Origin of the sequence: Rhizobium sp. P40RR-XXII (assembly GCF_012641405.1) — a bacterium.
GTDB lineage: Bacteria > Pseudomonadota > Alphaproteobacteria > Rhizobiales > Rhizobiaceae > Rhizobium.
The window spans coordinates 113836-169822 of the sequence record NZ_JABAII010000014.1; the positions used below are offsets into that span (position 1 = coordinate 113836).

A 55987-nucleotide genomic window follows, 5' to 3' on the forward strand; every position below is an offset into this window, starting at 1 on the left:
TTCACAATGCGCTGCGTGCCGGCATCGGCATTGGCTTCCTTCAAATCCCCTTGGCAAGCCGCGATCCAAACCTCGTGCAGCTGTTACCCAAGATCGAGGTGCAGATCGACACCTGGATCGTCATGCACGAAAACCTGAAAACATCGCCACGCTGCCGCGTGACATTCGACGCGCTGGTGACGGGTTTGCTTGATTACATCAAGGAAAACAGCGCGGAGAACGGATCTTGACCATGGGAACAGCGGTGGAGTTAGTGCCATACGACCGACGATGGCCGGAAGACTACGAACGCATTCGCGAAAAGCTCGAACAATTGTTGGCGCCCCACGTCGTGACGATCGAGCATATCGGCAGCACATCCATTCCCGGCCTCGCGGCAAAACCGCTTATCGATATCGACATTACCCTGCGTGGATCCGCCGACATTCCTGCCGCGACGCGGATTCTTCTGGACCAAGGCTACGAACCGCGCGGCAACCGCTATGACGATGAAGTCTGGGCATTCATGCGGCGCGACGGCAGGCCGCCAGAGCGCGTGTATCTTTGCCCGCCGAACAACCGGACACATGAACGCAGGATGATCTTTCGGGATTATCTTCGGACGCACCCGGCGGAAGCGGCGGCCTATGCGAAACTAAAGCTGGAACTCGCCCAAACCCACCGGCACGATGGTGACCGCTATACCGCCGAGAAGCGTCACTTCGTCGACGCGATCATCGAAAAAGCAGTCGGCCAACGGCAGGCTAGCGCAATTTCAGGAAAAGTGCGCAGCCTTTTTCCGTCCGGAATTATGAGAAAACACTAAGATGGAGCGGTTTAGAGATTCCGTGAAAACTGAACCGCGCTAGGCACCAGGCGCCGTATCGACCGGCGGAAAATGCCTCTGGCCGTCGAGAACCTCCGTTTCCGGACGGTCCCCGCCATCGGCATATTCCTCATGCCACTTGCCGCTCTCATCCTGCCAGCTGATTTCAGCCGAGTCGCCCCCGATCTGCTGTTCAGCCGCAACGATCCGCGCGGCCTCCACAGCTTCGGAATGCGTCGGAAACGCCTCCGAATAAACATCGCGGAAGCGATAAGCCCAACCACCGTCATGCGGCACGATTTCGTAAACGACCTTGACCATTCAAACCCTCCTTCTCATCTGCCAAGACCTTTGAAGCCGGACGTTGCCGGCGGGATCGCGTGCATCTGAGACGGGTTTCGAGGATGCCGCGGCATTTTGGATGGGCAGACCTATCCGCGCAGTATTCCATTAAACTGCGTTAACTGCAAATTTCGGCCCGGCCTGGCTGCTTGATGTGCGAAATCATTGCTTTAGAGTACAACCGTGAATCGGCGCAGAGGTTGGGGCAAAGGTTGGGAAAGTGATCACAGCAAAGTGGTTCAAGCAGGAAAAATTCCTGTTGGTCGCATTGGCAATTGCCGTCATTGCCTATGTTGGCGAGCATTCCGTGCTCGAAGTGGGACAAACTGCCTCGATGATCGCAGCAGCGGCATTGATCGCAACGATTGTGCTGGCCTCCATGCGTGTCGCGCATCATGCCGAGACCCTCGCCGTCAAGGTCGGCGACCCCTACGGCACGATGATCCTGACCTTGTCGGCCGTCGCTGTCGAAGTCATCATCCTTGCCATCATGATGAGCGGGGAAAGCTCGCCGACGCTGGTGCGCGACACGATCTATGCCGCTGTCATGCTCGATATCAACGGTATCCTCGGCCTCGCCGCCCTTCTCGGTGGCCTCAAACATGGCGAGCAGCCCTACAATGACGATTCCAGCAAGACCTATGGCGTGATGATCCTGACGGCCATGGGAATTTCGATGATCGTGCCGGAATTCATTCCGGATGCGAAATGGCATTATTATTCCGCCTTCACCATCGTTGCGATGGTCGCGCTCTATGCGCTGTTCCTGCGCATGCAGGTCGGCAAGCACAGCTATTTCTTCAGCTATAGCTATCCGCGCACGGAGAAGAAGCACACCGCCTCGGAAGAAGATCACGATGAAGAGTCCACCACCACCTCCATCGTCACCATCCTGATCGGCGTCGTGCTGATCGGCTTGCTGGCGGAATTCATGTCGGCCTTCATGGATACCGGCCTCAAGGGCACGGGGGCGCCGCCCGCCATCGCGGCTATCGTCGTCGCGGCAATCTCGGCGGCCCCGGAAATCCTGACGGCATTGCGGGCAGCCTTGCGCAACCGCATGCAGGCGACGGTCAATATCGCCATGGGTGCCTCGCTATCGACCGTCATCTTGACGGTGCCCGTCATGGAGGCGATTGCGCTCTATACCGGTCAGCCCTTTATCATGGCCATGTCGCCGGTGCAGACCGTCATGGTGATGATCACGCTGATCGCGGCCGCCATCAATCTCAACGACGGCGAAACCAACGCCATCGAAGGCATGACCCATTTCATTCTCTTCGCAACCTTCATCATGCTGACCGCACTTGGTCTTTGATTCCGATTTCAACGGCTTGCGCCGATCGGCGGACTCAAATTGCGAAGCGCTTGAAGCAGTTCATGAGCCCGAAACCATCAAGCTGAACGCAAAAGCCCGCCATCTCTGGCGGGCTTTTCATCTGGTTTGTCTTCAACGTTACTTGCAGGCTGCGCAGAAGCGCTGAATGCGGCGGCAAGCTTCTTCGAGCAGCTCCTCCGAGGTCGCATAGGAGATGCGGAAGTTCGGGCCGAGGCCGAAGGCCGAACCGTGCACGACGGCCACGCCTTCCGATTCCAGCAGCTCGGACACGAAGTCCTCATCCGTCTCGATGACCTTGCCGGTCGGAGCCGTCTTGCCGATCAGGCCGGCGCAGGACGGGTAGACGTAGAAAGCACCTTCCGGAACCGGGCAGGAAATGCCCTTCGCCTGGTTTAGCATCGATACAACGAGATCGCGACGGCCTTCGAAGATCTTCTTGTTGCGGGGAATGAAGTCCTGCGTGCCATTCAGCGCCTCGACGGCGGCCCACTGGGCGATGGAGGTCGCGCCGGAGGTCTGTTGGCCCTGGATCATGTCCATCGCCTTGATGAGCTGCAGCGGGCCGGCAGCATAGCCGATACGCCAGCCGGTCATGGCATAGGCCTTCGAGACCCCGTTCATCGTCAGCGTACGGTCATAGAGGCTCGGCTCGACTTCGACCGGCGTGGCGAATTTGAAATCGCCATAGGTCAGGTGCTCGTACATGTCGTCGGTCAGGACCCAGACATGCGGATGCTTGACCAGAACGTCCGTCAGCGCCTTCAGTTCGGCATGCGAATAGGCGGCGCCCGACGGATTGGACGGCGAGTTGAACATGAACCACTTGGTCTTCGGCGTGATCGCAGCTTCCAGATCGGCCGGCTGCAGCTTGAAGCTGTTGGCCTGCGTCGTTGCGACGAAAACCGGCGTGCCGCCGCAAAGCGCCACCATTTCCGGATAGGAAACCCAATAGGGCGTCGGGATGATGACTTCGTCGCCGGGGTTCAGCGTCGCCATGAAAGCGTTGAACAGGATCTGCTTGCCGCCGGTGCCGACGATCGTCTGCTCCCAGGTATAGTCGAGATTGTTCTCGCGCTTGAACTTGGCGGCGATCGCCTTGCGCAGTTCCGGGATGCCGGCGACCGGCGTGTACTTCGTCTCGCCGCGATTGATCGCGTCGATGGCGGCCGTCTTGATATTATCGGGCGTATCGAAATCCGGCTCACCGGCGCCGAGACCGATCACGTCGCGTCCTTTTGCTTTCAGCTCGCGCGCTTTCTGGGAAACGGCGATGGTGGCAGAAGGCTTTACACGGGAAAGAGCGTCGGCAAGAAAGGCCATGGTGATCGGTCCTATTCGGTTGAAAATGGCAGAAAGCCTGCGGACCAGTTTTCTGCGCTAAGCTCTATGTCGAATATGGGCGGACGTTTCAAGCGCAAAGGCGTCACAGTGGCTTTATTTCCTGGCTTCCCGCGCCAAACGTGCGAGCTCTTCCTATCCGCCTGGAAGCCTGCAATACGGGACCACGCGCCTCTTCTGTCCGAACCAGATCGACAAACCGCCGAACACCGGCGATCCGTCCGAACTTGAATCAATACATGAGGCACTTGAATCAGGTTCAGAAGAACAGAGAAATTTCCAATAAAGAACAAATACCTCCCCGACATCAGCCCCTCGCGAAAAGGGTCGGTTGCCGCAAGTATCCGAAACAGCCCTCGCCTGCCGGCAGGATCGAGAGAACTGAGGGACTTGCCATCCGAAGATGCAGGAACACAAAGACGTTATCGGTTCAACCGCTGCCTTGAATGCTAAGTGAACGGCCCCACCTTGCGAAAACGAGGATATTGGGGAGTTGGAACGAATGCGCCCTGATGGAGTGGGATTTGGCAGAGTCGGAGTTTCGATCGTTTTGATGGCCAGCGCCGTGCTCTCGGCCACGGCCACGCTCGCCGAACCATCACAAACCATCAAGACCCAAGAAGTAACCGTCAAGGTCGAAACGATAGCGGCGGGGCTCGAACATCCCTGGGCGGTCGAAGTCCTGCCGGACGGAGCCTATCTCGTTACGGAACGCCCGGGTCGCATGCGGCTTGTTCGCGACGGCAAGATCTCCGCTCCGATCTCTGGCGTCCCTGAAGCCTATGCGCACGGCCAGGGCGGCCTGCTTGACGTGGCGCTCGATCCGAAATTCGCCAGCAACCGCACGCTCTATTTCACCGCCTCGGTGGCGGGCAACGGTGGAAGCGGCACGGCCGTCTTTCGTGCCCGATTGTCGCAGGACGGAAAACAGCTGACCGACGTGAAACGCATCTTCCTGATGAACAAGCTGTCGCGCGGCGATCTTCAGTATGGCTCGCGCATCGCGATCGCCCGGGACGGCAGCCTTTTCGTCAGCCTCGGCGATCGCCGCCAGCAGGATCGCGCCCAGGATTTTCAGGACGACGCGGGTTCCATCATCCATATCGAGAACGACGGAAGCGTCCCGGCCGATAATCCGTTCAAGGACGGCAAGCGTGCCCTGCCGGAAATCTGGTCGAAAGGCCATCGCAATCCGCAGGGCATCACCTTCGACAGCGAGACGAACAAGCTCTACACGGCAGAACACGGCGCCAGAGGCGGCGATGAGATCAATACGCCCGAAGCCGGCAGGAACTACGGCTGGCCCATCATCTCCTACGGCGTCAATTATTCCGGCACGAAGATCGGTGTCGGCACCGCGAAGGCCGGCATGGAGCAACCTCGTTTCTATTGGGACCCTTCGATCGCGCCCGGCGCCATCGCCGTCTATCGCGGCAAGATGTTTCCCGAATGGAACGGCGATTTCCTCGTCACGGCGCTGAAGTTCGAGCTGCTGTCACGACTGAGCCAGGACGGCAAGGGCAAGATCACCGAGCGGGAACGCATGTTCGACGATAAATTCGGCCGCATGCGCGATATCACGATCGCCCCCGATGGCGCACTGCTGATCACCACCGATGAAGACGATGGTGCGCTCCTGCGGATTTCCAGGGCTGCAAACTAGCCTGAAGCGCTCCGCTTCGGGCGCCTTTCGCCTTGCTCGGCGCAAAAGCAGCTGCTAACGGTCGCGTCACTCTTTCCTTCCCTTCCGCAGGATGCAGATGTCTCGCATACAGGCGAATTTGTTGTTGTTGGTTGCCGCCGCGATCTGGGGCGGCGGTTTCGTTGCACAATCGACAGCCATGAAAGCGATCGGACCCTTCTGGTTCATCGGCCTGCGATTTGCCGTGGCCACCCTGGTCGTCCTGCCTTTCGTTTGGATGGAAAAGAGGAAGGCCGCAAAGCCCCTGACACGCAGCAACTGGCTCGCCTTTCTGCTGATCGGCATCACACTTTTCGGGGGTGCCGCGACCCAGCAGATCGGGCTTTTGACAACGACGGTGACGAATTCGAGCTTCATAACCGGCCTCTACGTGGTCTTCGTGCCGCTGATTGCCGTCATCTTCCTGCGCCGGTCGCCGCATTGGATCATCTGGCCGGCAGCGCTGATGGCGCTCTGCGGCATCTACCTGCTGTCGGGAGGCTCATTCTCACGCCTGACATCAGGCGATTTCCTGACAGTCGTCTGCGCGCTCTTCTGGGCGGCGCAAATTACCCTTGCCGGCTCGGCCGTCAACGAAACGGGCCGGCCACTTGGTATTTCCGCAACGCAGTTTGCCGTCACCGCCGTTCTCGCCCTGGCCGTGGCAATCGCCGTCGAACCGATCAGCATCGCCGATATCCGCGCAGCACTTGGCGAAATCCTTTATGTAGGCATCTTTTCGTCCGGCCTGGCTTTCGCGCTGCAGATCATCGGCCAGCGCTACACGACCGCCCCCCAGGCGGCGATCTTCCTTTCTTCGGAAGCATTGTTCGGGGCTTCGCTCGGTGCTTTGCTGCTGGGCGAAACCATGGGGCCGCTCGGCTATGTCGGTTGTGCCTTGATGTTTAGCGCTATGCTTGCAGTCGAACTGGTACCGGAATTGACCCGCCGTCGCCATGCCACGGCATAAAAAGCCCTGAAATGCGTGCTTTCAGCGGCTTTTGACAAGCTTTACTGAAATTTTTCCGCACAATCGAAAATGGGCGTTCATACCAGCCGATTTGGGAAAATTTCGCCAAAACTATATCGCGAGCGATGGAAAAACCTTAGAAACTTGTTTCGAAGTGAGAAAATTTGCGAATCGCCATAACACATGCGCATTACGCTATTGTGCCTCTGCCGATACGTTAGAAAACTTTTGCTTGCCAATTTCCCATAAACACAGCACTCTCAGCGCTGTTCGGGCATTTTTAGAGCATGGGAAGTCCTAATAGAATTGCGCGCCGGAAACGCTAATATTCCGGTCAGCCTGATCGAGAAGCGGGTGGCAAACATCGCATCGAGATCATGCCGAGTTACGGGGACCTTTTCCTTCAAAATTCGAGAACTGCCTGCAAGCGCCCGCAAGGGTAAGGAAGTAGTGCTGCCCGTGTGGATGGTGGGCAGAGAGAAAAGGACCTGAGGCATGGCCGAGACTGGCACTGTAAAGTTTTTTAATACCGATAAGGGCTTCGGTTTCATTAAACCGGACAAGGGTGGCGCGGACATCTTTGTACATATTTCTGCAGTTCAGGCTTCTGGTCTGGCTGGATTGTCGGAAAACCAGAAGGTAAGCTTCGACACGGAACCGGATCGCCGCGGCAAGGGACCGAAGGCCGTCAATCTGCAGATTGCCGGCTGAGACGCCTTAACGGCTTTCAATTCGAGTTGAGGCCCGGCAGCGATGCCGGGTTTTGTCATTCAGTCTGCATTCAGTTTGCCCCGTATAGTCTGCCCCATGAAAGAGCGGGAATGACAGTCATCCCGTTTCCTTAGAGGATAGGCCAATGACCATACTCGGCAAAACGCTCGTCATGTCCGCGGTCGCCGCGGCACTGACGGTAACTTCCATGAGCGCCGCGTCCGCTGATGAATGGCGTCATCACAACCGCGATGGATGGGCGCTCGGCGCCGCCGGACTCGCTACCGGCCTGATCGTCGGTTCTGCCATCGCCAGCCAGCCGCGCTATGTCGAGCCGGGTCCGGCCTATGTCGATCCCGATTACGACGCGCCTCCCCCAGCCTATTATTATCGTCAGCCTCCGCGCCGCGTTTATGTCGAGCGGGATGTGAGCTACTATGCACAGCCGGTATCCGGTCTGCGCCCGTGGTCCTCCGCCTGGATGCGTTATTGCTACGACCGCTACAGAAGCTTTGACGGCCGCTCTGGCACCTATGTCGGCTATGACGGCATGCGCCACTTCTGCGCTGCCGACTGATTGGAGCAATTCCAGGAAAAGTGCGCAGCGGTTTTCCTGGAATTGCGAGACAACAAAGCGCCGCTTTCGAGCGGCGTTTTTTTACAATCCGCGCAGGAAAGGATTGGTGCGGCGCTCGTCGCCGATCCGGCTGCCTGGCCCATGACCGCAGATGAAGCCGACCTCATCGCCAAGCGGGAAGACCTTGTCGCGGATCGATTCCAGCAGCTGCTGGTGGTTGCCGCCGGGCAAATCCGTTCTTCCGATCGAGCCGTTGAACAGCACGTCGCCTAGATGGGCAAAGCCCTGCTTGCGGTTGAAATAGATGACATGACCGGGGGCATGGCCTGGGCAGTGGAAAACCTCGAACTCATGCTCACCGAAGGAGAGCTTGTCGCCCTCCTTCAGGAAGCGGTCCGGCACGACATTGCGCACGCCGGTAATGTTGAACATCTTGCCCTTGCCCTCGATATCGTCCAGCAGGAAGCGATCGTCTTCATGCGGGCCGATCACCTCGATCCCAAGCGCTTCGCGCAGCTCGTCGGCGCCGCCGGCGTGATCGATATGGCCGTGCGTCAGCCAGATCGCCTTCAACGTGATGCCGTTCTCGCGCACGGTCTGCAGGATGATGTCGACATCGCCGCCCGGATCGACCACGACGCCCTCCTTCGTCTCCGGATCGAACAGGATGGTGCAATTCTGTTCGAAAGGGGTCACCGGAATGATACCGGCTTGGAGCATGCCCATGGAGCGCCTCGTCTGTTTGATCGTCCTGCTGCGGATATAGCCGCAAACCTCCGGCAAAACAGCCCCCGCCGGCGTCAAAGCGATGCCAAAGCCAGCTTTCGCCTCGCAAAATGGCGAATAAATATAAAGAATTAATAGATTTAAAGGCGCGTGTTCATTCAACGGAAGCGGGATCAAAGCAGGCCAGCCGGAACACTGAAGCACCCGAGGCGTTGAGATAGGTCTTTAGAGGCCAGAAGGAGAGAACCAATGTCCTTGAAGAGAAATTTGCTGCTGGCCGGTGTCATCCTTGCCGGCAGCGCGGGCCTGGCCCAGGCTGAAATGTCCGCAACCACCGCCACCGACATCGAAGTTCGCTCCGGCCCGGGCGCGGAATTCCCGACCGTCGGCGTCGCAACGCGCGGATCCGAGGCGACGCTGGATGGCTGCATCGAAGGCAGCCGCTGGTGCCGCGTGGATGTCAACGGCATGCGAGGCTGGGTCTATGCCCAGTCTCTCAGCGTCGAACAGAACGGCGCGTCGGTGGTAGTCCAGGACCACCGCGATGATCTCGGCATTCCCACCATCACCTATGAGCAGACGGATTCCGTCAGGACCGGCAGTGTCCGGACCGCGCAGCCTGGTCCAAATGACGAATTGCTCGGCGCCGTCGATCAGGGCAGCGGCAATGTCGTCGTGATCACGCCATCTGAGGAAATCCGAACCTACATCGACGACAATCCGGTCGATACGGTCCAGTTGAACGGTGACCTGGTCGTCGGCGCCACGGTTCCGCAAAGCGTGGAAGTGCACCGCATTCCGGATTATCAGTACAGTTATGTCGAAGTGAACAACCAACCGGTCCTGGTCGATCCGAGAACGCGTCGCATCGTCTACGTCTACCGCTGATTCGCCCGCAAGGCCGAACAAGATGGCGAAATTGGCTTGCGACTGACCGGCCGCAAGCTCATATCGCGGATTTCCCCTGAAATTATTGCAGAATTCTCCCGTCTGAGTTGCCCTTCTATTTGCAGCGATCCTTGCTTGATGTAATCCTAATATCCACTGGGGATTATCGCCGCTTCCTGCTGTAGCAATCCGGGACGCGACGAGAGGGGATCCGGGAGCGTCTTCCGGAGCAATAGGAGAAGGGTAGTCATGGAAAGTCTAGGGCCTATCATCACGCAATTGATAGCCGGTGCGATCGGTGGCAACGCCGCGAGCGCCGTTTTGAAGCAGGATGGGATAAATCTTGTCGCAAGAACCATCGCCGGCGCCATCGGTGGCCTTGGCGGCGGTCTGATCCTTAATCTGATCGGCAGTGAAGCGCTTACCGGCCTCATCGCGCAAGGCATATCCTCGCTGGTTGCCGGCGGCGTGCTTTCCGCCATTGTTGGCGCGGTTCTCGGCCGCAAGTCGTAAATTCATCAAATCGCACAGGCCGGCGGAGAGACCCGCTCGGCTTGTGCGCATCCGAGCGCCGCTCCGTCCGGCACCGGTCTCCGCCCATCCGTAGCTCGGAATGGGATGACATGGACCATGTCGGCGCAGCCGACGCTTACCGAATTCGGATCGAATGCCTTGCCATTCGATCGCTTTTATGCGGCCTCTCTTCCTGCCATGGCCTGCAAAGATTGCCTTCGCCACCACACAGGGGTTGATTATCGTTTCCACCGCGCTCTATCCACGAGATGCAACAGGGGGAAATACGAGATATATTGGAATTTTGCGGAGCCGCTCGCGTAATTTTCCGATGCGGCAACGCCGTTTGAGCCGTGCGGCAATTGTACGAAAACAGTCGATGGCGTAAAAATGTGTCAACGAAGCTGACATATTTTTATATAAGTTTCCCGGATGCTCCAAAATTGGAAAGGAACTGCCAGGGTGCCACGACAGATGAGCCAGAACGCGGCAAAGACGGAGCTGCTGGAAACGCCGATGCAGAATGCGGGAAGCATCGATTTCGAGGTGATCGAGCTGCTTTTCTTCGCCTACCGCGATTTCGTTTCGGATCCGGACCAGATTCTCGTCAAGAGCGGCTTCGGGCGTGCTCATCATCGCGTCGTTCATTTCGTTAACCGCGAACCCGGCATGACCGTTGCAGACCTTCTGGAAACATTGCAGATCACCAAACAGAGTTTGGCGCGGGTTCTCAAACAATTGATCGATTCGGGTTATATTCGGCAGGTCGCCGGTCCGAAGGATCGGCGACAGCGCAAGCTTTACCCCACGCGGGCCGGCCGCGATCTGGCTCTGGCGCTGGCCGAGCCGCAATCGCGCCGCATTGAACGGGCATTCGAAGGCACGTCGGAAGCGACACGCGAAAGTGTGAAACGTTTCCTGCGGGAAATGCAGACCGAGAAGTGACAGCATTCAGGCCGCGGGGGCCGGTGCGGAATACCTCATCGCAATCGATGGGTAGGACAGGATCGAGACGGATCGAATGACGACAAAAACAGCAATCTCGGATGATGCAGCACATCTTCTCGTCGTGGACGACGATACGCGTATCCGCGCCCTCCTCAACCGCTACCTGATGGAGAAGGGTTTCCGGGTAACGGCTGCCGCCGACGGTGCCGAGGCCCGCCGCAAACTGGAAGGGCTCGATTTCGACCTCATCATCATGGATGTGATGATGCCCGGCGAATCCGGGATCACGCTGACATCGAGCCTGCGCGCCATCAAGAACATTCCGATCATCATGCTGACCGCACTTGCCGAAGCCGACTCCCGCATAGCGGGCCTCGAAGCCGGCGCGGACGACTATCTGCCGAAGCCCTTCGATCCGCGCGAGCTGGTGCTGCGCATCAACAACATACTTCGGCGCAATACCCCCGCCGACTCCCCGAAGATCGAGCTTGTCATGTTCGGACCCTATACGTTTTCGCTGACGCGCAAGGAGCTCAAGAAGGCAGCGGAACTCATCCGCCTGACCGACCGCGAACAGGAAATCATGCTGCTCTTCGCGAAGCGCGCCGGCGAGACGATCCCGCGTCATGAGCTGATCGGCAGCGATGCCGAAGTGGGCGAACGCACCATCGACGTGCAGATCAACAGGCTACGTCGCAAGATTGAAGACGATCCGGCCAACCCTATCTGGCTGCAGACGGTGCGTGGCATAGGCTACCGCCTGAGCATAGACTGAGATCGGCTCGCGGGACCAGGTGATGGTGACTTTCGATTCGATCAGGCGCGACCAGGACCACACGCCCTCCAACGGGCTCCGGTGGCTGACACGCTGGCTGCGCCGGTATGTTCTGCCGACCGGCCTCTATGCTCGCTCGCTGCTGATCTTCATCCTGCCGATGATCATCCTGCAGGCAGTCGTGACCGTCGTCTTCATGGAACGCCACTGGCAGATGGTGACGCAGCGGCTGTCGATGGCGACCACCCGCGACATCGCCGCCATCATCGCGATAATCGAGACCTATCCGCAGGATGCCGATTATTCGGCCGTTACCCAGATGGCGCGTCAGAAGCTCGACCTCGCCATTTCGATCGAGCCGGGTGGTGAGCTGCCGCGGCCCGGCGAGAAGCCCTTCTTTTCGATCCTCGACGGCATTCTGAGCGATGAGATCCGCGATCAGATCAACCTGCCCTTCTGGATCGACACCGTCGGCAACTCCAGCCTGGTCGAGATCCGCATCAAACTGCCCGACAAGGTGCTGCGCGTCTTCGCCAAGCGCAGCCAGACCTATGCCTCCAACACTCACATCTTCATTCTGTGGATGGTCGGCACCTCGCTGGTGCTGATCGGCATCGCCGTGCTCTTCCTGCGCGGCCAGATCCGCCCGATCCTGGCGCTGGCTCAGGCCGCGGAAAGCTTCGGCAAGGGACAGCGGCTGGAAAACTATTCCCCCCGTGGCGCTGACGAGATACGCCGTGCCGGCCTCGCCTTCATCCTGATGCGCGAGCGTATCGAACGGCAGATCGAGCAGCGCACGGCGATGCTCTCCGGCGTCAGTCATGACCTGCGAACGGTTCTGACCCGTTTCAAGCTTCAGCTTGCTCTTGTCGGCGACAATCCCGATCTTGTCGGTCTCGGCGAGGACGTCGAGGACATGCAGAGCATGCTCGAGGGCTATATGGCCTTCGCCCGCGGCGAAGCGGAGGAAGATGTCGGCCAGTTCAAGCTCAGCGACATCCTTGAAAAGGTCCGGCAGGATTTCACGCTGCATGGCAAATCCATGAGCTTCTCGATCGACGGCGACGACGAGATCTCCGTCCGGCCCAATGCCTTTACGCGGCTGGTGACCAATCTCGCCACCAACGCCCGCCGCTATGCCAACAGCCTCCGCGTCGAGGCCCGCCACAGCGCCAAATGGCTGACGATCGTCTTCGATGATGACGGACCCGGCATCCCCGTCGAAGCGCGCGACGATGTTTTCAAGCCGTTCTTCCGGCTGGATACAGCGCGCAACCTCGACAAATCCGGCACGGGCCTCGGCCTTGCCATCGCGCGCGACATAGCCCGCAGCCATGGCGGCAACGTCACGCTCGGCGACAGCCCGCTCGGCGGCCTGCGTGCCACCATCCGCATTCCTGCGTGAGGGGAGACATCTGATGCCGATCGATATTGATGGCATGCATTGGCTGAACGCGCCGCCGCTGTGGGAAATGAACCAGGGCCGGCTGTTCGTCCGTTCCGGCAACAAGACCGATTTCTGGCAGGAAACCTATTATGGCTTCCATCGCGACAACGGCCATTTTCTCGGAATGCCTCGCCGCGGCGATTTCACCGCCGAAGTAACGTTCATCGGACATTATCGAGAGCTTTACGACCAGGCGGGGCTGATGGTCCGCCACGACGCCAGGCATTGGATGAAATGCGGGATCGAATATACCGACGGCGCCAGGCATTTCAGCGTCGTCGTCACCAATGGCAATTCCGACTGGTCCGCTTTCCGGCTGGATCACGACTTCGATGCCATGTCCGCGCGGGTCACCCGCAACGGAGACGCCCTCTTCATCCAGTATCGCACCGACCGTATGAGCGAATGGCGAATGGCGAGACTCGCCTGGTTCGATCCGACACTGGAGGATGTATTGGTCGGCCCGGCCTTCTGTTCCCCTCAGCGGGAGGGCTTCGAGGCGGAATTTCTCGATTTCAGCCTGACCGATCCTGTATCAAGAGATATTCACTAAGTCTGCTTTCCCCGCGATCGTGAAAGGGGGGGGCACTCACATCAACCTTTTGCCGTTCGGCACCGGTTGGGTCACCGCGGCAAGAACGATCGCTCCCGCCTCATCCTCGAAGCCGAGGGTCAGCACTTCGGAACGCACCGGCCCGATCTGGCGGGGCGGAAAATTGACAACGGCCAGTACTTGCCGTCCGACAAGAGTTTCGGGCGTATAATGCACGGTGATCTGGGCGGAGGAACGCTTGATGCCGATCTCCGGCCCGAAATCGATCCTAAGCTTGAAGGCGGGCTTGCGCGCTTCCGGAAAGGGCTCCGCTTCGATAATTGTTCCGACACGGATATCCACCCGTTCGAAATCGCCATAGGTGATCTCTTCCGTCATGCCCTGCCCTTTATCGAAAATTTGGAAGGGCTCAGCGTTTCATGGAATCGCTGAGCCCTTCTTCTCTTTACTTTCACGCAAATCCGGACGGAAAACCTTCGTGCGCTTTTCCTGAAATTGATTTAGCCAGCCAGTTCCTGTGCCCGCTTGCGTGCCGCTTCCAGGGCCGCATCGAACAATGGCTGCATGCCATCTTCCGCCATCAGCACGCCGAGCGCCGCAGCGGTCGTCCCGCCGGGAGACGTCACGTTCTGGCGCAGGCGCGAGGCGTCGTCGGGAGACTGGTGCAGCAATTCACCAGCCCCCGCGACGGTTTCCCGTGCAAGCCGCATGGCGAGGTCCGCCTGCAGGCCGAGCTTCCGGCCCGCCTCCGCCATGCATTCGACGAGATAGAAAACATAGGCAGGCCCGCTGCCCGAAACCGCAGTCACCGAGTCGATGTCGGCCTCGTCAGGCACCCATTCGACCGGGCCGGACACTTTCAACAGGTTGTGGACTAGCTGCCGCTGGCGATCGCTCACGCCAGCATTCGCGAAAGCCCCGGTCACGCCACGTCCGACCATGGCGGGCATATTCGGCATGGCTCGCACCATCGCCGCCTGTCCCAGGTGCTGTTGAAGCGAGGAGAGCGTCTTGCCGGCGGCAATGGAGACAACGACGGTTCCCTCGCCCACTAGAGACTTGAGCGGCGGCAGAACCGCATCCATGAGCTGGGGTTTGACGGCGATGAAAAGAACACCGGCCGTCACGCCGGCGGGAGCTTCGGTGACGTGGCTGGCACCAGCATCCGCGATCATTTTCCGCATCGCCTCTGCCGGATTGGGATCGACGACGATGACCGACGATCCCGGCACACCATTCTTCAGCCATCCCGTCAGCAGCGCGCCACCCATATTCCCCGCGCCGATCAGCATGATCGGCCCGGAGGATACCAATGCGTTGGCGGATTGTTGACCTGTCATCTCACGCTTCGCCCACCGTTTCGAAGAGCACGGCTTCCATGGCGCGGTTCGCATCGAGCCCGGACCATACTACGAATTGGAAAGCCTGATAGTATGCCTCGCAGGTGTCAAGCGCGTTGGAAAGCAGCACTTCCACTTGCCGGTTGGTGGGCTCGGCCCCGCCGGACAGCAGCAGCGACTGCCGGAAGATGACGATATCTTCCTGCCGCCATAGATCGAAATGGCCCATCAGCACCTGCCCGTTGATGCAGGACAGGAGCTTGATCACCTCGTTGACGCGCGGATCCGGAACCTTGACATCGAATGCGCAGGCTATGTGCAGCGCCTCGAACTCCTCCATCCAGGAGAATGAGACATGATAATCGGTCCATCGCCCTTCGACGGTCATGGCGATTTCATCCTCGCCCGACCGCTCGAACGACCAGTCGTTATTGGCAGCAACGAACTCGATCATGTCGACCGGATTCGATTGTCGTTCGACTTCCATTTCCATAAGGCTCATGCAGCACCTTCTTGACCGGAACGATTGCAGTTTTCCCGTGACCCAACACTGAAAGAACGCAAACAGTTTTACTCCGGAAACACATTCGGGATGATGTTGAACGGTTGCCAGACTAACGCTTCCAGCATGCCCGGGGCTTACCAAGTCCGTTTCGAATCATCATTTAAAATCAGTGTATAGCGGCATGCCCGGCATGCCAGCCCCTGAGCGGCGATTTTGGAAACGGCACTGTGGAAAGCTCTTCTGACGCCTATTCAGAAGGGAGTCATAACCGACTCTGGCGATTGGCTTTTTTGCCTATGTCCACAAGTGGAAAAACAGACGGAAATTTTCATAGGAAAAAGGTGCGGCAAGCGGGTGCCGCACCGGTCTACAAGCTGAAGGTCGGACTTATTTGCCCTTCGAAGCGAGTTTGGCTTCCAGCGCTTCGATTCTCGCGAGCAACGCCTCGTTCTCATCGCGCGCCTTGATCGCCATTTCGCGAACGGCCTCGAACTCCTCGCGCTTGACGATATCCATGCTGTTCAGCCACCGCTCCGCATGGGCATTGAAGGCCGTCTCTATCTCGCGGCGCACGCCCTGGGCAGCACCGGCGGCATCTGTCATCAGCTTGGCGAATTCATCCAAGATTCGGTTCGGTCCAGTGCTCATGGCAATCTCCTTGCGGCCGTCGGCCCTCAACGGTCAGGCATCGATACGGGCCAGATAGTGCTGAGGTAAGATTTCCAAGGGGCCGATGCAAGCAAATTGAGATAGGACGGGACAACGCAGCTTCGGATCACGGACGCCGCAACAAACGACTTGACCGATTCAGTGGCGAACGCCATGTTCCGCGCACATTTGGATACTTAGCATGATCCTGTTCCGAAATGGCACGGTGCTATCGGGAACATGCTGCAACGGGCCTGACGATCTTGCTGACATCCGCCAATCTCGCCGCAATCCTGCCTTTTCCGGATATCGATCCGATCGCCGTTTCTCTCGGCCCGATTTCAGTCCATTGGTACGGGCTTGCCTATGTCGCGGGCATTCTGCTCGGCTGGCTCTATGCAAGGCGGCTGGTCGATAACGGCAGGCTCTGGCTCAACGATACCGCGCCCATGACGCGTCAGCATCTGGACGATTTCATCCTGTGGGTCGCCTTCGGCATCGTTCTCGGCGGCCGCATAGGCTACATCCTGTTCTACGATCTCGGGCCTGTGCTCGCCAATCCCATCCGCGCCATCCAGGTCTGGAACGGCGGCATGTCCTTCCACGGTGGATTAATAGGCACGACCATCGCCATGATTTTGTTCGCAAGGCGCAACAAGATTCCAGTTTGGAGCCTGTTCGATATCGTCGCCGCCGTCGCGCCGATCGGGCTTTTCTTCGGCCGCATCGCCAACTTCATCAACGGCGAGCTATGGGGCCGCGTCACCGACGTGCCCTGGGCGATGGTATTCTGCAGCCCGCATGTGATCGCCGCCCATAACGGCGTCTGCCCCGCAGGTCCCGACCCGCGCCACCCGAGCCAGCTTTATGAAGCCGGCATCGAAGGCATCATTCTCTTCCTGGTTCTCTTTGCCCTCACGCGCTGGATGCTGGCGTTGAAGAAACCGGGCATGGTCAGCGGTATTTTTATCATCGGCTACGCTTTCTCGCGTATTTTTGTCGAATTCTTCCGTCAGCCTGATGAGCAGCTCGGCTATTTGCTCGGCACGGACTGGCTGACGATGGGCATGGTACTGTCGCTTCCGATGGGCGCCATCGGCCTTTGGGTCGTGATCCGCGCCCGTCAGGCGGCGGCCGGGCAGATGGCGTGAGGTGGGGTTAATATCGCGTGGTCTTTTCAAAAGAGGCTCCCAGCCTGTCAGGGCCACGCATTAGCGAAAGCAAAGAATGACGACGGCGCTCGGGGAAAAAATCAAAGCCATCATCCGCACCAACGGGCCATTGAGCATCACGGATTATTTTTCGCTGTGCCTCGCCGATCCGGTGCATGGTTATTACAAGACACGTGAACCCTTCGGCCAGTCCGGCGACTTCGTCACCGCACCCGAAATCAGCCAGCTTTTCGGCGAGATGATCGGCGTCTTCATGGTGCACGCCTGGCAACGGCACGGAACGCCGGCCGATGTGCGCCTCGTCGAAATCGGCCCTGGCCGCGGCACGATGATGTCGGACATGCTGCGCGTCATCGGTAAGCTCGCGCCGCCGCTCCATGAAGCAATGACGGTGCATCTCGTCGAAACCAGCGAGCGGCTGCAGGGCTTCCAGCGGCAGACCCTCGAAGCCTATGGCGCAAAAATCTCTTGGCATTCGGATTTCGGCGAAGTTCCAAAGGGCTTCACGCTGATTGCCGCCAACGAACTCTTCGATGCCATTCCGATCCGTCAGTTCGTTCGCACCGCCAATGGCTTCCGCGAGCGCACCGTCGGCCTCGACGTCAACGACGAACTGACCTTCACGACGGGCGTCGCCGCGCTCGATCCCGCGCTTCTTCCGGAAGGCGGACTTCCACCGATCGGCGCTGTGTTCGAGATTGCACCTGCCCGCCAGGCCGTCATGACAACGATCTGCGACCGGCTGGCGGCTCACGGCGGCACGGCACTAGCCATCGACTACGGCCACATGGCGACCAGCTTCGGCGACACGCTGCAGGCCGTGCGCATGCATGAATACGACCCTCCGCTGGAACATCCCGGCGAGGCGGATCTCACCAGCCATGTCGATTTCCAGCACCTGGCACAAACCGCGCTCGCCTCCGGCCTGCACATCAACGGCTGCTGTCACCAGGGCGATTTCCTGGTCGGGCTCGGTCTGCTGGACCGTGCGGCCGCCCTCGGCCGGGATCAGGATGCGGCAACGCAGGAAGGCATCCGCATCGCTGTGGAGAGGCTCGCAGGCGCAGGCGAAGGCAAGATGGGAGAGCTTTTCAAGGTGCTGGCCGTTTCCAGCCCGGCGATCGACCTCCTGCCCTTTCGCCCTGTCGGCTGAAACCGGACCATTGATCCCGTGGATTGACAGTGCGCGCCGGGCTGGGCCAACATCCCGGCAAGATCGAACTGCTTCGCCGCGGCTGCGTTATGTCAAGCACGACCGGCCAAACCAGATATCAAGGGATGTTTTAGGTGCCGACACCACTTGCTAGCACGCTGCTGAGCGCCGCCGAGGCTGCCGGCATTCGCCATGGCTATTTCACCCGAGCCGGCGGCATTTCTGAAGGCCTCTATCGCGGCTTGAACGTTGGCCTCGGCTCGAACGACGATCGCGACCGCGTACACGAGAACCGCCGCCGCGTCGCCGGCTGGTTTGGCCTACCCGTCGATCAGCTTGCCACCGTGCATCAGGTCCACTCTCCCGATGTCGTGACGATCGGCGCACAATATGACGGCAGCCGCCCGCAGGCCGATGCGATGGTAACGGCGACGCCGGGTATCGCGCTTGGCGTGCTCGCCGCCGATTGCGGCCCCATCCTCTTCGCCGATCCGGAAAACCGGGTCATCGGCGCCGCCCACGCCGGCTGGAAGGGCGCGCTGACCGGCGTCTTGGAAAACACCATCGATGCGATGGAAGCACTTGGCGCAAGACGCGAGGCAATCATTGCCTGCCTCGGCCCCTCGATCAGCCAATCGAGTTATGAGGTCGGCCCCGAATTTGTCGAGCGTTTCCTCGCCCATAATCCCGGCTATGCGAAATACTTCGCCCCTTCGGAGCGAGATGGCCACGCCATGTTCGATCTGCCAGCCTTGACCGTTGATCGCCTGCACAAGGCTGGCATCACCGCCGAAAGCCTGAACCTCTGCACATACCCGGACCCGGAACGCTTTTTCTCCTATCGGCGCACGACGCATGCCAGGGAGCCGGATTACGGACGACAGATTTCCGCCATCGCCATCGGGGAGGCAGCTTGACATGGCCCTGCAATTCGAACGCAGCGAATACGATGCTCGTCTGGCGCGGCTATTGGCGAGGATGCAGGAAGAAAAGCTCGATGCGATGCTGCTCTTCGCCCAGGAGAGCATGTACTGGCTGACCGGCTACGATACGTTCGGCTATTGCTTCTTCCAGACATTGGTCGTCAAGTCGGACGGTTCCCTGACGCTTCTGACGCGCTCGGCCGACCTCCGCCAGGCACAGCTCACATCTGTTATCACCGACATTCGGATTTGGGTCGATCGCGTCAATGCCGATCCGACGCTCGATCTCAAGGAGCTTTTGTCCGATCTCGACCTCCTCGGCACCCGCATCGGCATCGAATATGATACCCATGGCATGACCGGCCACGTCGCCCGCCTGCTCGATCACCAGCTTGCCAGTTTCGGCCAGATCGTCGACGCCTCCTACCTGGTAAGCCGCCTGCGCCTGACCAAGAGCCCTGCGGAAATCGCCCACGTCGAACGCGCCGCCGCGCTGGCCGACGATGCCTTGGACGCCGCCCTGTCTTTGGTCAAACCCGCCGCGGATGAAGCCGATATCCTCGCCGCCATGCAAGGCGCCGTCTTTTCCGGCGGCGGCGATTATCCCGCCAATGAGTTCATCATCGGCTCGGGTTCGGAAGCCCTGCTCTGCCGCTACAAATCCGGTCGCCGGAAGCTCGACGCCGAGGATCAGCTGACGCTCGAATGGGCAGGTGTCGACGCCCATTACCATGCCGCCATGATGCGCACGGTCGTCATCGGCAATCCAAGCCATCGCCACCGCGAACTCTACAGCGCCTGCCTGGAAACCCTGCAGGCGATCGAAACGATCCTGATGCCGGGGCATACCTTCGGCGACGTCTTCGACATGCATGCCAAGATCATGGACGAACGCGGCCTTGCCCGGCACCGGCTGAACGCCTGCGGCTATTCGCTCGGCTCCCGTTTCTCCCCCTCCTGGATGGAGCACGAGATGTTCCATATGGGCAATCCGCTTGAGATCCAGGAGAACATGTCGCTTTTCGTGCACATGATCATCGCGGATTCCGATAGCGGCACGGCGATGACCCTCGGCCAGACCTATCTGACGACGTCGCAGGCGCCGAAAGCCCTTTCCCGCCACCCTCTCGAATTTCTTAACCGTTAGGGGCGTAAGATAGCGGTCCTGAACGGTCAGACCGTCGGGAGAAAGGATCGCGTCGATGGGATTGGTCAGGATAACGTTGACTGTCGCCGGCATTTGCCTCGCGCTCTCCGCCTGCAATACCACGGACGCCCTGACGCCGCCCGAGGCCATCCGCGATGTCGGTTCGAGCCCGGTTACGCAAGGCGATGTCGAGCGCATGGCTGCGGCTCCCCAGCGTCGCCAGACCTATCAAAGCTCGCAGGAGAGCTACGGCTATCAGCAGCAGACCTCGCAGCAGGCATATCAGCCGCAAAACTACGGCGGCAGCGGCACGCTCGACCAACAGGCATCGGCGCTGAAATCGAGCGGCAGCAATCCTTACGCCTCTCGTCCGCTCGACGATTCCCGCACCGCCTCCATCGCTCCGGCCAACAATCAGTTTTCGGAGGCCGACGAGCAGCGCGAGGCCGACCGGCGCCTGTCGGACGATCAGCAACCGCAGCAACAGCAGGAACAGACTGCGGATGACCAGCAGCCGGAGCAACAGCAGCCGGAGCAACGACAGGCCTCGCTACCGCCCGCCGCCGCGCCCGGGGGCAACAGCATCCGTTTCCTGCCGATCATCGGCGCTCCCGTCGAAGCCGTCACGCCACTTTCGCGCCAACTCGGCGCCGACGCCCGCTCCCTCGGCCTGACAATCAAGAGCTCGAGCGATTCCAGCGCCGCCTATATTCTCAAGGGCTATCTCTCCGCCTTCGAGGACGGCCCGCAGATTTCCGTGACCTATGTGTGGGATGTACTCGATAGCAACGGCAACCGCGTGCACCGCATACAGGGTTCGGAAAGCGCGCCGCTGAAGCGCGGCGACCCTTGGTCGGCCGTTCCTCCGACCGTCATGCAGAAGATTGCCACCAAAACCATGTCGGAATTCAATTCCTGGCGCGATTCCAGCGGTGGATAGCCACAAGCTTTTCAGAAATATGAAAGCTAACACGCATCTCCCCCTTGCATTCGAGAGCAAGGCGGTTAAAAGCGCGGCTATCAGGTTGGTAACAGGCGGACCACAATGAAGGTTTTCGCAGGCAATTCGAACCGGCATCTTGCCGAAGCGATCTGCAATTATCTCAACGTTCCCTTAGGCAAGGCTAGTGTCAGGCGCTTCGCGGACCAGGAAATCTTCGTTGAAATCCAGGAGAACGTGCGCGGCGAGGACGTATTCGTCGTCCAGCCGACCGCATTCCCGGCCAACGACCATCTCATGGAACTGTTGATCATGATCGACGCCATGCGGCGCTCTTCGGCGCGACGCATCACGGCGGTTCTTCCCTATTTCGGCTATGCCCGCCAGGATCGCCGCGCCTCCGGGCGCACGCCGATCTCGGCCAAGCTGGTGGCCAATCTGATCACCGAGGCAGGCGCCGACCGCGTTCTCACGCTCGACCTGCACGCGGGCCAGATCCAGGGCTTCTTCGATATACCCACCGACAATCTCTATGCGCTGCCGATCCTGACGCGCGACATCAAGGCGAACTACGATATCGGCAACGTCATGGTCGTCTCGCCTGATGTCGGCGGCGTCGTGCGCGCCCGTGCGCTCGCCAAACGCCTCGACTGTCTGTTGGCGATCGTGGACAAGCGCCGTGATCGCCCAGGCGAGTCCGAGGTGATGAACATCATCGGCGAAGTGGAAGGGAAAGATTGCCTGCTGATCGACGACATCGTCGATTCCGGCGGCACGCTCTGCAACGCGGCCGATGCCCTGCTCGCAAAGGGCGCGGCAAGTGTCACCGCCTACATTACCCACGGCGTGCTTTCGGGCGGTGCCGTGACGCGCGTCGCAAACTCGAAACTGAAGGAACTGGTGATCACCGATTCCATTCAGCCGACGACCGCCGTGCAATCGGCACCCAACATCCGCGTCATCACGACGGCAAGCCTCATCGGCGAAGCCATCAACCGCACCAGCCAGGAAGAATCAGTTTCGAGCCTGTTCGACTAAGGCTCGAACGACATTTCAGGTGGCTCTTGCTCCCGCCGGATGTGCCTGCTTCCATGCCAGCAGGCCGACTCCGATCAGGCCGGAAACGAAGACGGCCGCACCCGATCCCATGATCGAAGGCCCGATGCCGAACCAGGCAAACAGGCTCGGCGACATAAGGTAGGCCAAAAACAGACCCGTGAAGATCGCGCACATCAGCAGACGATAGACCTGCGCCAGCCTATGCGGCTCGCTGCGCGTCTGCATCAGATGCAGCATGGCAAGGTTCTCGAACGGGCCGTTGATCGCCGCAAAGCAGGCGACGATCATCAGCCATATGCGGTCATGCATCAGCGGCAGCAGGAAGACCCCCGATCCGAAGATGAACTTTGCCGCGACGATCCACACCACCGGCCGACGTGGCTTGACGCTGCTCAGGATCAAATTGGTCGTCAGGTTGCCGACGCCATAAGCGGTCATCATCAGGCTGTAATCGGTCAGCGGATCGGCGCTGGTTTCGCGTAAGTGCAGGATCATGCCCAGCAGGATTCCCATGGCCCAGGCAATATTTCCTATCAGGTTGGTGAACAAGCCATAGAGGATTGCCGCATGGCCGCGAGCTGCCCGCCATCCTCCGAGGACACCATCCACGACAGCGGCCATTCCGGAAAATTCACGTCGGCGTGGTGCCGCAGGCCGCCTCGCCACCGCTAGCCAGACGGCGAGCGCCGAAAGCAGGAAAGTCGCTGCCGTCACGGTAAAGAATTGCGATTTCGGCAGAAATCCGTTCACCAGCGCGATCAGGCTCGGACCGAGAATGCGCGCCATGCGGCGAGTGGCGTCGAACAGGCCGTTGGTCGCGTGCCGGACATCCGGATCGACCGCGATCGTCGGCAACGTTGCCTGCAGTGACGGATCGAACGCGGATGTAAGCAAGGCAATGCATCCGGCAAGCACCACCAGCAGCGGCAGGCTCATCAGATGCAGAAGCCCCGCAAGCGACAGCATCAGCAGCAGAGCCGCCCGCACGAGATCGCTCGCGATCATCGTGGTGCTGTGACGCCAGCGATCCGTGACGATGCCGCCGAAAAGACTGCCGAGCAGCAGTGCGCCGGATTGCAGTGCGGACACATAACCTGCATCACTGCCGATGAAATCGGCTGCGATCCAGACGACTGCGACCATATAGAATTCGGAGCCTGTCGCCGCCAGCACCTGACCGGCCCATAGGAGAGAGATCGAGCGCTGGCTCAGCGGCTTCAGGACAAACATGATCGCATTCTGATTTCGGAGGGACTTACTTCACAACCTGGCCGTTGACCGACACGTGACCGTCATCGGAAAGATCGATATCCCAGCGCGAGCGTCCATCGGCATCCGTCTTGGCAAAACCCTTGGCCATCATCAGGCCGAGAGAGACCTGAGAAAGATCGGCCTTGGTCTTTGCTGCCTCCTGAATGGCCGCGATCGTCTTGTCGAGATCGCGGGCGAGAACCGTCATCTTCATGGCGACGCGATCCTTCTCTGCCAGCCAGCCGCGCATGCTGCCGGAAGCCTGGACATCATAGAGACCGGAAACGGCGCTGATTTTCGGGAAGTTGATGGTCATCGTTCCATCGGGGAACATGGCCTTTTGCAGCTTCTCGTCTATGGCTTTGTCGTTACCCGGCTTCTTGAAATCGGTGTCCTTCAGGACATTCATCATGGCGGTGAAATTGAGGTTCGGCACCTGCACCTGGATATCGGCCGCATTGGGAATGAAGGCAATATAGTCTTCAGGCACCAAGCCTGTGGCCAGCGTCAGCTTTTCGGCATTCAATCCAAAATCGGCGTTCATGGCATTGGCAGGCCCGGCAACCTTGAAGGAATAGCCCATCTTCTGCAGCCCGCCATTGCCGAATGGCGTCGTAACCGCGATATCGTTTATGGCGACGGACTCGTCGAAGGAGCCGACGATCGGCATGGCATTCATCACCAAGGCCTTGAGCGCCTCGCCGTCTTTATCCGAAAGCGTCTTCTCATCCTTGTGTTCGGAGATGAACTGAAGCAGGGAGTTCACCGCCTTTAAGGGCAGCTTCGTCGCACCCATGTTGAAATCGATCGCCGCGATCTTGATTTCGCCGAGCGTCGCATCGTCTGCCGAGATCTTGTTGTAGAGTGCCCGCAGACTGCCGTTCATCTTGATATCGAGCCTGCCCGCCTCACCGCTATCGGCCGACGACAGCGTATAAACGATGCTGTCGGCAGTGGCGTCGTTCTTCTGGACGCCATTGTTTTCGTCAGTCGTCTTGGTGGCGAGGGTAATGCCCTGCCCCTTCATATCCATCGAACGCAGATAGTGAAGCGCTGGATCGAAAACGCCCTTGAAGGTGGACGATGCCAATGCATAGCGAAATTCGCTGTTGAGGCTACTGCCAGGCTTGGAACGCGCCGTCACGTCCAGGGCATTGTTGCCTTCGATATTCCAAAGGCCGCTGTCGAGCGGCGTCGCCAGCATCAGCAATGGCTTGAGGCCGCTGATGTCGAAACCGCTCATATTCAGCTTGTCGAGCAGCTTCTGCAGATCATAGGTGACCTCATAGTTCGCCCCGGCCGGCTTGACCGAGATTGCACCGCTCTTGGCGATATCGTCAGGCAGGAAATAGGTCAGGTTGCCATAGAGGTCCTTGGCACCCTGTTCGCTGACGTCAGCCGCCTGCGCACTACCAATAACGCCGGCAGCGACGACAGTCGCTGCAGCAATCGCTTTGAAACGCATAATTCACCCCCAAATATGATGGAAAAGAAACGTGAAAATTCGAAAAGGACCAATCGGCCTTTCGAATGAAACTTTATTGTCGCCCCGACACATGGGCTTGCTCCCCAAACATCAAGGCTTCTTCATCACCTGACCATTGACCGTCACCGTCCGGTCCTCATCCATTGTGATGTCCCAGCGCAGACGACCGTCGGGATCGGTCTTGGCAAAACCTTTGGCGGCAAGCAAGCCAAAAGAAACTTTATTCAGGCGCGGCTCTGCCTTGGCGGCATCCTGGATGGCGGCAACCGTCTTGTCGAAATCGCGCGCCAGGATCGTCGCCTGCAGTGAATAGCCGGCATGCGGCTTGATCGAGCCCTTCAGCGCGCCGGAAATCTCGACATCATAGACGCCTGAAGTGGCGCTGATCTTCGGAAACTCCAGCGTTCCATAGCCACTCGGGAACATTGTGCGCTTCAACGCCTCACTGGAAACCGGTGTAGCGCGCGCGGCGATCGCCTCGAGGCCGGTATCGATAAGACCCGCGAAGTTGATGTTCGGCACGCCAAGCTGCACATCGAGCGTCGATGGCAGGAACGCCGAATAAGCCGCCGGAACGAGATCCGCATCCGGTGTGAATTGTTCGGCCCGCAGCTCCAGATTGACGTTGGAGGCCTTGGTCAGGCCGTCCATCTTGAAACTGTAGTCGATGCGCTTGACGCCGACCTTGCCCTTTTTCGTCGCCACCAAGGCGTTGTTGAGGGTGACGGTCTTGTTGAGCGATCCGAAAACCGGCAGGGCGCGGTGCACCAGCTGCTCGAACTTCTCGCTGCCGCTTTCTGAAAGCTGCTTGGCCTTGACGTGCTGAACGAAGAAGCGAATGAGCGCGCGCAGATCCTTCGCCGGCAGGCTGGTGGCGGTGAGGTTCGTATCGACGCTATCGGCACTGAAGGTGATGGGCAAACCATCCGGCCGCACGGTGAACTGCTCGCTCAGGCGCTGCAGGGTCCCCTGCAATTGCAGGTCGACCTTGCCGGCTTCGCTGCCGTCGATGACCGTGTGAGCGAAAGAGACGCTGTCGATGGTGGCATCGAGCTTCCGCCCGCTCCTCGGACCGGTGCCGACACTGGAAAATTTCACGCCGCTGCTTTTGATGCCCATTGAACGCATCATCTCGATCGTCGGATCGAAAATGCCGTCGAAGGAGTTGGAGGCGATGGAATAGGCAAGGTCGGACGTCGGCGAATGCAGGGCGATATCGAGGCTGTTGTCGCCCGTCAGGTGCCATCTGCCCCGTTCGACAGGCTGCGCGAAGAGGGAGAGCGGTTTGAAGCCTGTAACCGAAAATGCACTGGAATTGATCTTGTCGAAGAATTTCGCCAGATCGTAGACGATCTCATATTGGTCACCCACCGGCTTGACGGTGACGAAATCGCTGCGGGCAAGATCCTGCGAGAGCGGTTGGGTGAGGATATTGCGAAGCTCCTTGGCTCCCTGCTCATTGATCTCGGCAGCCTGCGGCGCGCCGGCAAGACCCATGGAAAAAACAGCGGCGGCGATGATCCTGGGGCGCATGCCGACCTCTCCTTCTGACCCTGATCGATTGAATTCGACTGTTGATGGGGCTGGGGGAATATGTCAAGGCGTTGATAGACATGGCATCGCAGGCTTGTCTCGGCAGTTGCAATGCCACCACAAAGCTTCGCAATCCGGGGTGCTTGCACCTTTGGCCGCTTTGTATTATACGCCACGCGTCCGCGTAGACACCCTTGGAGGCAACGCGGATGAGGCAGGGCATGCCCTCCTCCAGTTCAGCCGATGCGACTTTGTCGACCGGGTGAACTCTCCAAATAACCTCGAAAGGAATAGCTATGAGCCACGAAAGCTACGAGCTCAAGGCCGAGGCGCGCGAACGGGTTGGTAAGGGGTCCGCCCGTGAACTTCGCCGCAATGGTCTCATTCCCGCTGTCATCTATGGTGATAAGCAGGCCCCCATTTCCATCGCGCTCAACACCAATGAGGTGACGAAGCGCATCCACGCCGGCGGTTTCCTCACGACGATCGCAACGATCGACGTCGGCGGCAAGAAGATCAAGGTTCTGCCGAAGGACTACCAGCTCGATCCGGTCCGTGACTTCACGGTTCACGTCGATTTCCTGCGCGTTTCCGGCAACACCGCGGTCACCGTGGAAATCCCGGTTCATTTCGAAAACCACGAGAAGTCCCCGGGCCTCAAGGCTGGCGGCGTGCTGAACATCGTTCGCCACGAAGTCGAAGTCCATTGCCCGGCCGATGCGATCCCGGAATTCTTCACCGTTGACCTCAGCGGCCTGAAGAGCGGCGACAGCATCCACATCTCGGCCATCAAGCTGCCGAAGAACGTCACGCCGGTTATCGCCGACCGCGACTTCACGATCGCAACGATCGTTGCTCCGGCAGCCGGTCTTGCTGAAGAAGAAGCAGAAGGCGGCGAAGAAGCCAGCGCCTGATTGGCATCTTCAACTTAAAGCATCGAAACCCGCCTTCCCTTTTGGGGATGGCGGGTTTTTCATTGCCTGAAATCAAATATTAGAGAAAGTAAAAATAAAAACGTCTTGAAATCTATACTATCGTTGATTTCCATTAACCCCAGAATTTCAGCAACATTTAACAGATTCATGAAAATCTACGCGAAAGAGTTGTAGAAAGCGGCACCCCCAAAGCTCCGCTGGTCTATGGCTGGGGAGCAAAAGGAACAATGAGCCATTCGGTCGAAAACAGGTTTTTCGCGATCGTCTGCGGTGCGCTGCTGGTTTTCGTAGCGCCGCTCTTCATCCTTTTTCTTTTCTTGTCGTCCGAACGCGCCGAGAAGGAAATCAAGGATCATATAACCGTCCTGCTCGTCGCCAATGCCCAGGCGCTTGCCAAGCCGCTGTGGGATCTGGATGAGGATAGCGTCACCCAGATCAGCGCGACGACGGTCGCCGAAGGTGCGATCGTTCGGGTCAACGTGCGCGATCTTTCCGGCCAGCTCGACGTCACGCAATCCACCATTCCGAAATCCTACATGGGCAATCTGGAGTCCATCTCGCGACCGATCGTCTACAACGGCGTGGACGGCACCAAAAAGCTCGGCACCATTACGGTCTACTATCCACAACTCGGCCTCTTCGATGGTTTGAAGAACGAGGAAATCGTCTTCATTTCCATCTTCATCTTCGCCGTGCTGACGGTCTTCGGTGCGGCGCTGATCGGCAACCGCATTTTCGTCATTCAGCCGTTGATGCGCCTGACACACGCCATCGAGGCCACGCGGCGGCTCGGCTCTCGCCATCATGTCGACTGGCAGTCGAACGACGAGATGGGAAGGCTCGCCAGCAGCTTCAACGATATGCAGAGCAAGTTGCAGCGCGAGGAGACCGAGCTGAAGTTTGCCCATCGCCGCGCCACCGATACCTATAATCTGACGCCCGCCATGCTTTTCTCCCTCGACAAGGACGATTGCATCGCCGCCGTCAGCGACTACTGGCTCGCCGCGACCGGCTACGGCCGTGCCGAGGTGATCGGCCGCGAGTTCGCAAGCCTGGTCCTGCCGGAATCGCGCGCGCGATACGTCGAGCGCAAGAACAGCAATCCCGATACCGCCGCCCGTCTCGCAGTCACCGTCAAGTTCCTGTGCCGGAACGGACGGGTAATGGACGTCCTGATTCTGGAAACCACCGCCATCCAGGACGGTCTGTCGCTTTCCGTCATGACCGACGTCACCGAGCTCAAGCAGTCCGAGGACAAGAACCTCCGGCAGGCAATCACCGATCATCTGACCGGCCTCCTCAATCGTCAGGGCTTCGAGACCGCGTTGGACGCCAAGATCAACGAAGCCGATCTGCGCAAACGCGAACTTGCCTGCCTCTTCATCGATCTCGACCGGTTCAAGTGGATCAACGACAATATGGGCCATGCCGCGGGCGACGCGGCCCTGCGCGAGCTCGTATCCCGCCTGCAGACATGCCTGAAATCGGGCGACATCGCCGCCCGCCTGGGCGGTGACGAATTCGCGATCCTGCTCCTGGCGGAAGATGCCGAAGCAAGAGCAATCGACATGGCTGCCCGTATCGCCGAAATCTTCGAAGCGCCCTTCGAGGGCGATGCGCGCCTCAGCGCCAGCATCGGCATCGCCATCTATCCGCGCCATGCGGCCAATGCCGCCGAGCTGCTGCTGAAGTCCGATATCGCCATGTATGCCAAGAAGCGCGACGGCAAGAACGGCGCACAGATCTTCGACAATGGCATGCTCGACGACTCGCGGCGACGCGCCGAACTGGAAAGCCATATCGAGGCCGGCCTCCTAGAGGACTGGTTCGAGGCCTATCTGCAGCCGGTGGTGAATATCGACGATCGTTCGATCGCCGGCTTCGAGGCATTGATGCGCCTGCACCATCCGCAGAAGGGTATCCTGCCCCCTGCCCGCATCATCGAGGTCGCCGAAGAGACCGGCTCGATCATTCGCATCGGCAACCGCATCATGGAAAAGGCGATCGCCAATTTCGCGCGCCTGTCGCGTCTCGACGGCATGCAAGACACCTACCTCGCCATCAACTTCTCGCCTCTGCAATTTGAGCCCGAACTGCCGCTGCGCATTGCCACCCTGCTTTCGCGCTATGACGTTCCCGCCGGGCGCATCGTCGTCGAAATCACCGAAGCCGTACTCATGGACGACAATCCGGAGACGCGCATGGTCATCAACGAGATCTGCCGTTACGGTTGCCGCATCGCGCTCGACGATTTCGGCACGGGCTATTCGTCGCTGAGCTACATCAATCGCTTCCCGGTCGACATCATCAAGATCGATCAGTCCTTCATCCGCGCGATCAACGATACTGCTTCCGATGTCAGCGCCAAGAGCCGCATGCTGGTCGAAAGCATCACCACGCTGTCGCACAAGATGAACTGCACGGTCATTGCCGAAGGCGTGGAAACGGAAGAGGAATGCGCGACCCTGCGCACCATGGGCATCGACTACGGCCAGGGCTATCTGTTCTATCGGCCACAGCATCCGGACACCCTGGCAAAGACACTCGTCAGCCAGCAGCAGGATCATCCCTCCCCCATAGCACAGGCGTCATAGCGATGAGGAACCGCATGCGAAAGCCGCTGCTCACGATTGCAATCAGCCTGTTTTCGCTATTCCTTTTCCTTCCAGCCCGCGCCGAAACCGTTCATTTCACCACCGAGGAATATCCGCCCTTCAACTATCGCGATGGCAAGACGGCTGTCGGAGCCCTTACCGAACAGGTACAGAAGGTGATGGCCGATATCGGCGTCGATTATAGCATCGCCATCTTGCCCTGGGCGCGGGCCTATAATCAGGCGTTGGCGGAACCCATGACCTGTGTCTTCGCGACCGCCCATAATGAAGAACGCGATCCGCTCTTCAAATGGGTGCAGCCATTGCTGATCGATCGCAGCATCTTGATCAAGCACAGCGGCTCCAAGATTGCCGCCGCCGCCATCGACGAAGCCAGGAAATATCTCGTCGGCACATGGCGGGAGGACTATACGGAGACGATACTGCGCCGGAACAATTTCCCGCGCATCGACGTGGGTAGCGATTTCAAGGCTACGCTGAAGAAACTGATGAGCGATCGCATCGACCTGATGCCGATCTCGGAATTCTATTTCGAAAAGCTGAAAACGGAGGGCAATGCCGTGGAGAAGGTAACCGTCCTTTCCCAGCAGCCCATGGGGATCGCCTGCCAGAAGGACTTCCCAACCGACCTTCTGAACAGGATGCAGGCGGCGCTGAATGCGCTGATCGTCGACGGAACACAGAAGCAGATTTTCCTGAAGTACGGCCTCCACCTTGGCGACTGACGCATCCCGCCTTGACTTTGCCGCCAAATCGCTGTGGTGAAGGGCATCGATATTTTCCAAGGGGTGAAGCGCATGCTTCTTATCGCCGGCCTCGGCAATCCGGGCGCCAAATATCAGGGCAACCGCCATAATATCGGCTTCATGGCCGTGGATGCGATCTATCGCCGCCATAGCTTTTCGCCCTGGCAGAAGAAGTTCAAGGCGGAGATTTCCGAAGGCGAGCTCGGCGGCCAGAAGGTGCTGCTCATCAAGCCGCAGACCTTCATGAACCTCTCGGGTGAAGCTGTCGGCGAAGCCATGCGCTTCTACAAGCTCCAGCCCTCCGACCTCGTGGTGATCTACGACGAACTCGATCTGCCGGCCGGCAAGGCGCGGCTGAAGACCGGCGGCGGCCATGGCGGTCACAACGGCATCAAGTCGATCGACGCCCACTGCGGCCGCGAATATCGGCGCCTGCGCCTCGGCATCGGTCATCCCGGCGTCAAGGAGCTTGTGCACAATCACGTTCTCGGCGATTTCGCCAAGGTGGATCAAAGCTGGCTGGAACCGCTGTTCGACGCACTTGCCGACAACGCCGATATGCTGGTGCGCGGCGAGAATTCGCAGCTGATGAACAAGATCGCGCTTGCCCTCGGCGGCAAGGCGGAAGACGACGCTCCCAAGCCGGAGAAGAAGGCGCCTGCCAAATCCCATATTCATCAGGCGCGCAATCATAACCAGCCGAAGATCCCGGAAACCGGTCCCATGGCGGAAATGCTGAAGAGGATATTCAGCAAGAAGGATAATTGAAATGCCGGACGCAGCAGTCGAAGATGCCGCAGATATCGTCATCCGGCCGGTCGCGGTTGCGGAACTGCCGACCCTCCTTGCGCTCTACCGGCATCTGAATGTCGAAGACCCGGTGCTTGAGCTGCAGTTGGCGGAGAGCCGCCTTGCGGAAATTCTTGCCCATCCCGGCATGACGATCCTCGCCGCCTTTGACGGAGACAAGGTCGTCTCTTCCGTAACACTGATCGTCATCCCAAATCTCACGCGCGGCGGGGCGCCCTATGCTTTGATCGAGAATGTGGTGACCCACGCCGACTATCGTCGGCGCGGCTTTGCCGGCGCGGTCATCCGCAGGGCGTTCGCAAGCGCCTGGGAGAGGAACTGCTACAAGGTCATGCTGCTGACCGGCTCGAAGAATCCGGCAACGCTGCGCTTCTATGCCAATTGCGGATTTACGCAGGACAAGACCGGCTTCCAGGTCCGTCGTCCTACCTAACAAGGGCAGCCGTTCCTATTCTTCCGGCTCGGTAGTGAACATCAGCGGGAATCCCGCGCTTTTAGCAAGATCGACCGCCTCCTGCGCCTTCGTCTCGGCAATATCCCGCGCACAGACCATGACCACGCAGGTGCCGAGCTTATGCGCGGTCATCATGACGCGGTAGCCGGTCTCCTCGCTCATGCGGAAGACGGCCTTGAGCACCATGATGACGAATTCCCGCGGCGTATAATCGTCGTTCACGAGAATGATCTTGTAGAGCTTCGGTCGCTCGACCTTCGGCTTGGTTTTTAGTCTTTGGTTTCAGGACAACATCATTGTCACTCATCGGCATCACCGTTGACGACAGGGGAAAGAGGCTTTGGGCTAATAGGGAAATTATAGTGCAGCGCAGTACACCGTTCAAGGACCACGGTCTCATGACAATGCGCCCTGACAACGCGCAAAGCAGCATTCGAGCGACTTCCGCCTCTCTTTCGGCAGAAAAGAGCCTCCTTGCCCGCACAAGACTTGACCCGCAACGGCCCTTCCCCCATAGGCACAGCAAAGATTTTCAAGATATGGACAAGGTGCCATGGGTTTCAAATGCGGTATCGTCGGGCTGCCGAATGTCGGCAAGTCCACTCTGTTCAACGCGCTGACCAAGACGGCGGCGGCGCAGGCGGCGAACTATCCGTTCTGCACGATCGAGCCGAACACGGGTGAAGTCGCGGTTCCCGATCCGCGCATGCGCAAGCTCGCCGACATCGCCAAGTCGAAGGAACTGATTCCCACGCGCATCTCCTTCGTCGATATTGCCGGCCTCGTGCGCGGCGCATCGAAGGGTGAGGGTCTCGGCAACCAGTTCCTCGCCAATATCCGCGAAGTCGACGCCATCGTGCATGTGCTGCGCTGCTTCGAAGACAGCGACATCACCCATGTCGAAGGCCGCATCAATCCGGTCGCCGACGCCGAGACGATCGAGACCGAGCTGATGCTCGCGGACCTCGAGAGCCTTGAACGCCGCACCGAGCAGACCCGCAAGCGTGCCACCGCCAAGGACAAGGAGTCCTTGGCGATGCTGCCGATCATGGACGCTTCCCTGGCATTGCTGCAGGAAGGCAAGCCCGTCCGCACGCTGCTCTCGAAGCTGGACGCCGAAGAGATCCGCATCCTCAAGGGTCTGAACCTCCTGACCTCGCACCCCGTGCTCTATGTCTGCAACGTCGCCGAAGGCGATGCGGCAACCGGCAATGAGTACACGGCAGCCGTTGCCGCCATGGCCAAGGAGCAGAATTCGGAAGTCGTCATCATCTCCGCCGCGATCGAGGCGGAAGTGGCGCAGCTGCCCGATGACGAGGCGAAGGAATTCCTCTCCGCGCTAGGCCTCGACGAAGCCGGCCTCGACCGCCTGATCCGCGCCGGTTACAAGCTGCTGCACCTCATCACCTATTTCACGGTAGGCCCTAAGGAAACCCGCGCCTGGACGATCGAACAGGGCACCAAGGCGCCGCAGGCGGCCGGCGTCATCCATTCGGATTTCGAACGCGGCTTCATCCGCGCCAACACGATCGCCTTTGACGACTATGTCGCCTACAACGGCGAAACCGGCGCCAAGGAAGCCGGCAAGGCGCGTGACGAAGGCAAGGAATACGTCGTCCAGGACGGCGACGTCATCCACTTCCGCTTCAACACCTGATCGCTTTTCGGCTGCCGTCGCCTAAGCAATTTCAGGAAAAGTGCTAGCGGTTTTCCGTTCGGAATTGCGTTAAAATAAGATGATAGAGCGCTTCCTTGCTTCGAAGAAAAGCGGAAACGCTCTATCGGAGCGCCGGCAATCTCGCCTGTATGCCCGCAGGCAACCGCCGCACGATGACGCGGCGCAGATCGGCCCAGCCGATACCGATGACGAGCACCACCAGGCCGACAATCATCAGCACCAGGAAGCCGACCTTGTCGAGACCGGCATTGTTGTGCCGGAAAATGGCCGCAGTCGCGAGGCCGAGCGACACGAGACCTGCGGTCACGAAAGCGCGGCGATCGATCACAAGCCCGATCAACATCATCATCAGAACTGCGATCAGGACGGTCACCGCCTGCAGGTAGCCTCCGAAAAGCGCGTCGGTGAGATTGGTGAAAACGCCGCCGCCGCTCGCAAGCTCCAGGCGCAGAGCCAGGAGGACGGTTGAATAAAGCAGCGCCGGAGCGGTCGCGAGATGCAGCCAGAAGGCGACGTCGGAACGGCGCGTGACTCTTTTCGGATCGCTGAGGTCGTAGCGCATTGCCAAGGCGAAGCTGCCAAGTGCCGCAATCAGCAAGATCATGAGTGTCTGGATCGGATAATCTACCGGCACATTCGCGGACCCAGTGACAGTGCCGGCGACATAGAAGACTGTCGCCAGAAACAGCCCAAACAGCGAGAACAGGAATAGCGCCAGGGAAAGCGGGACCCGGTAGCGCCAATAGAACAATATCAGCAGGGGCGGGAATGGCGCAGCGAGGATAAATGCGCCGATTGTGAAATTATCGACCAATGCCGGGGTGGAACTGACATAGGTCACGACCGTATGGAAAAGCCAGAAGACGAGCGCCACGGTCAAGACGACAGCCGGAAGCGCCAGCCGTTGGCGGCGCACGAGGATTTCGGCCAGGATGACGATTGCCAGCAGAGACGCATAGCGGTTCGCCAGACCCCATAGCCCGACCAGCAGCACAATGATGCCGATGGTAATGAGCACGTCGTGAAAGCCGCGCACGAAACGCGGCGCTTCCGTCTCTTCCAGCGGATTGGAATCATCAAGTGAGCGTGGTGCCGAAAGATCCTGAGCCGCCGGCAACGCGCCGATGTTCCGCTCGCTGAGATACGGCAGCAGTCGCTCCGCTTGGTCGGAGGAAATAATCCCCTCGCCTGCCGCCTCTTTCAGTGCGATTTTGAGTTTGCTCATTCTTCCCGCTCCATATCGCCACTACCAAGCCTCATCATATCGCTGCCGCACAATCAAGGGCTGCCGTATGCGAATGCGCAATCGTATTCGGCTAGCCTCATCCGACCACGAAAATGCTTGCGCCATCGCCACCCAGATGCGATTGCCCATAAGCAGAATGTGGAGGATGGGAGGACAGATGACGAAGTTCGTCTATGAAGACTTTCAGCTGGGACGGGAATTTCCGCTCGGCCCCAAGCATGTGACGGCGGCGGAGATCGTAGAATTCGCTAGGGAATTTGACCCGCAGCCCATGCATCTGGATGAGGAAGCAGGCCGCGCAAGTATTCTCGGCGGACTCGCCGCTTCCGGCTGGCACACCTCTTCGATGTTCATGCGCATGATGTGCGATTCCTATCTCCTCGCCACCGATGCGCAGGGCGCGCCTGGCATCGATTTCATGGAATGGAAGAAGCCTGTTCTGGTGGACGACACCCTGTCGGGCCGTTCCATCGTCGTCGAGGCGCGCCCCATGCGTTCGCGCCCCGGCATCGGCATCGTCAAGTTCCGTCATGAGGTCGAGAACCAGCGCGGCGAGCTCGTCTGTCTCGGCGAAAACGCAACGATGATCCGCATGCGCGCCGGCGCGGAGATATCCGCATGAAGATGAGCGAACTTTATACCATCGGCGAGCGCATCGAGATTGGCAGCCATACCTTCACGCCCGAAGGCATCGTCCACTTTGCCTCGCGCTACGATCCGCAGATCTTCCACATGGATGCGGAAGCGGCCAAGCAATCCTTGTTCGGCGGGCTCTGCGCCTCTGGTTGGCATAGCTGCTCCGTGTGGATGCGCACCTTCGTCGATTACTGGAAGTCCGAAACCGCACGGCTGATCGCCGAGGGCAAGACGCCGCCCAATCTCGGCCCCTCACCCGGCTTCAAGAACTTGCAATGGCTGCGGCCGGTCTTTGCTGGCGACACGATCACCTATGGTGTCACGATCGTCGGCAGCAGGCCCTTAGCCTCGCGCCCCGGTTGGGCGCTCTACACACTGGCCTGTGACGGCGTAAACCAGCATGGCAGCCAGGCCCTGCGCTTCGAAAGCACCGTGCTGGCCTTCGAATAGCGACGACGGTTCCGCCGTCGCTACCTCGCTCGTCTGATGAGCACACTCAGTGTCCGGCGAATTCCACCAGCGTATGAACCGGTACATCAAGCTCTTCGAGCTTTTTGCGGCCGCCGAGATCAGGCAAATCGATCACGAAGCAGGCAGCAACGACTTCGGCGCCGATCTGCCGCAGAAGCTTCGTCGCGCCGACGGCGGTGCCGCCCGTTGCGATGAGATCGTCCACGAGAATGACCCTCTCGCCCGGATTGACGGCATCGCGATGCATCTCCATCTCGTCCACGCCATATTCCAGGCTGTAGGCGATGCGGACGATATCGTGCGGCAGCTTGCCCTTCTTGCGGATCGGCACGAAGCCGGACGACAACTGATGCGCCACCGCGCCGCCCAGAATGAAGCCACGCGCTTCCATGCCGGCGACTTTGTCGATCTTGGTGCCGGCATAGGGATGCACCAGCGCATCCACGGCGCGACGGAATGCCCTGGCGTCGCCAAGCATCGTCGTGATGTCGCGAAAGATGATGCCGGGCTTGGGATAGTCCGGAATGGAGCGGATGCTGGCAGCGAGCTCCGAAGCAATAGTGTTCATGAAATACGTACTCTCAGGCTATGATAGGGCCGGCCGCACCCTATCAAGACCGGCGCTCTATACCAACAAAAAAGGCGGCCTCGATGGGCCGCCTTTTCGTTGAAACATCGCAATACTCAGTGAGCGCCGGCCTTGGCATAGACGGAACGCTTGGTGAGATAGATCAAGATGGAGAAGATCAGCAGGAACACCATGACCATGAAGCCGAGATGCTTGCGATCCTCCAGATGCGGCTCGGATGTCCACATCAGGAACGCAGACACATCGCGCGCATACTGATCGACCGTCTGCGGCGCGCCATCGTCGTAGGTCACCTGTCCGTCCGAAAGCGGCTTCGGCATCGCAAAAGTCGCGGCCGCATCGAAATACGGGTTGTAGTGCGAATTCTGCGGCACCTTGAAACCGGCCGGCGGCTCTTCATAGCCAGTCAGCAGCGAGTAGATATAGTCCGGGCCGCCTTCCTGATACTGGGTGAAGATATCGAAGATGAACTGCGGGAAGCCGCGCTCGACTTCGCGCGCCTTGGCAAGCAGCGACATGTCAGGCGGCACCGCCCCGTTGTTGGAGGCCGCGGCGGCCTCGTCATTCGGGAACGGCGAGTTGAAATGATCCGACGGAAGCGCCTTGCGGGTGAACATCTCGCCCTGGGGGTTCGGCCCGTCCTGAACCTCATAATTGGCAGCAAAGGCCTTCACCTGGGCTTCCGTATAGCCGAGATCTTCCAGCGTGCGGTAAGCCACCAGCTTCATCGAATGGCAGGCGGAACAGACTTCCGTATAGACCTTGAGACCGCGCTGCAGCTGGGCCTTGTCGTAATAGCCGAACGGGCCGCCGAAGGTCCAATGCTGCTCGCGCGGCTCCTTCAGCGGATAATGCGGCGTCTCGTTCTCCGTGGCAGGTTTCGTCTCCGCCGCCATGGCGGCCGCCGTCAGGGAGCCGCCGATCAGGGCGAGCGAGAGAAGGCCGGCAACAATTTTTTTCATCGTTTTCTTCCTTCCAACCGCTCAGGCGCTCATCGCGACGGCGTCTTTTTTATCGCCGCCCTGCTTTTCAAGAACCGCTTCCGTAATCGAATTCGGAATGCGCCTCGGTGTCTCGACTATGCCAAGCACCGGCATGATGACGAGGAAGAACAGGAAGTAGAACAGCGTCGCGAACTGCGCAGCCGTGGTGTAGATGCCCTCCGCCGGCTGCGAGCCGAGCCAGCCGAGCAGGACAGCGTCGGCAACGAACAGCCAGAAGAACAGCTTGTACCATGGGCGATAGACGGCTGAACGAACCTTCGACGTATCGAGCCACGGCAGGAAGAACAGCACGATGATGGCGCCGAACATCGTCAGGACGCCGCCGAGCTTGGAGTCGATCGGCCCGATGTTGAAGGTGATCGAGCGCAGCATCGCGTAGAACGGCAGGAAGTACCATTCCGGAACGATATGGGCCGGCGTCTTCAGCGGATTGGCCGCGATATAGTTGTCGGCATGGCCGAGAAAGTTCGGCAGATAGAAGACGAAATAGGCGAAGACCAGCAGGAAGATGGAGACGCCGAGCGCATCCTTCAGCGTCGCATAGGGCGTGAAGGCCACGGTATCCGTCTTCAGCTTGACTTCGACGCCGGTCGGGTTCGTCTGGCCGGTCACATGCAGCGCCCAGATGTGCAGGATGACAACGCCCGCGATCATGAACGGCAGCAGATAATGCAGCGAGAAGAAGCGGTTGAGCGTCGGATCGTCGACGGCGAAACCGCCGAGTAGGAAGGTCTGGATCCAGTCGCCGACCCATGGGAAGGCCGAGAAGAAGCCGGTGATAACGGTTGCACCCCAGAAGGACATCTGGCCCCAGGGCAGAACGTAGCCCATGAAGGCGGTCGCCATCATCAGCAGGTAGATGATCACACCGAGAATCCAGAGGATTTCACGCGGCGCCTTGTAGGAGCCGTAGTAGAGACCGCGGGCGATGTGGAGATAGACGGCCACAAAGAAGAAGGACGCGCCGTTGGCATGCATGTAGCGCAGAAGCCAGCCGTGATTGACGTCGCGGACGATCTTTTCGACCGAATTGAAGGCGATCGCCGTGTTGGCCGCATAATGCATGGCGAGAACAACACCGGTCAGGATCTGCAAAAGCAGCATGACAGCCAACATGGCGCCGAACGTATAGGCATAGTTCAGATTGCGCGGGACCGGATAGGCGATGAAACTATCATAGACCATACGCGGCAGCGGAAGCCGCGCGTCGACCCATTTTTCGAGCCCTGTGGATGGCTCGTAAGACGAATGACCACTCATGATTCAGCTCCCCCTCAACCGACCTTGATCTTCTTTTCCGACGTGAACGCATATTGCGGTATGAAGAGGTTCTCCGGCGCGGGTCCATGGCGGATGCGACCGGCAGTATCGTAAACCGAACCGTGGCAGGGACAGAACCACCCGCCATATTCCCCTGCCTGACCGAGCGGAATGCAACCGAGATGGGTGCAGACGCCGATCATCACGAGCCAGTTCTCCTTGCCGTCGCCAGCCGAACGGGCAAGATCCGTTGCCTGCGCGTCAGCCGGGAGATTGGCATTGCGAGCGACCGGATCCTTCAGGTCCGAGAGCTGCGCGCCCTTGCCGTCGTCGATTTCTTTTTGCGTGCGGTTACGGATGAAGACAGGCTTGCCGCGCCACTTCACCGTTAGGGACATGCCAGGCTCCAGGCTCGACACGTCGACTTCGATGGATGCAAGAGCGAGTGTCGATGCGTCCGGCCGCATCTGGTCGATAAACGGCCATGCGACGGCAACTGCACCCACCGCGCCGGCCATACCTGTCGTCAAATAAAGGAAATCGCGACGAGTCGGCTCGCCGGTGGACTCAACTGTCGTACTATGCTCGCTCAAAGCTGCACATCCTCTTCCCGCAAACCACGGCAAAAACCGCGGTACCCCTCACTAACGGTGAATCATCGCGACCATAATTCCGCCATAGATTCCTCCGTAACCCGCTGCGTTCTAAGCTTGATCGCAAATTATGTCCAGTCTTGGCAAGGGGAGAGGGCACAATGTCGCGGCAAAATCGCGCTATTGCGTCGCAGGCCCGAAGCTTAAGCTTCCCTCTCGCGGCAGCCCGAGGTTAAGCGCATGAAAAAACAGTGGATTCACATAATATTTTTTCGCATCGCATAGCAAAATAAGTAGTAATTTCAATGCCGCACTGCAAAAACTGCCACGATCATCGCATCTTCATTCCATCGTCGGCATGAGCCTTTACCTCTTAAAACCAAATGGATTTGTCTTGCGGTTTGTGGACGATTGTCACCGTTGCCTTGTGCCGTCAGAACATCGGAACATGAAGCACGAGAACTTGCCATGAGACACACGATTTATTGCGTTCTATGCGTTCTTGCCACGCTGGCGCTTGGGATCCTTGCGGCGCGCTACGTCACTGAGTCCTGGTTGCTGGCCTTTTTCGAAAGCCTGCAGACCCACATCAGCGTCTTTGCAATCCTGTTTGCCTTGATCGCATTCGTTTTCAAGCGCCACTGGTACGCACTATTCCTGACCACGGCCGGAACCGTGCTTCTGGTCCACTCGATGCTCATGCTCCAGGAATACGCCGCGTCTTCCCTCGTCGCCTCGGCAGAGGCAGGCGGCGGAAATTTCAGGCTCCTGTCCTTCAACGTCGAAGACAGCAATTTTGAAAACGGCGCCCGCATCGCCGATCTCGTTATCGCCTCGAAAGCCGATGTCGTCGAAATTTTCGAGGCAGGACCCGTCTTTTCCGAAATGGACCGCATCACCAAGGTCTATCCTTACCGCATTGGTTGCGGCGTGATGACCACCGACTGCGACTCCCTGCTGCTGTCAAAAAGACCGTTCCAGAGCCAGCTCATGCGCAGCCTCGGCAGCCTTTGGGACAATCGCTTCATTCTGGCCACCATCGACATGGACGGCCAACCCGTGAATTTCGCTTCCGTTCATTTGAGCAAGCCCTATTTCGATGCGTTCCACCAGATCGAGCTTGGTCTCCTCGCTCCCGCCCTCAACGACGTGAAAGGGCCGCTTATCCTCGCGGGCGATTTCAACGCGTCGATTACCGCTCCCGACATGCGCGACTTTCTGGCCGCGACCGGCCTTCGCCATGCCTTCCCCGAGCCGGCGACATGGCCAATCACTTTAGGCGCCTACGGCATCAGCATCGATCACGTCTTCGCCCGCCCACCGCTCCGGCTGGTATCCGTCACGCAGATCCGCGATGCGATGGGATCGAACCACTTTGGCTTGATGACGGAGCTCAGCGTGCCTCGCACCGGTGGTCCAAAGGGCGCCGCAGTCGATTAGGCCCGATGCCGGTCAATCGGCATCCGCCGCGATGAAGCCGCCGGACTGGCGTGCCCAGAGTTCGGAATAGAGGCCGCCGCGGGCAATCAGCTCGTCATGTGTACCTTCTTCGATGATCTTGCCCTTGTCTATGACGATCAGCCGGTCGAGCTTGGCAATGGTCGAGAGCCGGTGGGCGATGGCGAGAACCGTCTTGCCCTTCATCAGCGTATCGAGGTTGGACTGCAGCACGGCTTCGGCTTCTGAATCCAGCGCCGACGTCGCCTCGTCGAGCACCAGGATCGGCGCGTCCTTCAGCATGACGCGAGCGATCGCGATGCGCTGGCGCTGGCCGCCTGAAAGCTTGACGCCGCGCTCGCCGACATGGGCGGCATAGGCGGTGCGTCCCTTCTGATCCTCCAGAGCGGTAATGAAGCGATCCGCCTCGGCCTGTCGCGCCGCTTCCACCATCTGCTCGTCCATGGCATCGGGGCGGCCGAAAAGGATGTTGTCGCGAATGGAGCGATTGAGCAGCGCCGTATCCTGCGTCACCATGCCGATCGCGCCGCGCACCGATTCCTGCCGCACGGCGGCGATATCCTGGCCATCGATCAGGATACGGCCGCCTTCGAGATCGTAGAAGCGCAGCAACAGGTTGACGAGCGTCGTCTTGCCCGCGCCCGATCGGCCGACGATGCCGACCTTCTCGCCGGCAGCCACATTGAGGGAGAAATTATCGATGACGCCGCCGCCGCGCCCATAATGGAAGGTGATGTTGTCGAAACGGATTTCCGGGCCGGTGACGACCAGGTTCTTCGCATCCGGCCGATCGACCAGGCCGATGGGCTCGGAGATCATTTCCGCCGAATTCTGGATCGTACCGAGATTACGCATGATGGCGTTGAACTGCGCCATCATGCGGCCGAAGAGCATGTTCAGCCGCAGCACCATGCTGAGCGTGAAGGCGACGCCACCGGTCGAAATCTCGCCCGACAGCCAGAGATGAACGGCCAGCGCGCCGATGGTGGTGATCATGACGCCCGACAGCAGCGCCAGCGAGGAACGCACGCCGGTCAGCAGCCGCGTAAACGGCATGACGGCTGCCTGGAAGCGGTCGAAGCCATTGCGGATGTAATGATCGTTCTGCTCCTCCCGCCCGAAGAGCTTCAGCGTCTGAATATTGGCATAGGCATCGACCATGCGCCCGTTCAGCATCGACGATGCTTCGGCGGCATTACGCGCATGCCGGCGAATGCGCGGCACGAAATAGCGCGCAAGCATGGAGAAAACGCCGATCCACACCGCGATCACCAGCGCAAGCCGCCAATCCAGTCCGCCGACCAGCGCAATGGTCGAAGCCGCATAGATGATGATGAACCAGACGACCTGCAGCAGCGACACGACGAGATCGCCCGTCGCCTGCCCCGCCGACCAGACCTTGGTGACGACACGGCCGGAAAAATCATTCTGGAAGAATTCGACGGATTGTCTCGCCACATGCCGGTAGGCCTGCCAGCGCACGAGGTTCAGGAAGCCCGGAACAACCACCTGCTCCTCGACGAGTGCGCCGAGGCTGACGACCACGAAGCGCACGACAAGCACCACGAAAACCATGCCGAGAAGTGTCGCGCCATGGCCGGCAAGCAGCCCGCTCCACCCCTCGCCCGGCTTTACCTTGTCGAGAATATCGACCAGATGCCCGACAAACCAGAACAATGCCGCCTCGAGCATGGCGACTGCCCCGCCGAGCGCCGCCATTGCCAGGAATGGACCTTTGGCCTGACTGACATAATACCAGATGAAAGCGCCAAGCGACCGCGGCGGCCTGAGATCGCCGCTGCGGTAATAGGGATCAATCCAGGTCTCGAACAGACGGTATACGGAGCGGATGAGCATGCCAGCGATATAGGCAATTTCCCAAGCGACGCAAAGGAAATGGCCGCGTGGCAAAGGCTATATTTTCGTTAGAATCCCGCCGAGCGTCCACCTCTTGTGTCCTGCAAACGAAAAGGGCGGCTTTCGCCGCCCTTTCTCATCCCTACTCCGCCGCCGCCTCAGCTTCCTCGTGATCTGCCAAGAATCCACCGGATTGCCGGCTCCAGAGCTCGGCATAGATGCCGCCGTTCTGGACCAGCTCCTGATGCGAACCCATCTCGATGATCCGGCCCTTGTCGAGAACGACGAGGCGGTCCATCTCGGTCAGCGTCGATAGGCGGTGGGCGATGGCGATCACCGTCTTGCCGTGCATCAGGGCGAAGAGGTTTTCCTGGATCGCTGCTTCCACTTCGGAATCGAGCGCCGAGGTTGCCTCGTCGAGCACCAGGATTGGCGCGTCCTTCAGGAAGACGCGGGCGATCGCGACACGCTGCCTCTGGCCGCCGGAAAGCTTGACGCCACGCTCGCCGACCTGCGCATCCAGGCCTGTGCGACCCTGCATGTCGACCAGGCCTTCTATGAAGTCCCAGGCATTGGCGCGCTTGGCCGCCTGTATCACTTCCTCGTCGGTCGCATCCGGACGGCCATAGGCGATGTTGTCGCGGATCGAGCGATGCAGCAGCGACGTATCCTGCGTCACCACGCCGATCATCGAGCGAAGGCTATCCTGCGTCACCCCGGCGATATCGTGGCCGTCGATAGTGATGCGGCCGCTTTCCAGATCATAGAAGCGCAGCAGCAGGTTCATCAGCGTCGTCTTGCCGGCACCGGACCGGCCAACGAGGCCGACCTTTTCGCCCGCACGGATATCGAGGCTCAAGTCCTCGATCACACCCTTCGCCTTGCCGTAATGGAAGCGAATGTGATCGAACCGGATTGCCCCCTGCTTGGCCGCGATCGGCGAAGCCGCCGGCTTATCGACGATGTCATGCGGCTTCGTCATCATCTCCATGCCGTCATAAACGGTGCCGATGTTTTCGAAGAGCGCCGAGACTTCCCACATCACCCACTGCGACATGCCGTTGACGCGCATGGCAAGGCCGATAGCAATGGCGATGGAGCCGACCGAGATCGAACCGCTGAGCCAGAACCAGATCGACAGTGCCGAGACGATGAACAGCGCCGCGCAGTTGTTGAAATAGACCGAGGCGTGGAACAGCGTCACCTTGCGCATCTGCTTATGGACGGTATTGAGGAATTCCTCCATGCCGGCCTTGGCATAGGTCTCCTCGCGACCCGCATGTGAGAAGAGCTTCACCGTGGCGATGTTGGTGTAGCTATCGACCACGCGGCCTGTCATCGTCGAGCGCGCATCGGCCTGCTGCGCGGCGATCTTGCGCAGCACCGGCACGAAATGAGCGACGATCGCGACATAGACGCCGAGCCAGAGCAGGATCGGAATCATCAACCGCCAATCGGCCGCCGCAATGACGAGGATCATCGACAGGAAGTAAGTGACGACGTACACGAAGACGTCGAGGATCTTCATGACGGTTTCACGTACGGCAAGCGAGGTCTGCATCACCTTGGTCGCGACACGACCGGCAAACTCATTGGCAAAGAAGGTCATGCTGTGACGCAGCAGGAAGCGATGCATCTGCCAGCGCGCGATCATCGGATAGTTGCCGAGCAGCACCTGATGCATGATGAAGCTGTCGAGGATCGCCGCGAGCGGCAGCCCGACGAGCACCATCGCGCCCATCCAGAACAGCTTGTGCCATTCGGTCTGCAGGAACGTCGTCTTGTCGGCCTTGGTCAGCCAGTCGACGATATCCCCGAGGAACTGGAACAGCGCCACCTCGCCGATCGCGATCGACATGGTGAGGATGCTCATGGCGATGAGCCACGGCAGCGCCGGCCTGGAATAGTGCCAGCAGAAGGCGAAGAGGCCGCGCGGCGGAGTGTCCGGCACCTCACTCGGGAAAGGATTTAGTCGGCGTTCGAACCAGCCAAACATTGAAATGCTCCAGAGACTCGACCTTTTGACCACCTGCTGCGCCTAAAGGTCGCAGATTGATATGGTGGCCGGGCGATGAAAGAACGAGGCCATCTTGGTCGCGAAATGAATCAAAAAAGGAGGTACCTGCGAAGGAGCGCCTTAAAGTGCCCCGATCAGAACCGTGAGTTCACGGCACGAAGGCGCATCATTACAAAGGTGATATCCATCTGCGCCTCCTATTTCGCTGGTTGTAGAGCGAGTGTCTTTTAGCGCGCATTTCTCTTTTTGAAAAGTGGAGTATGCCTGAAAAATGGGCTGAAAACTTCAATTGTGCTGATGGGAGACATCACAAAAAGCGAGGGATCGGCGAAAAGCGGAGACAAATTCGGATGTTTTCGCTAGTTGCAGCGCATGACCAAGCTCCGCATCGCCCTCTATCAACCCGACATTCCCGGCAATACCGGCACGATCCTGCGGCTTGCCGCCTGTCTCGGCCTTTGTGTCGACATTATCGAGCCGGCTGGCTTCGACATATCGGATCGCAATCTGAGGCGCGCCGGCATGGACTACCTTGCCGCCGTCAGCCTGACCAGGCATGTCAACTGGGACCGGTTCGAGGCATGGAGGCGGGAAAGCGGACGGCGGCTGGTGCTGGCCTCGACGAAGGCGGCGCAGCGCTATACCGATTTCGCCTACCGCGACGACGACATTCTTCTCTTCGGCCGCGAAAGCGCCGGGGTGCCGGAGCATGTGCACGAGAAAACCGATGGCCGCGTCCTGATCCCCATGGTCGAGGGCCAACGCTCCATCAATGTCGCGATGTCGGCAGCGATGATATCGGGCGAAGCCTTGCGGCAAACGCAATGGCTACCACTCGCCGCACCGGGGCCGCACGGAGCCTGAATGTCGCACCCGAATAGGCGTTGGCACGTCGGATAAAGTGTGAGAAGCTTCGCCTTGGAATGCTCTAACTCAGGCAGCCTTGGCGAGGTGACCCCATGTTCCAGACGGCATTCACGCTTTCCCTGACGCAGTTCGCACGCACATTGAGCCTCCCCGAGCGGCTCCAGCGTTCCCCTTTGCGCAACCTTGCGCTTGAAGGCCTTCGCCAGCGGAACCTGGCTCTCGATGCGCTGTTCTACGACGTCACGGTCATCACGCCGGAGGAAGCCTTCTACATCAGTGACTCGCTCGCCGCCGAAGGCGCGATCATGATCGTTCCGCCCAGCGGTCTTGGCGCGCTTATCCTCTGCGAAACCATCGATGAATTCGTCCTGCGCGGCGGCACCGATGCTCGGGCGCTCGCAGTCGCCGGTATTGGCGGTTCGGCACTCGGAGCCGCCGCTTTCGCCCGCAACGTGGCGGACGCGATCGACGCGCCGGTCGCGGTCGTGGTCTCGGGCTACGGTATCGCCGATGTCATCACCGAAGCCTTCGGCGGATTGTTTTTCTTCGCTCATCTGAGGGGCCTGCGGCCGTTTCTCGAAAGCCTGGACGACCTTGCCGGCCGCCCCAAAATGGGAATGCAGGCTGAGGCGGCAGCTGCCCACACCAGTCTCGACACCCGAACCGTGCAGGCGCTTCTTGCCGATCCCCGCCTCTCCTTCCGCCTGCTGGCGGGCCACTCCAAAGGCAATCTCGTCCTTTCCGCCGCCCTGCATAACCTCTCAAAGCAGGACGAAGGGCGGGTCGCCGAACTGGCGCAACATACCAAGATCGTGACGATCGGCGCGCGCATTGCGATGCCGCCGGCATTCACCGATGTCGTCGATGTCATGGGTGAATGGGACTGGTTCGGTGAAATCAACTCCCGCCGGTTCATCCACGCCGATCAGCGCGTTGCACACGCATGGCATCACACGAACACCGATTTGAGCGGCCACCTGCCGGTGACCATCACGCTGATGGAAATTCTTGCGGCATCTCCCATCGCCGAAGATCAGAAGGCCGGGGAACACCAAGCTGCAAAGCTCGGTACCGTGGCCGAACCGCCGGCAATGCCGGAGACAAGGCCACCCTCGCCTTCGGCTCCGGGCGGCGGCAACACGGCCACGATCGAGAAGGTCAAGAAAGCTTTCTCAGCAGGCCCTATGCCAAACGCTCAGCCGCTCGCATCCAGCCCGTCGGATGATGCACCATCACCCAAACCGCATTGAACTGGCAACACATTGCAAGCTGGCCGCAAGGGGATGGGGCGGCCCCAGCCTCTTCGCCGTCACTGCAGTCGGTGGTGTCGTTCGCGTCAGTCCGCCGACGGCCATTGTGAAACACGATGAACACGCTTCGATTTAAATCTCCTCTGAACCGAGAGGCTTACAAACGCATTCCGGCTTGGCAACTGCTGGCCGACGGATGACAAAACGCGGAGGCACAAGGCCAGCTTCCCTCGCTCGCAGATGCGGGAGATCTCTGCCTTCTGCAAGTGTCGACAGTTCCCCGGCCCCTTGCGGACGTGCGCCACTGCCCACTGAGCGGTGTGTGCTAGAAGACGAGCGAGGAACGCATCGCAAGTTTGATTAAGTCGCCGTTTGAACGATCGCAAACCGCAGCTTGCGCGCGGCCATCAGCAAACTTCGATCTAAAATTGCACGACATCGTCATGGAGCAGCGGACCGACCTTGAGCCAGACCCTGGCCCCGGCCGGACCGACCGTCGCATTCAAGGGAGCACGTGCCGGCAGGCGCAGCCAGGATTGGCCTTCGAACCCGTCCTGCTCGTCGGAAAAGGCGCCCGAGAGGACAAGAATTTCGAGCCCGTCGGGGTTGTCCAGCCGAAGCGCAGCGCCCGGCGCCCACTCCTCGATGCGGACCTGTTCGTGACCGTCATTGAAGAGGATCGCCGAGGCAGTGACTCCAGGGAAAGGTTCACCCTTCTCGCCTTCCCCTGGCCGCCGGACGACGCGCGCCTGATCGTCCTGCCGGAACTGCCACAGCTTGACGAAGATGGTGCAGCCATCCTCGGACCCCGGCGCGTGTCCGGTTCCCGGCGGGTTGCGGATATAGGACCCGGCTGGAAAATCGCCGGTCTCGTCCTGGAAGATACCTTCGAGGACGAGGAACTCCTCACCGCCGGGATGGCTGTGATGAGGGAAGCGACTCTGCGGCGCGTAGCGCACGATGGAGGTCGCGCGGGCCTTTTCCTCGCCGACGCGGAACAGCATGCGCCGATCGACGCCCCTGGTCGGGCTGGGGACCCAGTCCAGCTTGGCCGCATGGACCACCGTCCGCACACCGAGATCGTCGTTCAACAGCATCGTCAGAGCTCCCCCAGGCCACCATCGACGGCGATCTCGGCACCCAGCATGTAGCTTGATGCCTCGCTCGCCAGGAAAGCCACCGCGGCCGCGATCTCCTCGGGCTTGCCCATCCGGCCGGCCGGCACCTTTGAGCCGACCTTATCGGCGTAGACCCGGAACTCCTCCTCGGTCTGGCCCGGCGTGCGATGGATCGGCGTCTCGATCGGCCCAGGGCTGACGGCATTGACACGGATTTTCCGGTCAGTGAGCTCGGCCGCCAGCACTCGGGTGAAGGACCGCACGGCGGCCTTCGACGCCGACAAAGCCGCGCGGCCGGGTGCGCCGACCTGGCCGAGCCAGGAAGTGTTGAGGATGATCGAGCCACCGTCGGACAGGATCGGCAGTACCGACTGGACAGTGAAGAACACGCCCTTGACGTTGATGTCCATCAGCCGGTCGAAGCTCTCCTCATCGGTCGTGGCGATTGGCGTGCCATAAGCGACGCCGGCGTTGGCGAACAGGATGTCGAGCTTGCCGAATTCCTTGCCGAGAACCTCGGCCATCGCCTTAAGATCGGTCACCGAGCGTACCTCAGCGCGGATCGCCAGCGTGTCGCCGCCGATCTCCTGGCGGGCGACTTCCAATTTTTCCGGATCGGTGCCGGTGATCGCCACCCGAGCGCCGACAGCGCGCAACCGCTTCGCCGTGGCGAGGCCGATGCCGCTGCTGCCACCGGTAACGAGTGCGGTTTTTCCGTTCAGCATTTCACTGTCTCCTTGAGCTTGGTTGAACTGAGTCTGGTCATTGTTTCGCTTGCTGCACGCCGGGCGGCATCCAGGGCGCCGACGAGATAGCCAGGGTTCGTCGCGCTGGTCTCGCTGCCGCCGAGCGAGATACGCTTCGCCCATGGCCCTGTGATCCAGGGTCCGGGATTGGGGGAAGGATGAGCGCCGCCATGGCGGTCGTCGACAGTCGCGGTCAACGGATCGGCGGCCCAATCCTTGAACAGCGTGGCGCGGGGCTGCGCGGCCTGCGGCCCGAAGAGACGGGCGAGCTGCGCGGCGCAGGCCTGCGCCAACCTCTCCTCTCCGATCTCGGCGCGTTGATCGGCGGGAATGCCGACGAAACCGAACAGCGCGGCAGAGCCCGAAGCGGTGGTCGCATCATGGATCTCGACGAGCGGACCGACGCCGCTTTGCGCGGTGCCCGAAAGGCCGGCCTCGCGCCAGAAAGGGCGGTCGTACAGCGCGAAGAACTTGGCGTGCGGCGCCATCCATGTCGTCGTGTTCCGCCAGCGCATCATGGTTTCGGGTGCGAGCGCCGGCGCGAAGGCGATGCTGGCGATGAGCAGCCGGGGCGGCAGCGCAAGGATGACCTGCGTGGCCGCGAGCATCTCGGTGCTTCCATCCGGCGCCGCGAGCGTCAGGTCGACCCCCTCCTCACCGAGGACGATCCGCGTGACGCGGATGCCGGTGCGCAGCCGCTCCGGAGGGAGCGCGTTGGCGAGCGCCGTGACGATGGCACCGGTGCCGCCGTCGAGCCGCATTGATTGCGGCTCCTGGCGCATCGCGTTGAACCGTTGCGGAGCTTCCTGCCGCATCCGCTCTACGACGACATCACCGTCGCTGTGCTGGGCGAAGTGGCGGAGCCCGAGTTCGCTGATGACCTCCGCCATCAGCGGATGCATGCCGGGCCAGAACCACGAAGGCCCGAGATCGAAGCCGTCTGCGGACGGCTCGCCGCCCGCACCGACCGACAAGATGCGCCCGCCCAACCGGCGGCGCGCTTCCAGCAATTGGAAGTCGATGCCAGAAGCCTGCAGCCGCCACGCGGCATAAAGGCCGGCGAGGCCGCCTCCGACGATTGCGACAGCGGTACACATGAAAAGCGCCTTCTTGAGAAAATAAGGACGGGAACAACCGCCCCCGGTTCGCAGTGCACCGGGTGCAGGAAACCTGCACCCGGTATAGAGATCAGGCCTGGGGCAGCGCGTCGATCGTGTCGAAGACGCGCGCGGTGTAGGTGAGCGCGGCACCCGCATTGAGCGAAATGGCGACGCCGAGCGCTTCGGCGATCTCCTCGCGAGACGCACCCAGTTCCACAGCCTTCTTGGCGTGGACTGCGATGCAGCCGTCGCAGCGGGTTGTCACGGCGACCGCCAGGGCAATCAGCTCATGCATCTTCGGCTCGAGCTTGCCGGTCTTCACCGCGCTGCCCTCGATCGTGTGAAGGCCGCGCAGAACGTCGGGGCTCAGCTTGGCGAAGTCGCCAACGCGGCCGAGAAGCGTGTCGCGGTAAGCGTTCCAATCCTGCATGTGGCTCATGACTTTATTCTCCTGATGTGAGGGTCATTGACGCCCGGCGGTGACGCCGCCATCGACGGGAAGGACGGTGCCGGTGATCCAGGACGCCTGATCGGAGGCGAGGAACAGGATCGCTTCGGCGACGTCGCGCGGCTGACCATTGCGGCCGAGCGGATGGAAGGCATCGAAGGTGGGAAGCACCTCCTTCACCTGATCGTCGGACAGGAAGGTGTTGTAGACCGGGGTCTCGACGACGGCCGGTGCCACCGCGTTGATACGGATGTTGTACGGCGCAAGTTCGATGGCGAGGTTGCGCACCATCGCGTGGACGCCCCCGTTCGCAGCCGAATAGGCCGCCGAGGGTGTCGCGCCGATCGCCTGGATCGCCCACATCGAGCCGGTCTGGACGATCACGCCGCCCCTATCCTTCATCGCCTTGGCCGCCGCCTGCGCGGTGAAGAACTTCCCCTTCAGGATCGTGTCGAGATACCAGTCGTAGTCTTTCTCGGTCAGATCGAGGAACGGCTTCGGATTGAAGACGCCGGCGTTGTTGACGAGGATGTCGAGCTTACCGAACTTCGACACCGTCACGTCCACGAGCGCCGCGCCGGTTGCCGGATCAGCGATGTCACCAGCAGAAACTGCAATGTTCTGACCGCTGAGGTCGATTTCGCGTGCGGCAGCTTCCAGCTTTGCCGGGTCGCGGCCGTTGATCACCACTTTGGCGCCCTCGGCGACGAACCGGGCCGCCGTTTCCTTGCCGATACCGGAGCCGCCACCAGTGATCGCGACGACTTTGCCTTCAAATCTCGTCATGCTCTTTCTCCTTACCTGTCGACAGGTAGATTGCGATGACGCTCATCTACGCCTTGCCAAGCGTGATTGCAACCCCTATCTGTCACCAGGTAGGTAAATTGTTCAGAACGGATTCGAGACGTGACCGATACTGTGGAAGCCATCATGGACGCGACCGAGCGTCGTATCAGGCAGGCCGGCTATAGTGGCTTCAGCTTCCGCGAGGTCGCAGCCGACGTCGGGGTGAAGAGCGCGAGCGTCTACTATCATTTCCCAACCAAAAGCGCGCTCGCGGCCGCCGTGGCACGCCGGTACAACGCTCGTGTCGTCGAAGCCGCCTCTGCTGCCGTCGAGAGCGGACAGGATGTGGTTCAGGCGTGGAAGGCGGTATTCCGCGGTGCGCTCGGCGAGGGCGCGAAGATGTGCCTGTGCGGCTCGCTCGGGGCCACCGTCAGCGACCTCACGCCGGACGTCGTGCACGAGGTCCGGCAGTTCTTTGAGGCGGGCATCGCCAGCCTGGTCGCCGGTGGGTTGACCGAGGAACGCGCGACCCAGGTACTGGCAACGCTTGAAGGCGCAATCCTGATGGCAAGCGCACAGGGCAATCCGGTTCTCTTTGATCGCGCTACGGCGCATCTCGACTGAGCAGGCCGCACTTCAATCGAGAAACGACCCGATATAGCTTGCGTCTTCCGCCAATGGACTACAGAAGTCATGCGTCAGCGTGTAAGTCCGTGCGCTCGCGGGATTGAGGGGACCGCACCGGAATTTCCCTTGGACGATGCGTGTTACATGCCCCAATTAGCGGCTCCACTCCTACCGTGCCTCGACATAAGTATCTGATTAATATGGTGTTTTTTGAGGACACCGATGGTCCACAATCACCCAAGCCGCATTGAGCTGGCAACACATCGCAAGCTGGCCGCAAAGGGACGGGGCCGCCCCAGCCTTTTCGCCGTCACTGCAGTCGGTGGTGTCGTTCGCGTCAGTCCGCCGACGGCAAGCGCCGCATGGTGAACTCGATGCGATCGCCGTCGACCTGACGCCAGCTTTCGACTTCGGTCCAATAAGCAGCTTTCGGAAATTCGTCGAACCACTCGCGCGCCTTTTCACGCGCTTCGGGGCGACTGAGACAAAAGGTCTCGCGAACGAATTCGCTCTTTCTACCGGCCGGGTGTTCCTGCCGGTAACGGAATATTCTGCGTCTCAACCCATCCAGGGGCGGCGGTCCAGGTATCCTCATGATAAAACCTCGCCTTTGAGAGAGGGAACATAATACCGCATTGTGAAATTTGCGAGTCGATTCTCCTGTGACGTTGCTGCACTGGCTGCGCCGCAATCTTGCTGATATTCCAAATCACGATACATACAGCGCGAATCGCGGGCCGCCGGCTGCTCGCACCGTCGGAGAGCATGCATGGAACGACCCAATCTTCCCAAGGGATTACCCGAGGATATTGAAGAAAAGAAAGAGGCAGCGCGACATTGGTTCGAAGGACTGCGCGACTCGATCTGCGCGGAATTCGAGCGGCTGGAAACCGAGCTGACCGGCCCCCTTTCCGACCAAGAACCGGGCCGCTTCGTGGCCAAGGACTGGCAAAGAGACAAGGGTCAGGGGGGCGGCGGCCGCATGTCGATGATGGAAGGCCGCGTCTTTGAAAAGGTCGGCGTCCATACGTCGACGGTCCACGGCGAATTCTCTCCCGATTTTCGCAGCCAGATTCCGGGCGCGGAGGAAGATCCCCGCTTCTGGGCCTCCGGACTGTCGCTGATTGCCCATCCTGTCAATCCGAATGTGCCGACCGTGCACATGAATACCCGCATGGTGGTGACGACGAGCCAGTGGTTCGGCGGCGGTGCCGACCTGACGCCGGTGCTCGATCGCCGGCGCACCCAGGAAGACGCAGACAGCGCGCTCTTCCATCGTGCCATGCAGATCGTCTGCGACCGCCACGCCGTCGCGGACTACCAGCACTACAAGAGCTGGTGCGACGAATATTTCTTCCTGAAGCACCGCAACGAGCCGCGCGGCATCGGCGGTATCTTCTTCGACTGGCTGCGTTCTTCGGAGGAAGCCGGTGGCTGGAATGCCGATTTTGCCTTCACGCGCGATGTCGGCCGCGCCTTCACGATGGTCTACCCGCGCATCGTCCGCTCCAATTTCAACGAAACATGGACGGAAGAGGACCGCGACGAGCAATTAATTCGCCGCGGGCGCTATGTGGAGTTCAATTTGCTCTACGATAGGGGTACAATATTCGGGCTAAAGACGGGCGGCAACGTGGAGTCGATCCTATCGTCTCTGCCGCCGGTCGTGCGTTGGCCTTAATGGTGGTGCGTTGGCCCTAATGCATGTCGCGCAAGGGTGGCGGCGTTTTGCGATAACGGCATGCGAAAAGCGAGCGATGCGGAGCGCAACGGGCGCCCCGGAAGGATCGCGACACGCTTTGGATGTCCGACGCGAGTTGATCGGACAATGCCCTGAAATCGGCGGGAGGAGTGCCTAAGTGATCTAATGCTCGTTTCAATCGGAGGAGGTTGTAATGGCGGCAGAGAAACAAGTCACCGAAGCTTCGAAGGAGCAGAAATTTTCACGCACGGTCGATAGTCCGGAATTCGTCATCCGGCTGGCCGAAGATATGCGGATCCGCAGCGGGTCCGACCTGCCACTATCCTGTTTCATCGAACAGGTGAGGATGCAGTTGGCAGGTAAATCCCCGAACGATATCGCCCGCCTCGCGGCCGATCGTTGGGCAAGACAGACGCCGGTTACGAAGTATCAGTCGTCGGACTGCTTCAAATCCTGGGCAATGCCGGATTGAAATCCGGAAAACCGCCGCCGGCAAGCGGGTGGATTGCCGGACGGCAGAAACCTTTTTCCATCCCCCGCGTTTAGCCCTCACGCCCTTCGGTATGGAGGGATGTGGGACTATTGAAAGTTGAGGAGGAAGATATGCGACTGTTCGAATGTGGTACGCTCGTGCCCGGCTGCTCCTGGCATACCCGCGCCAAGGACGATGCCGAAGTGGTTCGCCGCGCCGTCGAGCACATGCGCGAAGCACATGGCGAAACAATCATCCGGGAAAACATGGTCGACAATATCAAGGCACGCATTCGCGACGAGGCCAACGCGGCCTGATTAGAGGGCAGTAAGAGGCCCCGATATCACGCTGCGGCCAATTCCTTCAGTCGGGCGAGAAGGCTCGCCCGGTTCATCTTGAAGTTTCCGTCGAGCCATTCCTGCTCGAGCTTGCCAAGAAGTTCGCCGATGCGCGGCCCCGCGGCGACGCCCGCGGCCAGCGCATCCGAACCGCTGAGCGGGAATGCGGGCTTTTTCCATTTCGCCGCTCGCTCGAGCAATTTGCCCAGCCGCGCGGCACGTCCCATCTCCTCGAAATCGCTTTCCGCCTTGCTCCGGGCAGTCACCAGCGCCAGCTTCAGGCGAACCGCGACGCCCGATGGGTCATGGCTATAAAGCAGTCGGTCGAAGGCCGCTTCCGAGATATCGTCCTTGACGACGGGCGCGTTCGCCCATGCCTGCAGATAGGCGCCTTCGGCTTTTGAAAGACGCAACCGCTCCGCCAGCTTGGCAAGTCTTGCGGCATCCGGCGGCACGATTGCGGCAAGCCGCAGCAGGGGCTCCGCCGGCCAGTCAAGCGCCTGCTCGGTAGCGACAAGCCCCGGAATGGCGTCGATACCCCATTTTTCGGTTTCCGGCAGCACTTCGGTCAATATGCCGATCTGGCGCATCCAGAGCAGCGCTCTGCCCGGATCCTGAGCCGCCAGCAGCTTCTTCATTTCCGACCAGACGCGCTCGGCGGAGAGCGTGGCAATTTTTGACCGTGCAGCCGCGCAGGCGCGCAACCCGTCCGCATCCGGACGACCGCTGCCGTAGTAAGCGAAGAAGCGGAAAAACCGCAGGATGCGCAAATGATCTTCAGCGATCCGCGTCGCCGCATCGCCGATGAAGCGAATGTTGCGGCGCTCCAGATCGGCCAACCCGCCGACGAGATCCACGACCTTGCCATCCGCGGACGCATAGAGCGCGTTGATGGTCAGGTCGCGCCGCTCGGCGTCCGCCTGCCAATCCTGACTGAAGGCAACGCGGGCGCGGCGCCCGTCCGTTTCAACGTCGCGCCGCAAGGTAGTGATTTCGAACGGTTTTCCGTCGATGACCAAGGTCACGGTGCCATGCGCGATGCCCGTCGGCACCGCCTTGATTCCCGCCTCCTCGGCTCTTTCGACGACAGCTTCCGGCAAGAGAGTGGTCGCTATGTCGATATCGGCGACCGGCAATCCCATGAGGCTGTTGCGCACAGCCCCGCCGACGACGCGGCCCTCGCCGCCATCGGCATCGAGCAGTGCCAGCACCCGCTGCAGCGCCTCATCGCGAAACCAGGCCTCATGGGCAACGGACGTCATGTATAGAGCCTTTCATAAAGCGTGCGGACGATACCCGCGGTAATGCCCCATATCATGCGCTGACCGTAAGGCATGCGGTAGAAATGGCGTTCGCTCCCCTGCAAGAGCATCGTGTCTGTGACATGGTGGCTG

Annotated in this window: 59 protein-coding genes and 1 pseudogene (2 of these 60 running past the window's edge); 34 read left to right on the forward strand and 26 right to left on the reverse strand. The window is 60.0% G+C overall.

What is annotated here, in order from left to right; translation table 11 throughout:
- Together HGP16_RS23805 and HGP16_RS23810 are read left to right on the forward strand one after the other, a co-directional pair.
- On the forward strand, positions 1 to 230 hold the 3' portion of the coding sequence (locus HGP16_RS23805) for a LysR family transcriptional regulator (RefSeq protein WP_168842459.1). The gene continues 685 nt to the left of window position 1, outside the view; the window shows 230 of its 915 coding nt (coding positions 686–915); the start codon falls outside the window, past its left edge; its stop codon occupies positions 228 to 230.
- Positions 227 to 805, forward strand: coding sequence for a GrpB family protein (locus tag HGP16_RS23810; protein ID WP_409526860.1), 579 nt, complete (start codon positions 227 to 229; stop codon positions 803 to 805). Before HGP16_RS23805 ends, HGP16_RS23810 begins: the two co-directional genes overlap by 4 nt.
- Positions 806 to 844: 39 nt before the next feature.
- Here the strand turns inward: HGP16_RS23810 and HGP16_RS23815 are convergent, their stop codons facing one another.
- On the reverse strand, positions 845 to 1126 hold the full coding sequence (locus HGP16_RS23815) for a DUF2188 domain-containing protein (protein WP_168842460.1): 282 nt from the start codon (positions 1124 to 1126) through the stop codon (positions 845 to 847).
- A 241-nt stretch (positions 1127 to 1367) separates the two neighbouring features.
- Between HGP16_RS23815 and HGP16_RS23820 the strand changes: the two genes are divergently transcribed.
- Positions 1368 to 2465, forward strand: coding sequence for a calcium:proton antiporter (locus tag HGP16_RS23820; protein WP_168842461.1), 1098 nt, complete (start codon positions 1368 to 1370; stop codon positions 2463 to 2465).
- 138 nt (positions 2466 to 2603) lie between these two features.
- On the opposite strand, the gene HGP16_RS23825 is transcribed toward HGP16_RS23820, so the two are convergent.
- Positions 2604 to 3806 (reverse strand): pyridoxal phosphate-dependent aminotransferase, encoded by a 1203-nt coding sequence (locus HGP16_RS23825; protein WP_168842462.1) that lies wholly within the window; start codon positions 3804 to 3806, stop codon positions 2604 to 2606.
- A 571-nt stretch (positions 3807 to 4377) separates the two neighbouring features.
- Between HGP16_RS23825 and HGP16_RS23830 the strand changes: the two genes are divergently transcribed.
- The 4 genes from HGP16_RS23830 to HGP16_RS23845 all read left to right on the forward strand — a co-directional run bounded on the left by HGP16_RS23830 (position 4378) and on the right by HGP16_RS23845 (position 7763).
- Positions 4378 to 5487 carry a PQQ-dependent sugar dehydrogenase gene (locus HGP16_RS23830; RefSeq protein WP_246703525.1) on the forward strand — a complete coding sequence of 370 codons (1110 nt, stop codon included), beginning with the start codon at positions 4378 to 4380 and terminating at the stop codon, positions 5485 to 5487.
- A gap of 97 nt (positions 5488 to 5584) precedes the next feature.
- Entirely contained in the window at positions 5585 to 6475 is an 891-nt protein-coding gene (locus HGP16_RS23835) for a DMT family transporter (RefSeq protein ID WP_168842464.1), read from the forward strand.
- 495 nt (positions 6476 to 6970) lie between these two features.
- A complete protein-coding gene (locus HGP16_RS23840) occupies positions 6971 to 7186 on the forward strand; it encodes a cold-shock protein (protein WP_004116423.1) in 216 nt (71 codons plus the stop codon).
- Between the two features lie 145 nt (positions 7187 to 7331).
- A complete protein-coding gene (locus HGP16_RS23845) occupies positions 7332 to 7763 on the forward strand; it encodes a BA14K family protein (protein WP_168842465.1) in 432 nt (143 codons plus the stop codon).
- Positions 7764 to 7844: 81 nt separating this feature from the next.
- Here the strand turns inward: HGP16_RS23845 and HGP16_RS23850 are convergent, their stop codons facing one another.
- Positions 7845 to 8489: an MBL fold metallo-hydrolase gene (locus HGP16_RS23850; RefSeq protein ID WP_168842466.1), complete on the reverse strand. Its 645-nt coding sequence runs from the start codon at positions 8487 to 8489 to the stop codon at positions 7845 to 7847.
- 249 nt (positions 8490 to 8738) lie between these two features.
- Between HGP16_RS23850 and HGP16_RS23855 the strand changes: the two genes are divergently transcribed.
- From HGP16_RS23855 to HGP16_RS23880, 6 genes are all read left to right on the forward strand, one after another.
- Positions 8739 to 9377: a DUF1236 domain-containing protein gene (locus HGP16_RS23855; protein WP_168842467.1), complete on the forward strand. Its 639-nt coding sequence runs from the start codon at positions 8739 to 8741 to the stop codon at positions 9375 to 9377.
- 249 nt (positions 9378 to 9626) lie between these two features.
- On the forward strand, positions 9627 to 9890 hold the full coding sequence (locus HGP16_RS23860) for a hypothetical protein (protein ID WP_149634793.1): 264 nt from the start codon (positions 9627 to 9629) through the stop codon (positions 9888 to 9890).
- A gap of 474 nt (positions 9891 to 10364) precedes the next feature.
- The gene (locus HGP16_RS23865) at positions 10365 to 10835 is read left to right on the forward strand and encodes a MarR family winged helix-turn-helix transcriptional regulator (RefSeq protein WP_205926624.1); all 471 of its coding nucleotides are present in this window, start codon (positions 10365 to 10367) and stop codon (positions 10833 to 10835) included.
- Between the two features lie 76 nt (positions 10836 to 10911).
- Positions 10912 to 11613, forward strand: coding sequence for a response regulator (locus HGP16_RS23870; protein WP_112340717.1), 702 nt, complete (start codon positions 10912 to 10914; stop codon positions 11611 to 11613).
- Positions 11614 to 11635: 22 nt separating this feature from the next.
- On the forward strand, positions 11636 to 13018 hold the full coding sequence (locus HGP16_RS23875) for an ATP-binding protein (protein ID WP_168842469.1): 1383 nt from the start codon (positions 11636 to 11638) through the stop codon (positions 13016 to 13018).
- Positions 13019 to 13031: 13 nt separating this feature from the next.
- Entirely contained in the window at positions 13032 to 13613 is a 582-nt protein-coding gene (locus HGP16_RS23880) for a DUF1349 domain-containing protein (protein WP_168842470.1), read from the forward strand.
- 36 nt (positions 13614 to 13649) lie between these two features.
- On the opposite strand, the gene HGP16_RS23885 is transcribed toward HGP16_RS23880, so the two are convergent.
- The 4 genes from HGP16_RS23885 to HGP16_RS23900 all read right to left on the reverse strand — a co-directional run bounded on the left by HGP16_RS23885 (position 13650) and on the right by HGP16_RS23900 (position 16106).
- On the reverse strand, positions 13650 to 13991 hold the full coding sequence (locus HGP16_RS23885; protein ID WP_168842471.1) for a tRNA-binding protein: 342 nt from the start codon (positions 13989 to 13991) through the stop codon (positions 13650 to 13652).
- 122 nt (positions 13992 to 14113) lie between these two features.
- The gene (gene proC, locus HGP16_RS23890) at positions 14114 to 14953 is read right to left on the reverse strand and encodes a pyrroline-5-carboxylate reductase (protein WP_168842472.1); all 840 of its coding nucleotides are present in this window, start codon (positions 14951 to 14953) and stop codon (positions 14114 to 14116) included.
- A 1-nt stretch (position 14954) separates the two neighbouring features.
- The gene (locus tag HGP16_RS23895) at positions 14955 to 15455 is read right to left on the reverse strand and encodes a YbjN domain-containing protein (RefSeq protein ID WP_112340712.1); all 501 of its coding nucleotides are present in this window, start codon (positions 15453 to 15455) and stop codon (positions 14955 to 14957) included.
- Positions 15456 to 15845: 390 nt separating this feature from the next.
- Positions 15846 to 16106 (reverse strand): accessory factor UbiK family protein, encoded by a 261-nt coding sequence (locus HGP16_RS23900; RefSeq protein WP_069612652.1) that lies wholly within the window; start codon positions 16104 to 16106, stop codon positions 15846 to 15848.
- Between the two features lie 263 nt (positions 16107 to 16369).
- Here HGP16_RS23900 and lgt point away from each other — a divergent pair, with 263 nt between their 5' ends.
- The 6 genes from lgt (at position 16370) to HGP16_RS23930 (ending at position 22479) form a co-directional block, all read left to right on the forward strand.
- Positions 16370 to 17257: a prolipoprotein diacylglyceryl transferase gene (gene lgt / locus HGP16_RS23905; RefSeq protein ID WP_168842524.1), complete on the forward strand. Its 888-nt coding sequence runs from the start codon at positions 16370 to 16372 to the stop codon at positions 17255 to 17257.
- A gap of 76 nt (positions 17258 to 17333) precedes the next feature.
- Positions 17334 to 18431, forward strand: coding sequence for a class I SAM-dependent methyltransferase (locus HGP16_RS23910; protein WP_168842473.1), 1098 nt, complete (start codon positions 17334 to 17336; stop codon positions 18429 to 18431).
- A gap of 134 nt (positions 18432 to 18565) precedes the next feature.
- Positions 18566 to 19348 (forward strand): peptidoglycan editing factor PgeF, encoded by a 783-nt coding sequence (gene pgeF, locus HGP16_RS23915; RefSeq protein ID WP_168842474.1) that lies wholly within the window; start codon positions 18566 to 18568, stop codon positions 19346 to 19348.
- A 1-nt stretch (position 19349) separates the two neighbouring features.
- Positions 19350 to 20501: a M24 family metallopeptidase gene (locus tag HGP16_RS23920; RefSeq protein ID WP_168842475.1), complete on the forward strand. Its 1152-nt coding sequence runs from the start codon at positions 19350 to 19352 to the stop codon at positions 20499 to 20501.
- Positions 20502 to 20556: 55 nt separating this feature from the next.
- Entirely contained in the window at positions 20557 to 21441 is an 885-nt protein-coding gene (locus HGP16_RS23925) for a hypothetical protein (RefSeq protein WP_168842476.1), read from the forward strand.
- 105 nt (positions 21442 to 21546) lie between these two features.
- Entirely contained in the window at positions 21547 to 22479 is a 933-nt protein-coding gene (locus tag HGP16_RS23930) for a ribose-phosphate pyrophosphokinase (RefSeq protein WP_168842477.1), read from the forward strand.
- A 15-nt stretch (positions 22480 to 22494) separates the two neighbouring features.
- Here the strand turns inward: HGP16_RS23930 and HGP16_RS23935 are convergent, their stop codons facing one another.
- From HGP16_RS23935 to HGP16_RS23945, 3 genes are all read right to left on the reverse strand, one after another.
- Positions 22495 to 23730 (reverse strand): MFS transporter, encoded by a 1236-nt coding sequence (locus tag HGP16_RS23935; RefSeq protein WP_168842478.1) that lies wholly within the window; start codon positions 23728 to 23730, stop codon positions 22495 to 22497.
- 25 nt (positions 23731 to 23755) lie between these two features.
- Positions 23756 to 25216, reverse strand: a complete 1461-nt coding sequence (locus HGP16_RS23940) for a YdgA family protein (protein ID WP_168842479.1) — start codon at positions 25214 to 25216, stop codon at positions 23756 to 23758.
- A gap of 111 nt (positions 25217 to 25327) precedes the next feature.
- The gene (locus HGP16_RS23945; protein WP_168842480.1) at positions 25328 to 26770 is read right to left on the reverse strand and encodes a hypothetical protein; all 1443 of its coding nucleotides are present in this window, start codon (positions 26768 to 26770) and stop codon (positions 25328 to 25330) included.
- Between the two features lie 296 nt (positions 26771 to 27066).
- Between HGP16_RS23945 and HGP16_RS23950 the strand changes: the two genes are divergently transcribed.
- The 5 genes from HGP16_RS23950 to HGP16_RS23970 all read left to right on the forward strand — a co-directional run bounded on the left by HGP16_RS23950 (position 27067) and on the right by HGP16_RS23970 (position 32309).
- Positions 27067 to 27684, forward strand: coding sequence for a 50S ribosomal protein L25/general stress protein Ctc (locus HGP16_RS23950; protein WP_168842481.1), 618 nt, complete (start codon positions 27067 to 27069; stop codon positions 27682 to 27684).
- A gap of 248 nt (positions 27685 to 27932) precedes the next feature.
- Entirely contained in the window at positions 27933 to 30299 is a 2367-nt protein-coding gene (locus tag HGP16_RS23955; protein ID WP_168842482.1) for an EAL domain-containing protein, read from the forward strand.
- Between the two features lie 14 nt (positions 30300 to 30313).
- Complete coding sequence (locus HGP16_RS23960) at positions 30314 to 31045, forward strand: substrate-binding periplasmic protein (RefSeq protein ID WP_168842483.1); 732 nt, start codon at positions 30314 to 30316, stop codon at positions 31043 to 31045.
- Positions 31046 to 31117: 72 nt separating this feature from the next.
- Positions 31118 to 31834 carry an aminoacyl-tRNA hydrolase gene (gene pth / locus HGP16_RS23965; protein ID WP_168842484.1) on the forward strand — a complete coding sequence of 239 codons (717 nt, stop codon included), beginning with the start codon at positions 31118 to 31120 and terminating at the stop codon, positions 31832 to 31834.
- A gap of 1 nt (position 31835) precedes the next feature.
- Positions 31836 to 32309, forward strand: coding sequence for a GNAT family N-acetyltransferase (locus HGP16_RS23970; protein ID WP_168842485.1), 474 nt, complete (start codon positions 31836 to 31838; stop codon positions 32307 to 32309).
- Positions 32310 to 32324: 15 nt separating this feature from the next.
- Here HGP16_RS23970 and clpS read toward each other — a convergent pair.
- Positions 32325 to 32637 (reverse strand): annotated as a pseudogene (gene clpS, locus HGP16_RS23975) (ATP-dependent Clp protease adapter ClpS).
- A 246-nt stretch (positions 32638 to 32883) separates the two neighbouring features.
- Here clpS and ychF point away from each other — a divergent pair.
- Positions 32884 to 33987 carry a redox-regulated ATPase YchF gene (gene ychF / locus HGP16_RS23980; protein WP_168842486.1) on the forward strand — a complete coding sequence of 368 codons (1104 nt, stop codon included), beginning with the start codon at positions 32884 to 32886 and terminating at the stop codon, positions 33985 to 33987.
- A 121-nt stretch (positions 33988 to 34108) separates the two neighbouring features.
- On the opposite strand, the gene HGP16_RS23985 is transcribed toward ychF, so the two are convergent.
- Positions 34109 to 35233, reverse strand: coding sequence for a hypothetical protein (locus tag HGP16_RS23985; RefSeq protein WP_168842487.1), 1125 nt, complete (start codon positions 35231 to 35233; stop codon positions 34109 to 34111).
- Positions 35234 to 35411: 178 nt separating this feature from the next.
- Here HGP16_RS23985 and HGP16_RS23990 point away from each other — a divergent pair, with 178 nt between their 5' ends.
- Together HGP16_RS23990 and HGP16_RS23995 are read left to right on the forward strand one after the other, a co-directional pair.
- Positions 35412 to 35876, forward strand: a complete 465-nt coding sequence (locus HGP16_RS23990; protein WP_168842488.1) for a MaoC family dehydratase — start codon at positions 35412 to 35414, stop codon at positions 35874 to 35876.
- Positions 35873 to 36340, forward strand: a complete 468-nt coding sequence (locus HGP16_RS23995; RefSeq protein WP_168842489.1) for a MaoC family dehydratase — start codon at positions 35873 to 35875, stop codon at positions 36338 to 36340. The genes HGP16_RS23990 and HGP16_RS23995 overlap by 4 nt, the downstream gene beginning before the upstream one ends.
- A 46-nt stretch (positions 36341 to 36386) precedes the next feature.
- Here HGP16_RS23995 and HGP16_RS24000 read toward each other — a convergent pair whose 3' ends face one another.
- From HGP16_RS24000 to petA, 4 genes are all read right to left on the reverse strand, one after another.
- A complete protein-coding gene (locus HGP16_RS24000; RefSeq protein ID WP_168842490.1) occupies positions 36387 to 36929 on the reverse strand; it encodes an adenine phosphoribosyltransferase in 543 nt (180 codons plus the stop codon).
- Between the two features lie 116 nt (positions 36930 to 37045).
- Positions 37046 to 37912 carry a cytochrome c1 gene (locus HGP16_RS24005; protein ID WP_168842491.1) on the reverse strand — a complete coding sequence of 289 codons (867 nt, stop codon included), beginning with the start codon at positions 37910 to 37912 and terminating at the stop codon, positions 37046 to 37048.
- A 21-nt stretch (positions 37913 to 37933) separates the two neighbouring features.
- The gene (locus HGP16_RS24010; RefSeq protein ID WP_168842492.1) at positions 37934 to 39214 is read right to left on the reverse strand and encodes a cytochrome b N-terminal domain-containing protein; all 1281 of its coding nucleotides are present in this window, start codon (positions 39212 to 39214) and stop codon (positions 37934 to 37936) included.
- A gap of 14 nt (positions 39215 to 39228) precedes the next feature.
- Positions 39229 to 39807 carry a ubiquinol-cytochrome c reductase iron-sulfur subunit gene (gene petA / locus HGP16_RS24015; RefSeq protein ID WP_168842493.1) on the reverse strand — a complete coding sequence of 193 codons (579 nt, stop codon included), beginning with the start codon at positions 39805 to 39807 and terminating at the stop codon, positions 39229 to 39231.
- 468 nt (positions 39808 to 40275) lie between these two features.
- Between petA and HGP16_RS24020 the strand changes: the two genes are divergently transcribed.
- Entirely contained in the window at positions 40276 to 41247 is a 972-nt protein-coding gene (locus tag HGP16_RS24020; RefSeq protein ID WP_168842494.1) for an endonuclease/exonuclease/phosphatase family protein, read from the forward strand.
- A gap of 12 nt (positions 41248 to 41259) precedes the next feature.
- Here HGP16_RS24020 and HGP16_RS24025 read toward each other — a convergent pair whose 3' ends face one another.
- Both HGP16_RS24025 and HGP16_RS24030 read right to left on the reverse strand, forming a co-directional pair.
- Positions 41260 to 43122 carry an ABC transporter ATP-binding protein gene (locus HGP16_RS24025; protein ID WP_168842525.1) on the reverse strand — a complete coding sequence of 621 codons (1863 nt, stop codon included), beginning with the start codon at positions 43120 to 43122 and terminating at the stop codon, positions 41260 to 41262.
- Between the two features lie 142 nt (positions 43123 to 43264).
- Positions 43265 to 45118, reverse strand: coding sequence for an ABC transporter ATP-binding protein (locus tag HGP16_RS24030; protein WP_168842495.1), 1854 nt, complete (start codon positions 45116 to 45118; stop codon positions 43265 to 43267).
- A gap of 393 nt (positions 45119 to 45511) precedes the next feature.
- Between HGP16_RS24030 and HGP16_RS24035 the strand changes: the two genes are divergently transcribed.
- A complete protein-coding gene (locus tag HGP16_RS24035) occupies positions 45512 to 46003 on the forward strand; it encodes a tRNA (cytidine(34)-2'-O)-methyltransferase (RefSeq protein ID WP_168842496.1) in 492 nt (163 codons plus the stop codon).
- A gap of 95 nt (positions 46004 to 46098) precedes the next feature.
- Complete coding sequence (locus tag HGP16_RS24040) at positions 46099 to 47256, forward strand: hypothetical protein (protein WP_168842497.1); 1158 nt, start codon at positions 46099 to 46101, stop codon at positions 47254 to 47256.
- Between the two features lie 422 nt (positions 47257 to 47678).
- Here the strand turns inward: HGP16_RS24040 and HGP16_RS24045 are convergent, their stop codons facing one another.
- The 5 genes from HGP16_RS24045 to HGP16_RS24065 form a co-directional block, all read right to left on the reverse strand.
- Entirely contained in the window at positions 47679 to 48353 is a 675-nt protein-coding gene (locus tag HGP16_RS24045) for a cupin domain-containing protein (protein ID WP_168842498.1), read from the reverse strand.
- 2 nt (positions 48354 to 48355) lie between these two features.
- Positions 48356 to 49099 carry an SDR family oxidoreductase gene (locus HGP16_RS24050; protein ID WP_168842499.1) on the reverse strand — a complete coding sequence of 248 codons (744 nt, stop codon included), beginning with the start codon at positions 49097 to 49099 and terminating at the stop codon, positions 48356 to 48358.
- Entirely contained in the window at positions 49093 to 50217 is a 1125-nt protein-coding gene (locus HGP16_RS24055; protein ID WP_168842500.1) for a flavin monoamine oxidase family protein, read from the reverse strand. Before HGP16_RS24055 ends, HGP16_RS24050 begins: the two co-directional genes overlap by 7 nt.
- A 91-nt stretch (positions 50218 to 50308) precedes the next feature.
- Positions 50309 to 50650, reverse strand: coding sequence for a carboxymuconolactone decarboxylase family protein (locus HGP16_RS24060; RefSeq protein ID WP_168842526.1), 342 nt, complete (start codon positions 50648 to 50650; stop codon positions 50309 to 50311).
- A 33-nt stretch (positions 50651 to 50683) separates the two neighbouring features.
- Positions 50684 to 51454, reverse strand: coding sequence for an SDR family NAD(P)-dependent oxidoreductase (locus tag HGP16_RS24065; protein WP_168842501.1), 771 nt, complete (start codon positions 51452 to 51454; stop codon positions 50684 to 50686).
- 120 nt (positions 51455 to 51574) lie between these two features.
- Between HGP16_RS24065 and HGP16_RS24070 the strand changes: the two genes are divergently transcribed.
- The gene (locus tag HGP16_RS24070; RefSeq protein WP_168842502.1) at positions 51575 to 52078 is read left to right on the forward strand and encodes a TetR/AcrR family transcriptional regulator; all 504 of its coding nucleotides are present in this window, start codon (positions 51575 to 51577) and stop codon (positions 52076 to 52078) included.
- Positions 52079 to 52418: 340 nt separating this feature from the next.
- On the opposite strand, the gene HGP16_RS24075 is transcribed toward HGP16_RS24070, so the two are convergent.
- Positions 52419 to 52679: a hypothetical protein gene (locus HGP16_RS24075; RefSeq protein ID WP_312862932.1), complete on the reverse strand. Its 261-nt coding sequence runs from the start codon at positions 52677 to 52679 to the stop codon at positions 52419 to 52421.
- 171 nt (positions 52680 to 52850) lie between these two features.
- Between HGP16_RS24075 and hemF the strand changes: the two genes are divergently transcribed.
- From hemF to HGP16_RS24090, 3 genes are all read left to right on the forward strand, one after another.
- Positions 52851 to 53762, forward strand: a complete 912-nt coding sequence (gene hemF, locus HGP16_RS24080; RefSeq protein ID WP_168842504.1) for an oxygen-dependent coproporphyrinogen oxidase — start codon at positions 52851 to 52853, stop codon at positions 53760 to 53762.
- Between the two features lie 214 nt (positions 53763 to 53976).
- The gene (locus tag HGP16_RS24085; RefSeq protein WP_168842505.1) at positions 53977 to 54255 is read left to right on the forward strand and encodes a hypothetical protein; all 279 of its coding nucleotides are present in this window, start codon (positions 53977 to 53979) and stop codon (positions 54253 to 54255) included.
- A gap of 131 nt (positions 54256 to 54386) precedes the next feature.
- Complete coding sequence (locus HGP16_RS24090; protein WP_149634758.1) at positions 54387 to 54572, forward strand: DUF1059 domain-containing protein; 186 nt, start codon at positions 54387 to 54389, stop codon at positions 54570 to 54572.
- 26 nt (positions 54573 to 54598) lie between these two features.
- On the opposite strand, the gene HGP16_RS24095 is transcribed toward HGP16_RS24090, so the two are convergent.
- Together HGP16_RS24095 and HGP16_RS24100 are read right to left on the reverse strand one after the other, a co-directional pair.
- A complete protein-coding gene (locus tag HGP16_RS24095) occupies positions 54599 to 55855 on the reverse strand; it encodes a CCA tRNA nucleotidyltransferase (RefSeq protein WP_168842506.1) in 1257 nt (418 codons plus the stop codon).
- Positions 55852 to 55987 carry the end of a CoA pyrophosphatase gene (locus HGP16_RS24100; RefSeq protein ID WP_168842507.1) on the reverse strand. It continues 500 nt past the right edge of the window, so the window shows 136 of its 636 coding nt (coding positions 501–636); its start codon lies beyond the right edge, outside the window — the gene reads right to left on this strand; its stop codon occupies positions 55852 to 55854. Before HGP16_RS24100 ends, HGP16_RS24095 begins: the two co-directional genes overlap by 4 nt.

Coding starts and splice junctions, on each gene's coding strand:
- HGP16_RS23815 (WP_168842460.1), bottom strand. CDS start 1,126: ATGGTCAAGGTCGTTTACGAAATCGTGCCGCATGACGGTGGTTGGGCT.
- HGP16_RS23825 (WP_168842462.1), bottom strand. CDS start 3,806: ATGGCCTTTCTTGCCGACGCTCTTTCCCGTGTAAAGCCTTCTGCCACC.
- HGP16_RS23830 (WP_246703525.1), top strand. CDS start 4,378: ATGGCCAGCGCCGTGCTCTCGGCCACGGCCACGCTCGCCGAACCATCA.
- HGP16_RS23835 (WP_168842464.1), top strand. CDS start 5,585: ATGTCTCGCATACAGGCGAATTTGTTGTTGTTGGTTGCCGCCGCGATC.
- HGP16_RS23840 (WP_004116423.1), top strand. CDS start 6,971: ATGGCCGAGACTGGCACTGTAAAGTTTTTTAATACCGATAAGGGCTTC.
- HGP16_RS23845 (WP_168842465.1), top strand. CDS start 7,332: ATGACCATACTCGGCAAAACGCTCGTCATGTCCGCGGTCGCCGCGGCA.
- HGP16_RS23850 (WP_168842466.1), bottom strand. CDS start 8,489: ATGGGCATGCTCCAAGCCGGTATCATTCCGGTGACCCCTTTCGAACAG.
- HGP16_RS23855 (WP_168842467.1), top strand. CDS start 8,739: ATGTCCTTGAAGAGAAATTTGCTGCTGGCCGGTGTCATCCTTGCCGGC.
- HGP16_RS23860 (WP_149634793.1), top strand. CDS start 9,627: ATGGAAAGTCTAGGGCCTATCATCACGCAATTGATAGCCGGTGCGATC.
- HGP16_RS23865 (WP_205926624.1), top strand. CDS start 10,365: ATGAGCCAGAACGCGGCAAAGACGGAGCTGCTGGAAACGCCGATGCAG.
- HGP16_RS23870 (WP_112340717.1), top strand. CDS start 10,912: ATGACGACAAAAACAGCAATCTCGGATGATGCAGCACATCTTCTCGTC.
- HGP16_RS23875 (WP_168842469.1), top strand. CDS start 11,636: ATGGTGACTTTCGATTCGATCAGGCGCGACCAGGACCACACGCCCTCC.
- HGP16_RS23880 (WP_168842470.1), top strand. CDS start 13,032: ATGCCGATCGATATTGATGGCATGCATTGGCTGAACGCGCCGCCGCTG.
- HGP16_RS23885 (WP_168842471.1), bottom strand. CDS start 13,991: ATGACGGAAGAGATCACCTATGGCGATTTCGAACGGGTGGATATCCGT.
- proC (WP_168842472.1), bottom strand. CDS start 14,953: ATGACAGGTCAACAATCCGCCAACGCATTGGTATCCTCCGGGCCGATC.
- HGP16_RS23895 (WP_112340712.1), bottom strand. CDS start 15,455: ATGAGCCTTATGGAAATGGAAGTCGAACGACAATCGAATCCGGTCGAC.
- HGP16_RS23900 (WP_069612652.1), bottom strand. CDS start 16,106: ATGAGCACTGGACCGAACCGAATCTTGGATGAATTCGCCAAGCTGATG.
- HGP16_RS23910 (WP_168842473.1), top strand. CDS start 17,334: ATGACGACGGCGCTCGGGGAAAAAATCAAAGCCATCATCCGCACCAAC.
- HGP16_RS23920 (WP_168842475.1), top strand. CDS start 19,350: ATGGCCCTGCAATTCGAACGCAGCGAATACGATGCTCGTCTGGCGCGG.
- HGP16_RS23925 (WP_168842476.1), top strand. CDS start 20,557: ATGGGATTGGTCAGGATAACGTTGACTGTCGCCGGCATTTGCCTCGCG.
- HGP16_RS23930 (WP_168842477.1), top strand. CDS start 21,547: ATGAAGGTTTTCGCAGGCAATTCGAACCGGCATCTTGCCGAAGCGATC.
- HGP16_RS23935 (WP_168842478.1), bottom strand. CDS start 23,730: ATGTTTGTCCTGAAGCCGCTGAGCCAGCGCTCGATCTCTCTCCTATGG.
- HGP16_RS23940 (WP_168842479.1), bottom strand. CDS start 25,216: ATGCGTTTCAAAGCGATTGCTGCAGCGACTGTCGTCGCTGCCGGCGTT.
- HGP16_RS23945 (WP_168842480.1), bottom strand. CDS start 26,770: ATGCGCCCCAGGATCATCGCCGCCGCTGTTTTTTCCATGGGTCTTGCC.
- HGP16_RS23950 (WP_168842481.1), top strand. CDS start 27,067: ATGAGCCACGAAAGCTACGAGCTCAAGGCCGAGGCGCGCGAACGGGTT.
- HGP16_RS23955 (WP_168842482.1), top strand. CDS start 27,933: ATGAGCCATTCGGTCGAAAACAGGTTTTTCGCGATCGTCTGCGGTGCG.
- HGP16_RS23960 (WP_168842483.1), top strand. CDS start 30,314: ATGCGAAAGCCGCTGCTCACGATTGCAATCAGCCTGTTTTCGCTATTC.
- pth (WP_168842484.1), top strand. CDS start 31,118: ATGCTTCTTATCGCCGGCCTCGGCAATCCGGGCGCCAAATATCAGGGC.
- HGP16_RS23970 (WP_168842485.1), top strand. CDS start 31,836: ATGCCGGACGCAGCAGTCGAAGATGCCGCAGATATCGTCATCCGGCCG.
- ychF (WP_168842486.1), top strand. CDS start 32,884: ATGGGTTTCAAATGCGGTATCGTCGGGCTGCCGAATGTCGGCAAGTCC.
- HGP16_RS23985 (WP_168842487.1), bottom strand. CDS start 35,233: ATGAGCAAACTCAAAATCGCACTGAAAGAGGCGGCAGGCGAGGGGATT.
- HGP16_RS23990 (WP_168842488.1), top strand. CDS start 35,412: ATGACGAAGTTCGTCTATGAAGACTTTCAGCTGGGACGGGAATTTCCG.
- HGP16_RS23995 (WP_168842489.1), top strand. CDS start 35,873: ATGAAGATGAGCGAACTTTATACCATCGGCGAGCGCATCGAGATTGGC.
- HGP16_RS24000 (WP_168842490.1), bottom strand. CDS start 36,929: ATGAACACTATTGCTTCGGAGCTCGCTGCCAGCATCCGCTCCATTCCG.
- HGP16_RS24005 (WP_168842491.1), bottom strand. CDS start 37,912: ATGAAAAAAATTGTTGCCGGCCTTCTCTCGCTCGCCCTGATCGGCGGC.
- HGP16_RS24010 (WP_168842492.1), bottom strand. CDS start 39,214: ATGAGTGGTCATTCGTCTTACGAGCCATCCACAGGGCTCGAAAAATGG.
- HGP16_RS24020 (WP_168842494.1), top strand. CDS start 40,276: ATGAGACACACGATTTATTGCGTTCTATGCGTTCTTGCCACGCTGGCG.
- HGP16_RS24025 (WP_168842525.1), bottom strand. CDS start 43,122: ATGCTCATCCGCTCCGTATACCGTCTGTTCGAGACCTGGATTGATCCC.
- HGP16_RS24030 (WP_168842495.1), bottom strand. CDS start 45,118: ATGTTTGGCTGGTTCGAACGCCGACTAAATCCTTTCCCGAGTGAGGTG.
- HGP16_RS24035 (WP_168842496.1), top strand. CDS start 45,512: ATGACCAAGCTCCGCATCGCCCTCTATCAACCCGACATTCCCGGCAAT.
- HGP16_RS24040 (WP_168842497.1), top strand. CDS start 46,099: ATGTTCCAGACGGCATTCACGCTTTCCCTGACGCAGTTCGCACGCACA.
- HGP16_RS24045 (WP_168842498.1), bottom strand. CDS start 48,353: ATGCTGTTGAACGACGATCTCGGTGTGCGGACGGTGGTCCATGCGGCC.
- HGP16_RS24050 (WP_168842499.1), bottom strand. CDS start 49,099: ATGCTGAACGGAAAAACCGCACTCGTTACCGGTGGCAGCAGCGGCATC.
- HGP16_RS24055 (WP_168842500.1), bottom strand. CDS start 50,217: ATGTGTACCGCTGTCGCAATCGTCGGAGGCGGCCTCGCCGGCCTTTAT.
- HGP16_RS24060 (WP_168842526.1), bottom strand. CDS start 50,650: ATGCAGGATTGGAACGCTTACCGCGACACGCTTCTCGGCCGCGTTGGC.
- HGP16_RS24065 (WP_168842501.1), bottom strand. CDS start 51,454: ATGACGAGATTTGAAGGCAAAGTCGTCGCGATCACTGGTGGCGGCTCC.
- hemF (WP_168842504.1), top strand. CDS start 52,851: ATGGAACGACCCAATCTTCCCAAGGGATTACCCGAGGATATTGAAGAA.
- HGP16_RS24085 (WP_168842505.1), top strand. CDS start 53,977: ATGGCGGCAGAGAAACAAGTCACCGAAGCTTCGAAGGAGCAGAAATTT.
- HGP16_RS24090 (WP_149634758.1), top strand. CDS start 54,387: ATGCGACTGTTCGAATGTGGTACGCTCGTGCCCGGCTGCTCCTGGCAT.
- HGP16_RS24095 (WP_168842506.1), bottom strand. CDS start 55,855: ATGACGTCCGTTGCCCATGAGGCCTGGTTTCGCGATGAGGCGCTGCAG.